We start from the raw sequence: 57,671 nt of genomic DNA, 5'->3' as shown, positions 1-57,671 counted from the left end.
GATGCCCTGGGCGGTGGCCGCGACCTCCCGCACCGGGGCGAGCACGCGCCCGGCCACCACCCAGGCGCCGGCGGCGGCGAGCAGCACGGTGACCGCGCCGACGGCGAGCATCAGCTGCGCGGTGTCGTCGGCGGCCTGCCGCTCCTGGTCGGCGAAGTAGGCGACGACGGCGACCCCGCGCGCCGGGTCGCCCTCCAGCGTCACCGGCACGGCCAGGTAGCGGACCTCGCCGGCGCCGCTGGCGTACCGGCCGGACGTGGGCTCGCGGACGTCGCCGGCCAGCCGGGCGAACGCGGCGTCCTCGCTGAGCAGCACCGGCGCCTCGATGCGGCTCTGGAAGCGGTAGGCGCCGTCAACGTAGCCGAGGAACTTCTCGTTCGGCCGGGCGAGGTTGTAGGTGATGACCGTCTGGAGCACGTCGGCGACCGAGGCGAAGGGCTCGCCGGTGTCGGGGTCGATGCCCGAGGCGGTGATCCGGTCGAACTCCTCGACCTCCGCCGCGAGCGCCACGTCCATCCGCTCGTCGGTGGCGCGCACCAGCAGCCGCCAGGTCACCAGCGTCACCAGGGCCAGCGCCAGCAGGACCAGCAGCAGCGCCCAGCCGATGATGCGCACGCGGGCGGCGCGGGGCGTCAGCCGCCGCCGGGCAGCAGCGCGCCACCCGGCCGCCGGGGCCGGCTCCTCGCTCATCGGTCAGTCGTTCCCGTCGTCGTTCCCGTCGTCGCCGTCGTCAACGTCGTCGTCCCCCTCGTCGTCCCCGTCGTCCCCCGGGTCGTCGTCGGGGCCGTCGTCGTCGGGCAGCGGCGGCGGCGGGACGACGTCAGTGGCCGGCGGCGCGGGCCGCGGGGCGGGTGCGGGCGTCGGCACAGGCTCCGGCGACGGCTCCGCCGAGGGGCCGGGGTCCGGGAACGGCGACGGGCCGGACGGCTCGCGGGCCGGCACGTCGATGCGGGTGGGCACCGCCGGCGCGCCCCCGCCGGCCGGGCCGAGCAGCGCCCACGCGGTGCCGCCGGCCAGCAGGACGACGGCGAGGCCGGCCAGGACGGCGAGCAGGAGGCGGGAGCGCACGGCGCCGAGCCTCGCCCGCCGCGGTGGCCGGCCGGTGAGACGGCGGTGAGAGCACTCTCATCCGCCGGGGCCGCCGACATCTCCTGCTCAGCCGAGGTCGGTGGTGGCCCCCACGACGACGAGGTCGGCGGTGTGCGACCCGGCGGTGTCCACCGTCGGCGGCCGCGGCTCGAAGCCGGGCAGCCCGTCGAGACCGGTGCTGCCGTCGACGACCCGCAGCCGCAGCGGCCCGCCGCCCGCCACGGTCACCGTCGCCTCCAGGCCCTGCTCCGGCGGGGCGTGGAAGGTCAGCCACAGCTGGTCCTCCCCCACCGTGCCGGCCGGCACGTCGCGGGCCTCCGCGCGCGCCGCCACGACCCGGCCGCCGCCGGTGTCCAGGTCGAGCACGACGAAGCCGACCGCCCGCTGGGGCGTCACCCGCACCGTCACCGTCCGCTCGTCGCCGGCCCTCCGGTCCTCGAGCACCTCGACCGTCGACGGGGTCAGCCCGGCGTCCTCGGCGGGCCCCGCCGCGACCGGGACGCCGCGCACGTACGGGTAGTCGTGCGGCAGCGTGCGCGGGGTGCCGACGTAGCGCGCCGCCTCCTCGCCCGGCCGCGCCTCCGTGCTGAACCACCACGCCTCGCCGGTGTCGGCCTCCAGCGCGTACGCCAGCCGGCTGGGCACCGGGTGCTGCTGGTCGAAGCGGTCCACCGCCAGCCCCGCCGCCGTCAGCAGCAGCGCCAGGCCGGCGGCGGCCGCGGGCACGGCCAGGGTCCGCCACCCCGCCGGGCCGGCGGGGAACAGCCCCTCCAGCACCGGCAGCAGGGCGAGCAGCAGCAGCGACACGACCGCCGCGGGCGCGGCCGCACCGGCCAGCCCGAGGGCCGGGAAGAACAGCGCGACGGTCGGGGCGAGCACGACGACGGCGACCGCGCCGGCGACCGCGCCGCCGAGCAGCGACACCCGCGCCGGCAGCAGCCCCGCGAGGACCCCGGCCAGCGCCGGGAGCGCCGCCAGGTACGACCCGCCGGGCGCCAGCGCGGCGAGGACGGCCGCGAGGACGGCGAGCACCGCGAGCGACCCGGTGCGCAGCGCCGCCGCCCCGAGCCGGCGGCGCAGCAACGCGTACCAGGCCAGCACGACGACGGCGACCAGCGCGACCGCCGCCAGCCGGAACCAGCCGGGCCGCCACGGGTCGGTCATCACCGCGTAGCCGGGCCGCACCAGCGCCAGCAGCCGCCACAGCCCGCCGACCGCCAGCGGCGCCAGGACGAGCGGCACCAGCGCGGCGGCCGCACCGAGCAGCGTCCGGGGCAGCGACGACCCGCGGCGCCGGTCGACGGCCGCCAGCACGGCGACGCCGAGCAGCGCCGCCGCGGCCAGCGGCTCCACGAGCGACCCGGGGTAGCGCGCCAGCCCCGTCGGCAGCGGGAAGTACGTGGCGTCGTCGGCGGCCGGCCGGGCCAGGGCGGCGAGGTCGGCGCCGCCGAGCTCGCGGGCCAGCGCGAGGGTGTTGTCGCCGAGCGCCTGCAGCGTCCGCCGGTCCAGCCGCGCGGGCGTGTCCTGCGGGGTGTGGTACGCCGCGCTGCCGTCGATGAACGCGGTGTTGACGCCGGTGAAGTCGCCGTCGGCGAGCAGCACGCTGAGGTCGGTGTCGTTGGGCAGCGTCCGGTAGACCTCGACCGCGAAGCTGCTGGCCACCGGGTGCGGGACGGCGGCGGCGTAGCGCTCGGCCAGCGCGGCGTTGCCCCGCGAGGTCTCGAACGCGATCGGCGGGCCCGACGTGCCGCGGGCCTCGAGGTTGAGCACCACCCCGCCCTGCGCGGCCAGCGGGTGGCTCGCGGCGAACGCCTCGGCGCCGCACAGGCAGGCCTCCTCGGCATCGGTGAGGACCACCACGACGTCGTTGCGCAGCGGCTCGCCCGCGCTCAGCGCCCGCACCGTCTCCAGCAGCGTGGCCACGCCCGCGGCGTCGTCGGCGGCCCCGGGGCCGGTCTCCACCGAGTCGGTGTGCGCCACCAGGAACAGCCGGCCGGTGCTCGCCGTGCCCGGCAGGACGGCGACGACGTTGCGCAGCCGGGCCATCTCGGTCTCGCCGGGCCCGGCCTGCCCGGTGCCGACGGCGTTCTGCACCCGGGTGTCGAGCCCGAGTGCGGTCAGCTGCGCGACCAGCCCGTCGACGACGCGGGCGTGCGCGTCGCTGCCGGTCAGGTGCACCTCGCCGGCGATCTCCTCGACGGTGACGCCGGCGCGCGCGGCGCTGAAGGCGGTCGCCGGCGCGTCGGCCGGCGCGGGGTCCGGCGGCTGCAGCGCGAGCACGCTCCACGCCGCCAGACCCGCCAGCAGCAGGAGGACGGCGAGCGACCCGAGGAGCCGGCCGCGGCGCTCCGGGACCGGGGCGGACGGGCGCGACGCGGGCAACGGGCCTCCTGTGCCGGGTGCAGGACCGGGCAACCCTAGGGGCGGCGGGGGGAGACTCCGGGGATGCCCGCCGCAGCGTGGACCCGCCGAGCCGGGCGCCGCACCAACCTGGGCCTGCTGGTCCTGCTCGCGCTCGCCGGCGTCACCGGGCTGCTCGCCTTCGGCGTGGGCACGCCGCTGCCCTCCCGCGTGGTCGCCGTCGCGCACGGCGCCGCGGGCCTGGGCCTGCTGCTGCTCGTGCCGTGGAAGTCCGTGGTCGTGCGCCGGTCCCGGGCCCGCACCCGCGGGCGGCGCGACCCGGCGGTCGCCTGGGCGCTGGCCGGGCTCACCGCGCTCACCGTGGCCACCGGGGTGCTGCACGGCGTCGCCGGCACCACCGTCGGCGGCGTGGGGGTGCTGCAGGTGCACGTCGCCGCCGGCGTGGCGACCGGGCTGCTGGTGGTGCTGCACGCCGTGGGCAGCCGGCAGCGGCCGCGGCGCACCGACGCCTCCCGGCGGGCGCTGCTGCAGACCGGCGGCCTCGCGGCCGGGTCGCTCGCGCTGTGGGCGGGGCTGGAGGGCGTCCTGCGGCTGATCGGCGCGCCGGGCGCCCGGCGGCGGGCCACCGGTTCGCACGAGCGCGGCAGCGGCGACCCGGCCGCCATGCCGGTGACCCAGTGGTTCACCGACGCCGTGCCCGACGAGCCCGGGCGCACGCTCGACCTGGTCGCCGGCGGGCGCACCACCGCGCTGCGGGTCGCCGCCCTCGACCGCGGCGACACCGTCACCGCCGTCCTCGACTGCACCGGCGGCTGGTACGCCGAGCAGGAGTGGCGCGGCGTGCGGCTCGACCGGCTGCTGGCCGGCACCGGCCTGCCGCCGGGCGGCAGCGTCGACGTCGTCAGCGTCACCGGGTACCGCCGGCGGCTGCCGCTGGCCGACGCCGGGTCGCTGCTGCTGGCCACGCACTGCGCCGGCGAGCGGCTGTCGGCGGGCCACGGGGCGCCGGTGCGGCTGGTGGCGCCCGGCCGGCGCGGCTACTGGTGGGTCAAGTGGGTGGCGCGGGTGGAGGTGGTCGACGCGCCGTGGTGGCTGCAGCCCCCGGTGCCCCTCCAGTAGGCCGCCGCCGGCCGGGCGTCAGAGCGTGGCGAGCCAGTTGGTGAGCAGCTGCGCACCGGCGTCGCCGCTCTTCTCCGGGTGAAACTGGGTGGCCGACAGCGCGCCGTTCTCCACCCCGGCCACGAACCGGTCGCCGTGCTCGGCCCAGGTCACCTTCGGCGGCGCCAGCGGGCCGGGGCGGCCGTCCTGGCCGAGGGGGAACTCCCGCACGCCGTAGGAGTGCACGAAGTAGAAGCGCTCGTCGGCGATCCCGTCGAACAGCACGGTGTCCTCGGGGGCGGAGACGGTGTTCCAGCCCATGTGCGGCAGCACCGGCGCCTCCAACGCCTCCACGGTGCCGGGCCACTCGCCGCAGCCCTCGGCGTCGTGGCCGTGCTCGACGCCGTGCTCGAAGAGCACCTGCATGCCCACGCAGATGCCGAGCACCGGGCGCCCGCCGGCCAGCCGGCGGCCGATGGTGCGCGGTCCGTCGACGGCGCGCAGCTCCTGCATGCAGTGCGCGAACGCGCCGACGCCGGGCACGACGAGACCGTCGGCGTCGAGCGCGGCCTGCCGGTCGGCGGTGACGGTGACGTCGGCGCCGACGCGGGTCAGCGCCCGCTCCGCCGACCGCAGGTTGCCCGAGCCGTAGTCGAGGACGACCACCTTCTTCACGTCAGCCACGGTACGTGGAAGGCGCCGGGCGCCCGCCGGGATTCCCGGGCGTCCAGGGCAGCACGGTGAGCTCCGGCCACACCGACCGCCAGCGGGCGGCCTTGGCCTCGTAGACCTCCCGCGGCGCGGGGCTGGCCGGGTTGGGGCGGACGACGAGGCCGAGCAGGTCGCCGAGGCCGAACGGCGCGTACAGCCGCGGCCGGCCGTCCTCGACCGTCACGGCGACCGCGCAGCACGGCGCGGCGAACACGTCGACGGCGTCGGTGCACGAGCGGAACGGCGCGGGCGGCGCGGCGCCGAAGCGGCCGGCGTACCAGAGGTGCACCCGCGCCTGGTTGCGGATCTCGACCGGCACGGCCAGGTCGGCGAACAGCTCCGCCCCGCGCCGGATGACGGCGTCCTCGGCGTCCCAGGACGGGTCGTCGTCCCAGTAGGAGAGGTCGGCGTCGCGGATGCCGGTGCCCGGCGGGCGACCGGTGAGCCCGTTCCACGCCGTCTGGAACAGCAGCCCCGCGGTCAGCCACCACTCCCCCGCGCCGAGCGCGGGCGCCCGCTCGAGCACCGCGGCCACCGTCGGGTCGCCGAGCACGAGGCCGAGGAACCGGTCGGCGTCGCTCAGACGAGCCTCAGGATCCCCGAGGCGGTGGCCAGCAGGGCGGCCACCAGCAGGACGAGCGCGAAGAACACCTGCGGGCCGGTGCGGCCCCGGGTGTCGTGGTCGGCCCGCCAGATGCTCCACGCCCCGCCGAGCAGGAACCCGCCGAGGACGACGAGGACGACGCCGAAGTTCACCTACAGCGCGCCCTTGGTGGAGGGCACGCCGGTGATGCGGGGGTCGAGCGCGACGGCGGTGCGCAGTGCCCGGGCCAGGGCCTTGAACTGGCCCTCGACGATGTGGTGGGCGTCGCGGCCGGCGTAGAGCACGCGCACGTGCAGGGTGATCCGCGCGTTGAAGGCGAAGGACTCCAGCACGTGCTTGGTGAGCGACGTCGGGTAGTCCGGGCCGATCATCGGCGTCATGGTCTCGGGCTCGGCGTGCACGAAGTACGGCCGGCCGGAGAGGTCGACCGCGGCCTGCACGAGCACCTCGTCCATCGGGATCGTGGCGTCGCCGTAGCGGGTGATGCCCCTCTTGTCGCCCAGCGCCTCGGCGAACGCCTGGCCGAGGGCGATGGCGACGTCCTCCACCGTGTGGTGGGCGTCGATGTGCAGGTCGCCGTCGGCCTGCACGGTGAGGTCGATGCCGCTGTGCTTGGACAGCGCCGTCAGCATGTGGTCGTAGAAGCCGACGCCGGTGCTGATCGAGCTCTTCCCGGTGCCGTCGAGGTCGAGCTCGACGACCAGCTTGGTCTCGCTGGTGGCGCGCTCCACGCGGGCGGTACGACTCATGGCTGTCAGTCTCCCAGGCGGTGCTCGGGGGCCACCTCACCCAGGGCGGTGAGGAAGGCGTCGGTCTCGGCGGGCGTGCCGGCGGTGACCCGCAGCCAGCCGGGGATGCCGACGTCGCGGACGAGGACGTCGTGCGCCAGCAGCGCCTTCCAGGCGGCGGACGCGTCGGCGAACCGGCCGAAGAGGACGAAGTTGGCGTCGCTGGGCACGCTGGTCAGGCCGAGGGAGGGCAGCGCGGCGACGATGCGGTCGCGCTGCTCCTTGACCGCGTCGACGGTGGCGAGCAGCGCGTCGGTGTGGGCCAGCGCGGCGCGCGCGGCGGCCTGGGTCAACGAGGACAGGTGGTAGGGCAGCCGGACCAGCTGCACCGCGTCGACGACGGCCGGGTCGGCCGCGAGGTAGCCCAGCCGCAGGCCGGCCATCCCGAACGCCTTGCTCATCGTGCGGCTGACCACCAGCCGCGCGCGGCCGGGCAGCAGGCCCAGCGCCGAGGGCGTGCCGGTGCGGGCGAACTCCGCGTAGGCCTCGTCGACGACGACCACGCCCTCGGTGGCGTCGTACAGCCGCTCGATCGTCTCCAGCGCGACCGCCGTGCCCGTGGGGTTGTTCGGGCTGGTCACGAAGACGACGTCGGGGCGCACCTCGCGCACCTGCGCGACGGCGGCCTCGGCGTCGATGGTGAAGTCCGCGCGGCGGTGCCCGTCGACCCACCCCGTCCCGGTGCCGGCCGAGATGATCGGGTGCATCGAGTAGGACGGCGTGAAGCCCAGCGCGGTGCGCCCGGCGCCGCCGAAGGCCTGCAGCAGCTGCTGCAGCACCTCGTTGGAGCCGTTGGCCGCCCACACCTGCGCCGGCTCGACGCGGTCCCCGCCGCGGGAGAGGTAGGCCGCGAGGTCGGTGCGCAGCGCGACGGCGTCGCGGTCGGGGTAGCGGTTGAGCTCCAGCGCGGCGTGCCCGAGCGCCTCGCCGAGGCTCGCGAGCAGCTCCGCGGGCAGCGGGTGCGGGTTCTCGTTGGTGTTGAGCCGGTGCGTGACCTGCAGCTGCGGGGCGCCGTAGGGCGTGCGGCCGCGCAGCTCCGGCCGCAGCGGGAGCTCGTCGAGGGAGGTCACGGCTTCTGCCGCACCCGGACGGCGGCCGCGTGGGCGGGCAGGTCCTCGGCGTGGGCGAGCGCGTCGACGTGGCCGGCCACCTCGGCGAGGGCCTGCTCGTCGTACTCGACGACGTGGATGCCACGCAGGAACGACTGCACCGACAGGCCGCTGGAGTGCCGGGCGCAGCCGCCGGTGGGCAGCACGTGGTTGGAGCCGGCGATGTAGTCGCCGAGCGACACCGGCGACCAGGCGCCGACGAACACCGCGCCGGCGTTGCGCACCCGCAGCGCCACCGCGCGGGCGTCCCGGGTCTGGATCTCCAGGTGCTCGGCGGCATAGGCGTCGACCACCGCGAGGCCGGCGTCGACGTCGTCGACCAGCACGATCCCCGACTGGCTGCCGTCGAGGGCGGTGAGGATGCGCTCGGAGTGCTTGGTGGCCGCCACCTGGGCGGGCACCAGGTCGAGGACGGCGTCGGCCAGCTGCTCGCTGGTGGTGACCAGGACCGCGCCGGCCAGCGGGTCGTGCTCGGCCTGGCTGATGAGGTCGGCGGCGACGTGCACCGGGTCGGCGGTGTCGTCGGCGAGGATCGCGACCTCGGTGGGGCCGGCCTCGGAGTCGATGCCGATGAGCCCGCGCAGCAGCCGCTTGGCGGCGGTCACGTAGACGTTGCCGGGGCCGGTGACCATGTCGACCGGCTCGCAGGAGCCCGCGCCGTAGCCGAACACGGCGATGGCCTGGGCGCCGCCGACGGCGTGCACCTCGGTGACGCCGAGCAGCGCGCACGCGGCCAGCACGCCGGGGTCGGGCAGGCCACCGTGGTCGCGCTGCGGCGGGGAGGCGACGGCGATCGACTCGACGCCGGCGATCTGCGCCGGGACGACGTTCATGACCACGCTCGACAGCAGCGGGGCGAGCCCGCCGGGCACGTAGAGGCCGACGCGGCGCACCGGCACCCAGCGCTCGGTGACCGTGCCGCCGCGCACGACCTGGGTGGTGACGTCGGTGCGGGCCTGGTCGGCGTGCACCTTCCGCACCCGGGCGATGGACTCCTCCAGCGCGGCGCGGACCTCCGGGGCCAGGCCGTCGAGCGCCGCCTGGATCGCCGCCGGCGGGACGGTGAAGTCCTCGGCGTCGACGCCGTCGAGGCGGGCGGTGATCTCCCGGACCGCCTGGGCGCCGCGGAGGCGGACGTCCTCGCACAGCGGCCGGACGGTGGCCAGGACCGAGTCGATGTCGGTGGCCGCGCGCGGCAGCAGGCCGGCCAGGTCGCGGACCCCCGGCAGCGCGGATCCGCGCAGGTCGATGCGGGCGAGCACGGGCGGGCCTCCGGGGGCGCGACGGGGAGCGGACGACCTCCCAGGGTAGTCGGGGCGGATCGGCCTCCTCGCCGGAGCGCCCGGGCCCCCGGCCGCCCGTAGGCTCCGGGCCGTGGGTGACCTCGTCCCGCTGTTCCCGCTCGGGACGCCGCTGTTCCCGGGGATCGTGCTGCCGCTGCACGTCTTCGAGCCGCGGTACCGGGCCCTGGTGCGCGACCTGCTCGCGCTGCCCGAGGGCGGCGAGCGGCGGTTCGGCGTGGTGGCCATCCGCCAGGGCTGGGAGGTCGAGCGGGTGGCGCCGGCCGAGGCGCTCTACGACGTCGGCTGCACCGCGCTGCTGCAGGCGGTGCGCCCGCAGCCCGACGGCGGCTTCCGGATCGTCGCGGTCGGCGGTGAGCGGTTCCGGCTGCTGGACGTCGTCGTCGGGGAGGACCCGCCCTACCTGCAGGCCGAGGTCGAGTGGCTCGCCGACGAGGAGGCCGCCGAGGAGGCGGCGGGCGACCGCGAGGAGGTCCTCGACGAGCCGGCCGACAGCGCCGCCCCGGCGCCCGACCAGCTCGACGAGGGGCTGGTGGCCGCGGCGGCGCGCGGGTCGCTGGGGCTGCTCGAGCGCGGCGTGGGCGACCTGTTCACCCGGTACGTGACCGCCGTCGCCGGGCTGCAGGCCGGCCTCGACGGCGAGGAGGTGGGCCGGGCGGCGGAGCTGGCCGGCGCCGGGGAGGACCCGACGGGTGCCGCGGCGCTGCTGGAGGCGGTGGCCGGCGATCCGCGGGCCCTGTCCTACCTGGTGGCCTCCGCGGCGCTGCTCACCACCGAGGACCGGCAGGCGCTGCTGGCGGAGTCGGCAACCCGGCGGCGGCTGGCCACCGAGAGCCGGATGCTGCGCCGCGAGCTGACGCTGCTGGAGACCGTCGGCGCGGTGCCCGCGGCGCTGCACCAGTTCGCGGGCGAGACCAGCCTGAACTAGCGGCCGGGGGCCTCCGGGGACGGCCCGTCCCGGCCGGCGTCGTCCCGGCCGGCGTCGTCCCGGCCGGCGTCGTCCCGGCCGGCGTCGTCCCGGCCGAGGTCGTCACGGGAGGAGAACAGCGCCGCGACGACGTAGACCGCCAGCGCGACGAACGGGCCCACCGCGAGCCCGGGCAGCGAGGACAGCTGCAGGCCGGTGGTCACCCGGGCGCCGACATCGGCCAGCTCCTCGGCCGTCGGGCCGGGCGCGAGCAGCTCCCCCAGCTGCCAGGCCAGCAGCCCGGCGACGGCGGTGCCGGCCGCGGTGGCCACCACCGTGGCGACGCCGCGGCGCCGGCGCATCGCCCACGCGACGGCACCGGCCAGCAGGCCGAGGCCCGCGAGCACCAGCACGAGCACGCCGTCGTCGGCCACCAGCAGCTCCGGCGAGGGCCGGCCCACCGGCACCGCGCCGCCCTCGACCACGTCGAACTCCGCGCGCGGGGCCAGCCACACCCACAGCAGCCCGGCCGGCAGACCGCACAGCGCCAGCGCGCAGCCCCAGGCGATCGCGCCGCGCAGGTCGGCGCGGGCCTCGGCCACCCACCGCCCGGCGGCCGGGCGCGCGGCGGCCGGCGCGCCCGCGAGGGACGCGGCGGCGTGCCCGGTCGTGCTCCCGGCCGCGTGCCCGGCGTGCCCGGCGTGCCCAGCGTGCCCGGACAGGGGTCCCACGGCGGCCGCGGGCACCGGACCGGGGTACGGGCCGTCGGGGAGCGGCGCGGGGCTGGTCACGGCACCCAGTGAACCCCGCTCCCCGGCGGGCCCGCCGCCGGGGGCGGGCCCGGCCGGGCTCACCCGCGGCTCACAGCAGGGCGACGCTGGTGGGCCCGAGCAGCGCCTTGATGTCGCCCATCAGGGCCGTGCTGGGGCGCACCCGCAGCCCCTGGTCCAGCCGCAGCACCGTCTCCCGGCCGCCGTTGACGAGCTTCAGGTGCACCTCGGTGGTGCCCGGGTGGCTGCCCAGCACCTCGCGCAGCCGCTCCACCACCGGCGGGGTGCAGCGGGCCGCGGCCATCTGCACCATCACCGGGCCGCGCGGGCCCTCGGTGAGCTCGGGGATCGTCACCTCGGAGCCGAACAGCGAGGGCTGGTCGTCGCGCCGGCTGATCCGGCCCTTGACCACGACGATCTGGTCGCGGACGACCTTCTCCGACACCTCGGCCCACGTCTTCGGGAAGAACAGCACCTCGATGCCGGACTCGAGGTCCTCCAGCGTGGCGATCGCCCAGGGCGCGCCCTGCTTGTTCGTCCGCGGCGAGACCCCGGTGAGGATGCCGGCGATCGTCACGTTGGCGCCGTCCTCGACCCCGCCGGCGTTGATCTCCGCGATCGGGGTGTCGGCGTTGGCCGCGAGCACGTGCTCGACGCCGTGCAGCGGGTGGTCGGAGACGTAGAGGCCGAGCATGTCGCGCTCGAACACCAGCCGCTCGGACTTCGACCAGTCCGCCGTCGGGACGGCGATGTCCAGGGCGCCGCCGAACGGGTCGTCCGCGCCGCCCTCGTCGCCGAAGCTGCCGAACAGGTCGAACTGGCCCTCGGCCTCCTTGCGCTTGAGCGACATGGCGGCGTCGACGGCCTGGGCGTGGATCGCGGCGATCCCCTGCCGCGAGTGGCCGAGGGAGTCGAAGGCGCCGGCCTTGGCGAGGGACTCGATGACCTTCTTGTTGCAGGCCACCGTGTCGATCTTGCGCATGAAGTCGGCGAAGTCCTTGAACGCGCCCTTCTCCTCGCGCGCCCGCACGATCGAGTCGACGACGTTGGTGCCCACGTTGCGCACCGAGGCCAGGCCGAAGCGGATGTCGGTGCCGACGGCGGTGAAGTCCCACGAGGACTCGTTGACGTCGGGCGGGAGCACCTTGATGCCCATGCGCCGGCACTCGGCCAGGTAGATGGGCCGGCGGTCCTTGTCGTCGCCGACGCTGGTGAGCAGGCCGGCCATGTACTCGGCCGGGTAGTTCGCCTTGAGGAACGCCGTCCAGTAGCTGACCAGACCGTAGGCGGCCGAGTGGGCCTTGTTGAACGCGTAGTCGGCGAACGGGACGAGGATGTCCCACAGCGTCTTGACCGCCGCCGGGGAGAACCCGTTGGCCACCATGCCGGCCTCGAAGCCGACGAACTCCGCGTCGAGGACCGACTTCTTCTTCTTGCCCATCGCGCGGCGCAGCAGGTCGGCCTTGCCGAGCGAGTACCCGGCGACCTTCTGCGCGATGGCCATGACCTGCTCCTGGTACACGATCAGGCCGTACGTGCCGCCCAGGATCTCCTCGAGCGGCTCGGCCAGCTCGGGGTGGATCGGCGTGATCTCCTGCTGACCGTTCTTGCGCAGCGCGTAGTTGGTGTGCGAGTTCGCGCCCATCGGGCCCGGGCGGTAGAGCGCGCCGACGGCGGAGATGTCCTCGAAGTTGTCCGGCCGCATGAGCCGCAGCAGCGAGCGCATCGGGCCGCCGTCGAACTGGAAGACGCCGAGGGTGTCACCGCGGGCCAGCAGCTCGTAGGTGGCCTTGTCGGTGAGGTCCTTGCTGATCTCGTCGAGGTCGATCGGCTCCTTGCCGTTCGCGACGATGTTGCGCAGCGCGTCGTCGATGACCGTGAGGTTGCGCAGGCCCAGGAAGTCCATCTTGAGCAGGCCGAGCGTCTCGCAGGTCGGGTAGTCGAACTGCGTGATGATCGCGCCGTCGGCCTCCCGGCGCATGATCGGGATCGAGTCGATCAGCGGGTAGCGGCCGATGATGACGCCGGCCGCGTGCACGCCCCACTGGCGCTTCAGGCCCTCGAGCTTGCGGGCCTGGTCGACCACCTCGGCCGCGCCCGGGTCGGACTCGTAGCGGGCGCGGAACTCCGCGGCCTCCTTGTAGCGCGGGTGCGCCGGGTCGAAGACGCCCGACAGCGGGATGCCCTTGCCCATGACGTCCGGCGGCATGAGCTTGGTCAGCTCGTCGCCCACCGAGTAGGGCCGGTCGAGCACCCGGGCGGCGTCCTTGATCGCGGCCTTGGCCTTGATGGTGCCGTAGGTGACGATCTGGCTGACCCGCTCCTCGCCGTACTTCTGCGAGACGTACTGGATGACCTCGCCGCGGCGGCGGTCGTCGAAGTCGATGTCGACGTCGGGCATCGAGACGCGCTCGGGGTTGAGGAACCGCTCGAAGATCAGCCCGTGCGCCAGCGGGTCGAGGTCGGTGATGCCCATGACGTAGGCGGCCAGGGAGCCCGCGGCCGACCCACGGCCGGGACCGACGCGGATGCCGTTGTCCTTGGCCCAGTTGATGAAGTCGGCGACCACGAGGAAGTACCCCGGGAAGCCCATCTGCGTGATGATCCCGACCTCGTAGTCGGCCTGCTTGCGCACGTGGTCGGGGATGCCGTTCGGCCAGCGCTTGTGCAGCCCGCGCTCGACCTCCTTGACGAACCAGGAGGTCTCGTCCTCCCCCGGCGGCAGCGGGAAGCGCGGCATGAGGTCGGCGCCCTCGGTGAAGGTCACCTCGCACTGCTCGGCGATCAGCAGCGTGTTGTCGCAGGCCGACCTCAGGTCACCGGGGAACAGCGCGCGCATCTCGGCGGCGCTCTTCAGGTAGTAGCCGTCGCCGTTGAACTTGAAGCGGTTGGGCTCGTTGAGCCGCGAGCCGGTCTGGATGCACAGGAGCGCGTCGTGGGCCTCGGCGTCCTCCTTGTGCGTGTAGTGGAGGTCGTTGGTGGCCAGCAGCGGGATGCCGAGGTCCTTCGCGATCTCCAGCAGCGCCGGGCGGGTCTTCTGCTCGATCGACAGACCGTGGTCCATCAGCTCGGCGTAGAAGTTCTCCTTCCCGAAGATGTCCTGGAAGTCCGCCGCCGCCTGGCGGGCGCGGTCGTGCTTGCCCGCGCGCAGCCACATGTTGACCTCGCCCGAGGGGCAGCCGGTCGTGGCGATCAGGCCCTTGCCGTAGCGCTCGAGCAGGTCGCGGTCGAAGCGCGGCTTGCGGTACTGGCCCTCGAGGCTCGCCAGCGAGGAGATGCGGAAGAGGTTGTGCATCCCCTCGGTGGTGCGGGCCAGCAGCGTCATGTGGGTGTACGCCGCCTTGCCGCGGTTGGACCCGCCGTCGCCCTCCTCGTCGATCAGCTTGTCGCCGAAGTCGTAGGGCGCGCGGTCGAAGCGCGAGCCGGGCGTGTAGTAGCCCTCCATGCCGATGATCGGCTTCACGCCGGCGGCGTTGGCCTGCTTGTAGAAGTCGTAGGCGCCGAACACGTTGCCGTGGTCGGTCATCGCCAGCGCCGGCATGCCCTGCTCGGCGGCGGCCTTCGTGACCTCGGGCAGCTTCGCCGCCCCGTCGAGCATCGAGTACTCGGTGTGTACGTGCAGGTGCACGAACGAGTCGTTGCCCTGGGCGGCTGTGCTGCTCACGGGGGTGCGGTGCTCCTCACGGGTCGTGCTGGCCCGGCCGTCGGGTGCTCCGGCGGGCGACCGGCGGGGAAGACCGGGCGGTGCGGGCGCGGACGGTGCCGGCCGGGCGACCGGCGCGGGCCCGGGCCGGTCCCCCGATCCTCGCACCGGGGACGTTCTACGCCGAGGGTCTGACAGGACGTGTCTCGGCCGGGCGGGTCGCCCGCGTCACAGGAGCTGCTCCAGCGCGCGCCGCATCGTCACGTGCACGATCCCGGCCTCCTCGTACTCGCCGCCCACCGCGGTGTAGCCGGCCCGCTCGTAGAAGCCGCGCGCGGAGACCTGCGCGTGCAGCTCCACCTCGGTCAGGCCCCGCGCCCGCGCCTCGCGGTGCAGCACGCCGAGCACCGCCGCGCCGTACCCGCCGCCGCGCACGCCGGCGTCGACCGCCATCCGGCCGATCACCGCCCGCCCGCCGCGCTCGAGCAGCCGCCCGGTGGCCACCACCCGCCCGGCGCCGTCCCGCGCGACGGCGTGCACCGCGGTGGCGTCGGCGGCGTCCTGCTCGATCTCCGGCGGCACGCCCTGCTCCTCGACGAAGACCCGGGTGCGCAGCGCCACCACCTCGGGCCAGTCGGCCGCCGTCGCCACCGCCGCGGTCGGCCGGCTCACGCGGGCGCTCCCCCGGCCGGCCGGCCGCGGCGCGTCCCGGGCAGCGGCGGGCCGCCCGGCAGCGCCGACTCGGGCACCAGCAGGAAGCGCAGGTCGACGGCGGCGTGCAGCAGCACCGGCAGCAGCAGCGACCCGGTCTCCAGGTAGAGGCCCGCGAACACCGCCCCGAGGACGCCGGTGAGCACCACGCCGGGCAGGCCCTGGTAGGCGTGCGCCAGCCCGAAGGCCAGCGCGCCGACGGCCACCAGCACGACCTGCGGCACGTCGCCCGCGACCGCGGCCACCACCGCGAGGAAGAAGCCGCGGTAGAGCCACTCCTCGCACACCCCCGCCGTCACGCCGACCACGGAGAACAGCCGGCGTTCGGCGGGCGAGCGCGGCAGCAGCGCGAGCGTGGCGTGCCCGGCGGGCTCGGCGTGCCGCCCCCGGGTGGGCGGGGAGGTGCCCGGCCGCGGCTCCGCGGCCCGGGCGAGCGCGCCGGAGCGCAGCGCCCGCACCGAGGCCAGCGAGAGCAGCAGGACCAGCAGGGTCGCCGCCCCCGTGACCGGGCCCGGCAGCCCGGAGGGCCAGGCCAGCCCGACGGCGGCGGCGTCGACCCCCGGGGTGGACAGCCACAGGACCAGGGCGAGCAGCGCCAGCCCCCACTCGAGGACCAGCAGCCGCAGGTAGAACGACCGGCGCGCCGCCGGGTCGGTGCGCAGCCGGCCCTCGAACCGGCGGTGCAGCACGTGCCCGACCACCGGCTCGCCCGCCACCAGGTAGCCGGCGACGACGACGGCCGACAGCGCGGCCGGGCCGAAGTCGGCGAGGGAGGCGGGCAGGTCGGTCACGGCTGGGTGGTCACGGGTGCACGGTCACGGCGGGCGGGCGGCCCTCAGGACTCGGCGCGCAGGATCGCCAGGGCGCCGGCGAGGTCGGCCGGGTAGTCGCTGGTGAACTCGACCCAACGGCCGTCGGCGGGGTGGGCGAAGCCGAGCCGGACGGCGTGCAGCCACTGCCGCGAGACGCCCAGCCGGGCGGCCAGCGTCGGGTCGGCGCCGTAGGTGGCGTCGCCGACGCAGGGGTGGCGCAGCGCCGAGAAGTGCACGCGGATCTGGTGGGTGCGGCCGGTCTCCAGGTGGATGTCGACCAGGCTGGCCGCCGCGAACGCCTCGATGACCTCGTAGTGGGTGACCGACGGGCGCCCGCCGCTCACCACCGCGAACTTCCAGTCCGAGCGGGGGTGCCGGTCGATCGGGGCGTCGATCGTGCCGCGCGAGGGGTCGGGGTGGCCCTGCACCAGTGCGTGGTAGCCCTTGTCGACCGTGCGCTCCTTGAACGCCGCCTTGAGCAGCGTGTAGGCCCGCTCGCTCTTGGCGACGACCATGAGCCCCGTCGTCGCGGCGTCCAGGCGGTGCACGATGCCCTGCCGCTCGGCCGCGCCGGAGGTGGAGATGCGGTAGCCGGCGGCGGCCAGGCCCCCGGAGACGGTGGGCCCGTCCCAGCCGGGGCTCGGGTGCGCGGCGACGCCGACGGGCTTGTCGACGACCACGACGTCGTCGTCGTCGTGGACGACGGTCAGGCCGGGCACGGGCTCCGGCGGCGGCGCCTCGCCCGGGGGCGGGGGCAGCTCGACCTCCAGCCAGCTGCCGCCGGTGAGCCGGTCGCCCTTGCCGCGGACGCGGCCGTCGACCCACACCCGCTCGGCGTCGGCGAGGTCGGCGGCGGCGGCGCGGGACAGGCCGAACAGCCGGGCCAGGCCCTGGTCGACGCGCTGGCCCTCGAGTCCGTCGGGCACCGGGAGGGCACGGTGCAGCCCGGGAGCGCTCACCGGTCCATCGTGACAGAGGGAGGACCCCCTCCTCCCTCTGCCTCGCAGGCTCGGGGCGGTGCCCGGGAGCGGGCCGCTCAGGAGGACGTGACCGCGCCGTCGCCGCGGTCGCGGCTGCGGGTGCCGTCGAACTCCACGCCGCGCAGCGCCAGGTAGGCCCCGAGCAGGCCGCCGACGACGATGCCCGAGTCGGCGACGTTGAAGATCGGGTAGAACTCCCCGTTCGGCGCGAACACCGACACGAAGTCGACGACGCCGCCGCGGAGGAAGCCGGGGTCGCGGAAGACGCGGTCCACGAGGTTGCCCAGCGCCCCGCCGAGCACCAGGCCCAGCGCCACGGCCCACGCGGTGGAGAACAGCCGCCGCGCCGCCCGGACGATCACCACGGCCACCACGACGGCGATGAGCGTGAAGACGACGGTGAAGCCCTCGGCGAAGGAGAACGCGGCGCCGGTGTTGCGGGCGTGGGTGAGGTAGACCAGCCCGCCGAGCAGCCGGATGTTCTCGCCGCGGTCGATCGTGGCGACGACGAGCAGCTTGGTGGCGAGGTCGGCGAGGAACAGCAGCGCCGCGAGGGTCAGCAGCAGCCGCGTGCGCGGCCGGCGGGCCGGCGTCGCTCGGGCGGCGTCCTCGGGCTGCTCGCTCAGCGGGGCTCCTCGGTCGGGCCGGGCGCGGGCCGCCCGACGGGCCCGACGATAGTCGGCGGGACCCCGCCTCCCGGGCCGCCGCGCGGCCCCCGGGGATGCGCTCCGGACCGGTACCGGTCCCACCGGGTGACGGAGCTCATGCTGGGGTAGACGAATCTCACACCCCGCCGATGACGTCTCCGCGCGCCGATCGGCCGATCGTCGGAGGTGGCGCACGTCCCCCGGCAGGAAGGCAGTCGTGTCCCCCGACCTCGGTTCAGCAACCGACCCTGACGTAGTCCTCGTCGGCGGCGGCATCATGAGCGCGACCCTCGCGTCGCTGCTCGGCGTCGTCGCGCCGGAGTGGAGCATCACCGTCTTCGAGTCCGCGGACGCGGTCGCCGGCGAGAGCTCGGACGCCTGGAACAACGCCGGCACCGGCCACGCGGCGCTGTGCGAGCTCAACTACACGCCCGCCGGGGCCGACGGCCGGGTCGACACGACCAAGGCCCGCACCATCAACGAGCAGTTCATGGTGTCCCGGCAGTTCTGGTCGCACCTGGTGCGCACGGGCCTGACCGGCTCGCCCAAGGACTTCATCTCCCCGGTCCCGCACGTCAGCTTCGTGACCGGCGAGGACGGCCGCCGCTACATGCGCGCCCGCCACCAGGCGCTGTCGGCCGAGCCGCTGTTCGCGGGCCTCGAGTACACCGACGGCCACGCCGAGCTGCGCGACTGGGTGCCACTGGTGATGGACGGCCGCGACCCGGCGCAGGTGGTCGCCGCGACCCGCTCGGTCGCCGGCACCGACGTCAACTTCGGCGAGCTCACCCGGCTGCTGCTCACCCAGGCCGAGGGCCGCGGCGTGCAGGTGCACACCGGCCAGCGCGTCTCGGGCCTGGAGAAGCTCGACGACGGCCGGTGGAAGGTCACCGTCACCGACAAGCGGTCCGGCGAGGAGCGCTCGGTGCGCACCCGGTTCGTCTTCGTCGGCGCCGGCGGTGGCGCGCTGCCGCTGCTCCAGCGGGCCGCGATCCCCGAGATCCGCGGGTTCGGCGGCTTCCCGGTCAGCGGCCTGTTCCTGCGCACCCGCTCCCCCGAGCTGGTCACCCGCCACCAGGCCAAGGTCTACGGCCAGGCCGCCGTCGGCGCGCCGCCGATGTCGGTGCCGCACCTGGACCTGCGCCTGGTCGACGGCGAGTACTCGCTGCTGTTCGGCCCCTACGCCGGCTTCTCGCCGAAGTTCCTCAAGGCCGGCTCGATGTTCGACCTGCCGCTGTCGGTCAAGCCGAACAACCTCTCCTCGATGCTCGGCGTCGCCCGCACCGAGATGGCGCTGACGAAGTACCTGGTCACCGAGCTGCTGCAGTCGCGCGGCGCCCGGCACCGCACGCTGCTGGAGTTCGTCCCGCTGGCCGAGCAGGCCGACTGGGAGATGATCACCGCCGGGCAGCGGGTGCAGGTCATCAAGCGCGACCCGACGAGCGGCAAGGGCGTGCTGCAGTTCGGCACCGAGCTCATCGTGGGCGGCGACGGCACGATCGCCGGCCTGCTGGGCGCCTCCCCGGGTGCCTCGACGGCGGTCTCGGCGATGCTCACGCTGGTCCAGCGCGCGTTCCCCGAGCGGGTCGCGGCGAACCGGGCGGCGCTGGAGGAGGCGATCCCGTCCTACGGGCGCGACCTGTCCGCCGACCCCGGCCTGCTCGCCGCCGTCCGCGCGGACACGATGCAGACCCTCGAGCTCAACGGCTGACCGCCGCCGTGCCCGCACCGGCACGGGCACACGGCAGAGGCCCCCTCCGCTCCGGCGAGGGGGCCTCTGCCGTGTCGTCGTCCGGGCGTGGCGCCCGGTGAGCGTCAGTCGGCCTCGCCGGCGGCGCCCTGCTCGCCGCGCCAGCTCGCCAGCCGGCCCGCCCGGCTGACCGCCCGCAGCCGCCGCTCGGCCTCGGCGCGGGACGCCCGGGCGGACACCAGCAGCGCCTGGTCGCCGCGCATGAGGCGGGTGGTCTCGTCGGGCACGAACGACCGACCGTCGCGGACGATGAGCACGACGGCGGCGTCCTCGGGCAGCCGCAGCTCGGGCAGGTAGACGCCGTGCAGCCGGGAGCCCGCCGGCACCCGCAGCTGCATGAGCTCGGCGTCGAGCTCCTCCAGCGGCGCGGACTCCACCTCGATCTCGCGCGGGGTCAGCGGCGCGGCGATGCCCAGCCGGCGAGCCACCCACGGCAGCGACGAGCCCTGCACCAGCGTGAAGACGACGACCAGCACGAAGACGGTGTCGAACACCGTGGTCGCCCGGGGGACGCCCGCGGTGAGCGGGAAGGTGGCCAGCACGATGGGCACCGCGCCCCGCAGTCCGGCCCAGGACACGAAGGCCTGCTGCGCCCACGGCATGCGGAACCAGACCAGGCTGGCCGCCACCGACAGCGGCCGGGCGACCAGCAGCAGCGCCCCGCCGACCAGCAGCGCCGGGCCGATCGCGTCGGGCAGCCGGCCCGGCGAGACGAGCAGACCGAGCAGCACGAACAGCCCGATCTGGGCGAGCGACGCCATGCCCTCGGCGAACCCGATCGTCACCGAGCGGTGCGGCAGCGCGGCGTTGCCGAGCACCAGCCCGCACAGGTAGACGGCGACGAAGCCCGAGGCGTGCAGCAGCGACGCCGAGGCGAACGCCAGCACGCACAGCGCCAGGGTGGCCAGCGGGTAGAACCCCGACAGCGGCAGCGCCGATCGGCGCAGCAGCCACGCGCCGGCCGCGCCGAGGACCAGCCCGAGGACCGCGCCGCCCGCGAGCTCGGCCAGCACCACCACCGCGGTCAGCCACCAGGCGTCGGTCTCGCCGCCGGTGAGGACGTCCGACAGCACTGCGACGAGCAGGATGACCGGGGCGTCGTTGAGGCCGGACTCGACCTCCAGGGCCGCCACCATCCGCCGCGGCAGCGGCAGCCGGCGCAGCGTCGCGAACACCGCGGCGGCGTCGGTGGAGCTGACGACGGCGCCCAGCAGCAGGGCGAAGGGCCAGTCCAGGCCGAGCAGCCACACGGCGATCGCCGCGGTCGTGGCGATGCTGACCACGACGCCGACCGTCGACAGCGCCAGCCCCGGGCCCACCGCCCGCCGGACGTCGGCCCAGCGGGTGGTCAGCCCGCCCTCGGCGAGGATGACGACGAGCGCGGCGACGCCGAGGGTCTGGGTGAGGGCGACGTCCTCGAACTGGATGCCCAGCCCGCTCTCCCCCAGCGCCACCCCGAGCGCCAGGTAGAGCAGCAGGCTGGGCAGCCCGAGGCGGTCGGCCACGCGCAGGGCGACGGCGGCCACCAGCACCACCAGCGCGCCGACGGCCAGGGCGACGGTGACCGTGGTGTTCACCGCCCGCCCCCGATCACGCGGGCAGTGTCCCGTACCCAGGTGTCGCGGCCGTTGCCCCGCCGGATCGCGCTCGACGGCTCGGGGACAATGGGCGTGTGAGTTCTGTCTTCCGTGCGCTGCCACCCCAGGTCGACCTGCCCGCGCTGGAGCAGGACGTGCTGCGCCGCTGGGAGGACGCCGACGTCTTCGCCCGCTCGCTGGCCGCCACCGAGGGCCGGCCGCAGTGGGTGTTCTACGAGGGCCCGCCCACCGCCAACGGCCGCCCGGGCACCCACCACATCGAGGCCCGCGCGTTCAAGGACGTCTTCCCGCGCTTCAAGACGATGCAGGGCTGGCACGTGCCCCGCCGCGCCGGCTGGGACTGCCACGGCCTGCCGGTCGAGATCGCCGTCGAGCAGGAGCTCGGGTTCGCCGGCAAGCCCGACATCGAGCGCTACGGCATCGCGGAGTTCAACGCCCGCTGCCGGGAGTCCGTCGAGCGCCACGTCGGCGACTTCTCCGCGCTGACCCGCCGCATGGGCTACTGGGTCGACATGTCCACCGCCTACTGGACGATGGACCCCTCCTACATCGAGAGCGTCTGGTGGTCGCTCAAGCAGGTCTTCGACAAGGGGCTGCTCGTCGAGGACCACCGCGTGGCGCCCTACTGCCCGCGCTGCGGCACGGGACTGTCCGACCACGAGGTCGCCCAGGGGTACGAGTCGATCACCGACCCGTCGGTGTACGTGCGGCTGCCGGTCACCGACGGCGAGTGGGCCGGCCGGGCCGACCTGCTGGTCTGGACGACGACGCCGTGGACGCTGCCGTCGAACACCGCCGTCGCGGTCAACCCCGACGTGACCTACGTCGTCGCCCGGCGCGGGGACGACACCCTCGTCGTCGCCGAGCCGCTGCTCGGCGCGGTCTTCGGCGACCTCGACGACGTCGAGGTGCTCGCCCGCACGCAGGGCCGCGAGTGGGAGCGCACGCACTACCGGCGCCCGTTCGAGCTGGTCGACTTCCCCGAGGGGGAGGACGCGCACTACGTCGTCCTGGCCGACTACGTCACCACCGACGACGGCACCGGGCTGGTGCACCAGTCCCCCGCGTTCGGCGCCGACGACCTCGCCGTCTGCCGCGGCTACGGCCTGCCGGTGGTCAACCCGATCGACGCCTCGGGCCACTTCCTGCGCGAGGTGCCGCTGGTGGGCGGGCGGTTCTTCAAGGCCGCCGACGACGAACTCGTCGTCGACCTGCAGTCCCGCGGGGTGCTGTGGCGCGAGCAGCGCTACGAGCACAGCTACCCGCACTGCTGGCGCTGCCACACGCCGCTCATGTACTACGCGCAGCCGTCCTGGTACATCCGCACCAGCGCGGTCAAGGACCAGCTGCTCGCCGAGAACGAGAAGACGTCCTGGCACCCGGAGACCATCCAGTGGGGCCGCTACGGCGACTGGCTCAACAACAACGTCGACTGGGCGCTGTCCCGCGACCGCTACTGGGGCACGCCGCTGCCGATCTGGCGCAACGACGCCGACCCGTCGCGGATGGTCGTCGTCGGGTCGCTCGCCGAGCTCTCGGAGCTGGCCGGGCGCGACCTCGCCGACCTCGACCCGCACCGCCCGTTCATCGACGAGGTGACCTTCACCCTCGACGGCGAGGAGGGCACCTACCGGCGGGTGCCGCAGGTCATCGACGCCTGGTACGACTCCGGCTCGATGCCCTTCGCCCAGTGGGGCGCGCCGCACCGCAACAACGAGCAGTTCGAGGCCGCCTACCCGGCCCAGTTCATCTGCGAGGCGATCGACCAGACCCGTGGCTGGTTCTACTCCCTCATGGCCGTCGGCACGCTCGTGTTCGGGAAGAACTCCTACGAGGACGTGCTGTGCCTGGGCCACATCCTGGCCGAGGACGGCCGGAAGATGAGCAAGCACCTGGGCAACATCCTCGAGCCGATCCCGCTGATGGACCGACACGGCGCCGACGCCGTCCGCTGGTTCATGCTCGCCGGCGGCTCGCCGTGGTCGGCGCGGCGGGTCGGGCACGAGACGCTGTCCGAGGTGGTCCGCAAGGTCCTGCTGACCTACTGGAACACCGCGAGCTTCTTCACCCTCTACGCCGAGACCAACGGCTGGGATCCGGCCGCGTCCCCCGCCCCGGCGCGGGCGGAGCGCTCGCTCCTCGACCGCTGGGCGCTGGCGGAGCTGGCCGCCGTCACCGAGGGCGTCACCGCGGCGCTGGAGGCCTTCGACACCCAGGGCGCGGGCAGGCTGCTCGCCTCGTTCGTCGACGACCTGTCCAACTGGTACGTCCGTCGCTCGCGCCGCCGCTTCTGGGACGGCGACCCGGCGGCGCTGGCCACGCTGCACGAGGTGCTCGACGGGCTGACCCGGCTGATGGCCCCGTTCTGCCCGTTCGTCACCGACGAGGTGTGGACGCGGGTCGTCCGCCCCGGTCTCGGGGACGACGCCCCCGACTCGGTGCACCTCGCGTCCTGGCCGGCCGTCGACGCCGACGCCCGCGACCCCGAGCTGGTCGCACAGGTGGACCTGGTGCGCCGGCTGGTCGAGCTGGGCCGCGCGGCCCGCACCTCGGCGAAGGTGCGCACCCGCCAGCCGCTGGCCCGCGCGCTGGTCGCCGCCCCCGGCTGGTCGGCGCTGGCCCGGGACCTGGTGGCCGAGGTGGCCGACGAGCTCAACGTGGCCGAGCTCGCCGAGCTGGGCGCCGTCGGCGGTGACCTCGTCGACGTGAGCGTGAAGGTCGACTTCCGCGCCGTCGGCCGGCGGCTGGGCAAGCAGGTGCAGGCGGTGGCGAAGGCCGTGGCCGCGGCCGACGCCGCCGACCTGGTGGCCGCCTACCGGGCCGGGACGGCGACCGTCGACGTCGACGGCGAGGCGGTGCCGCTGGCCGAGGGCGACCTCGTGGTCACCGAGACCCCGCGCGAGGGGTGGACCGTGGCCAGCGCCGGCGGGCTCACCGTCGCGCTGGACCTGACGCTCACCCCCGAACTGGAGCGCGCCGGGCTGGTGCGCGAGGCGGTGCGGCTGGTGCAGGAGGCCCGCAAGAACGCCGGGCTGGCCGTCAGCGACCGGATCGCGCTGTGGTGGACCGCCGAGGGCCCGATGGCCGAGGCGCTCACCGAGCAGGGCGAGGCGCTGGCCGGCGAGGTGCTGGCCACCGCGGTGCACGCCGGCGCGGCCGGCGAGGGCCCCGGCGTCGAGGGGCCCGACGGCTCCCGCTTCTGGCTCGCCCGCGCCTGACGCCGGGACGCGGCACGATCAGGCCGCCTGATCGTGCCGCGTCCTGGCTCACGGCCGGCAGTGCGCCAGGACGCGCTGGGGCGACCCAGGACGCGCCGCGGTGAGCTCGGACGGGTGCGGGCTCAGCCCCGCCGGGCGGCGCGGCGGGCGCGCTCGGCGTCGGCCAGGGACCGGTCGGGACCGCAGCGCGCGCAGGGGGTGAACCCGTCGGTGCGCGCCTCGTCCACCGGCAGCGGGATGGTCTCCCGCCCGGCCAGCCAGGGGCAGTCGGCCAGGTGGTAGCGCGGGTGCTCGTCGACCACGAGCACCTCGTCGCGCAGGTCGACGACCATGAGCAGGTCGGTGACCTCGACGTCCTCCTCGGCCGGGTCGCCGGCGTCGGCGGCGGCCACCGGGGCGGCCGGTGTTCGTGCCGGGGCCTGCGGCGGGGTCTCCGCGACCGGCGCCGCGGCGGGCCCGGGAGCGGCCGGCGTCGTCGCCGGGGGGCGCTCCCCCGCGGTTGCCTCCCCCGCGGTTGCCTCCCCCGCGGGTGGCTCCTCCGCCGCGGCCGGCCGCCGCTCCGCGGGCGGCCGCTCCGCCGTCCTCCCGGCCGGGGCGCGGGCCGGTTCCGGCTCGCGAGGGGCGGGCACCCGCGTGCCCGCCGGCGCGCGCAGCCGGGCGACGACCAGCAGCACGGCGGCCAGGCCGCAGGCGGCGACGCAGGCCCAGTACCAGGCGGTCACGGCGGTCATCACGCCGAGGACGAACAGCGCGAGGCCCGCGAGCACGAGCAGGGCGGCGACGAGGACCACGGCGCGACTGTAACGGCGGGCACGTCGCGCGCCGGCGCGGACGGCCGGGAACGCGACAGGGCCCCCCGGACGGGTGTCCGGGGGGCCCTGTCAGGCCGGATCAGGCGGAGACGTGCTGCGTCTGGCGGCTGGTCGACGACGGCTCGGCCGAGCCGCGACTGTCGAGGTCGCGCAGGTGCGACTCGAGGTAGGAGCGGAACCGCGTGCGGTACTCGCGCTCGAAGGTGCGCAGCTCCTCGATCTTGCGCTCGAGGTTGGTGCGCTTCTCCTCCAGCGGGCCCATGACCTCACGGTGCCGGCGCTCGGCGTCCTGCTCGAGGGCGGCGGCCTTGGCGCGGGCCTCGCGCTCCATCGTGTCGGCGCGCGTGCGGGCGTCGCCGATCATCGAGTCGGCGCGCATCTTCGCCTCGTTGACCATCTGCTCGCTCTTGGCGCGGGCGTCGGCCACGGTGCGGTCGCTCGTGGTCTTGGCGGCGGCGACCATCTGGTCGGCCTGCGCCTTGGCCTCGTTGACGTAGCGGTCGGCGGTCTCCGACGCCAGCGCCAGCATGCGGGAGGCGCGGGTGGTGTCGTCCTCGCGCGGGGCGGGCTGCTGCGGCGGCGGGGCCGGCGCGGCCACCGGCTCCGGGGCGACGGGCTGCGCGGCCACGCGGCCGGTGCCCGAGCCGGCGCGCAGCTCGTTGTTCTCCTCGATGAGGCGGGCGAGCTCGGCCTCCACCACGTCGAGGAATGCGTCGACCTCGTCCTCGTCGTAGCCACGCTTCCCGATCGGCGGCTTCTTGAAGACGACGTTGTGCACGTCGGCTGGCGTGAGTGGCAAGGGGCTCACCTCGGGTCGGACGGCGGATACGGGGTCTGTCGGGTCACGCCGCGGCGCGCGTCGGTCACGCGGTGAGGGCGAGCCCGGACGTGATGCTCCGCAGGATGTAGACGGCGATCAACAACACCATAAAGGCGAGGTCGAGACGGATGGACCCCAGGTTCAGCGGCGGGATGACCTTCCGGATCGCCTTGAGCGGCGGGTCTGTGGTCGCGTACACGACCTCCAGCCCCGCGGCGACGAAGCCGGACGGACGCCAGCTGCGCGCCAGCACCATCACCCAGTCCACGACGAAGCGCGCGAACAGGAGGATGAGGAAGACGAGCAGGATCGACGAGACGATCTGCCAGAAGAGAGCCACTGTCCTCGCTCGTCCCGGGGCACCTGCGGTGCCGTGAGTGCCTACGCTGCAGCGCCCCGGCCGACGGCTCAGGACTCGGCGGAGAACCCGCCCTCGCGGATCCGTGCCTTGTCCTCGGCCGTCACGTCGACGTCCCGCGGGCTGAGCAGGAACACCTTGGCCGTGACGGGCTCGATGCTACCGCGCAGCCCGAAGATCAGTCCCGCGGCGAAGTCGACGAGCCGCCGCGCGTCGGCGTGGTCGAGGTCGGTGAGGTTCATGATCACCGGGCTGCCCTCACGGAACGCCTCGCCGATGGCCCGCGCCTCGTTGTAGGTCTTGGGGCACAGCGTGGTGATCCGGTAGGGCTGCTTGACCGGCTCGGGCGCGGGCTCGGCGACCGCGACCGCCTCGCGCGCGGCCAGGCCGGCGGAGGCGCCGGCCGTGCCGCCGCCGCCGGTGCCCGCGCCGCCGACCGTGCCGCCGACCGTGCCCAGGCGCGCGCCGGCCGGGGACGCCGTGCGCACCTCGGCCGCGGCCGGCACGGGGCCGGAGGCGACTCCCGCCGGCGGCGGGGTGGCCAGGCCCAGGCGGGTCGCCCCGCCGCGGCGCAGCACGGCGGGCTCCGGGGCGAGGGCCGGCTCGGGGCGCCCGTCGCGGTGCCGGTCGTCACGTCGGTCGTCACGCCGCTCGTCGAGGTGGCGGTCGGCGTGGCGCTCGTCGTAGCCGGGGTCGCCGGTCAGCGAGTCGTAGTAGCCCGTGCCGCCGGCGTAGCGGTCGTCGTAGCGGCCCTCGTACCGGCCCTCGGCGCGGGCGGGGCGGCGGTCGTCGTAGCGCGCGTCGTCGTAGCGGCCGTCGTCGTACCGCTCGTCGTAGCCGTCGTCGTACCGGTCGTGGTGGTCGGACTGGCGGGCGTCGTAGCGCCCGTAGGCGCGCGCGTCGTCGTCCTCGACGAGCCCGAGGTAGATGCCCATCTTCTTCATGGCCCCGGCCATCAGACGACCTCCTCCGGCGCCCCGGGTGGGGCCCCTGTGACTGGTGTGACTCGGGGGGAGGTTAGGGGCCGCGAGCCGAAGAGCGCGGTTCCGACACGCACCAGCGTGGCGCCGGCCGCAATCGCCTCCTCGAGGTCGCCGCTCATGCCGGCCGACAGCCCGTCCGCGCCGGGGTGGTCGGCGCGCAGCCGCGCCGCGAGCTCCGCGAGGCGGGCGAAGGCGGGGCCGGGCTCCTCGCCGCGGGGCGCGACGGCCATGAGCCCGCGCAGCCGCAGGCCGGGCAGCTCGGCCACCTCGTCGGCCAGCGCGGCGACGTCCTCGGGGGCCACCCCGCCGCGCTCGGCGAGCTCCCCCGCCGCGCCGCCGAGGTCGACCTGCACGAAGACGCCGACCGGCGTGCCGCGCTCCTCCCCCGCCCGCGACAGCGCGCGGGCCAGCGGCGCCCGGTCGAGGGAGTGCACGACGGCGCCGGTCCGGGCGACCGCCGCCGCCTTGTTGCGCTGCAGCTGGCCGACGAAGTGCCACTCCAGCGGCAGGTCGGCGAGCTCCGCGGCCTTGGCGGTGAGCTCCTGGGCGCGGTTCTCCCCGAACGCCGTCTGCCCGAGGGCGGCCAGCGCCCGGACGTCGTCGGCCGGCCACGTCTTGCTGACCGCCAGGAGCGCGACGCCGGCCGGGTCGCGGCCGGCGGCGCGGGCGGCGTCGGCGATCCGCTGCCGGACGGCGGCCAGGCGCTGGGCCGGGGTGCTCATGCCCCCGATCCTGCCCGCCGGCTCAGCCGAGCCAGGTGACGCCCGCCTGGCGCCCCGTGACGCCGTCGCGGCGGTGGCTGAACAGCCGGCGGTCCTCGATGGTGCAGCGCGGGTCGTGGACGACCTGCGCGACGCCGGCGCGGGTCAGGAGCTCGGCGAGGCCGGCGCGCAGGTCGAGGCCGGGGGTGCCCCTCCGCGTGCGGACGGCGGCCGCGGGCGCCACGCGGGCCACCTCGGCCTGCATGGCGCGCGGCACCTCGTAGTCGGCGCCGCACACGGCCGGGCCGAGCAGCGCGGTGGTGTCACCCGGCCGGCTGCCCAAACGGGCCATGGCGGCGAGGGTGGCCGGGACGACGCCCTGCCGGACGCCCTCGCGCCCGGCGTGCACCGCCGCGACGACGCCGGCGACCGGGTCGGCGAGCAGCACCGGCACGCAGTCGGCGACCAGCACGCACAGCACCAGACCGGGCGTGCGGGTGACGAGGGCGTCGGTGGCCGGCAGCGGGCCCTCAACCGGGCCGTCGACGACGGCGACCCCGGTGCCGTGGACCTGGTCCATCCACACCAGCCGGTCGCCGGGCACGCCGAGCTCGCGGGCCAGGCGCTCGCGGTTGGCGGCCACGTCGGCCGGGTCGTCGCCGACGTGCACGCCGAGGTTGAACGCGTCGTAGGGCGGACGCGAGCGGCCGCCCCGCCGGTCGGTGACCACCCGTCGGGGGCGCACCGCCGGCGGGGCGGGTGAGGTGCTGGAACGGCCCCCGTGCAGGGGCCCGCCCCGAGCGGAGCGAGGGGTGGGGGGCACGGGGGTCCTTCTACTGACGGAGGAACTCCGGGATGTCGAGCTCCTCCTCGAAGTCCTCGTTGCCCAGCGGACGGCGCCCCTGGGCGGCCGGGCCGCCGTTCTGCACCGGCGGCAGCGGCGGCACCGTGATGCCGGCAGAGCGCACCGGCGCGGGGGCCGGGGCGGCGGGCGCGGGCGGCGGGGTGCCGACCAGCCGCTCACCGGTGGCCCGCGGCAGGCCGGCCGACGGCGCGGGCGCCACCGGCGGGGTGGGCAGCCGGCTCGGGCCGGTGGCCGGCGGGGTGGGCAGTGCCGGGGTGGCCGCCGCGTCCTTGCGGGCCGAGGGCCGGCCGCCGTCGAAGCCCGCGGCGATGACGGTCACGCGGACCTCGTCGCCGAGGGCGTCGTCGATGACCGCACCGAAGATGATGTTGGCGTCGGCGTGCGCGGCGTCCGACACCAGCGAGGCGGCCTCGTTGATCTCGAACAGGCCGAGGTCCGAGCCGCCGGAGATCGACAGCAGGACGCCGTGGGCGCCCTCCATCGAGGCCTCCAGCAGCGGGCTGGCGATCGCCTGCTCGGCGGCCAGCAGCGCCCGGTTGTCACCGCGCGCGCTGCCGATGCCCATGAGCGCCGAGCCCGCGCCGGACATGACCGACTTGACGTCGGCGAAGTCCAGGTTGATCAGGCCGGGGGTGGTGATCAGGTCGGTGATGCCCTGGACACCGGAGAGCAGCACCTGGTCGGCGGTGCGGAAGGCGTCCATCACGCTGACGTTGCGGTCGCCGAGCTGGAGCAGCCGGTCGTTGGGGATGACGATGAGCGTGTCGCACTCGTTGCGCAGCTCCTCGATCCCGGACTCGGCCTGGACCGCGCGCCGCTTGCCCTCGAAGGAGAACGGGCGGGTGACCACACCGATGGTGAGCGCGCCGAGCTTGCGGGCGATCGAGGCCACGACGGGCGCGCCGCCGGTGCCGGTGCCGCCGCCCTCGCCGGCGGTCACGAAGACCATGTCGGCGCCCTTGAGCACCTCCTCGATCTCCTCGCGGTGGTCCTCGGCGGCCTGGCGGCCGACGTCGGGCTGCGCGCCGGCGCCGAGGCCGCGGGTGAGCTCGCGGCCGACGTCGAGCTTGACGTCGGCGTCGCTCATCAGCAGCGCCTGGGCGTCGGTGTTGATGGCGATGAACTCCACCCCCTTCAGACCGACCTCGATCATCCGGTTGACCGCGTTCACACCGCCGCCGCCGATGCCGACGACCTTGATGACCGCGAGGTAGTTGTGCGGAGGTGTCATGTGGGGCTCCCGACCTCGACCCTCATCCTCAAGTGGAGACTTAGTGTTATGTCAACTGGGTCGACGCGGACGAAGTTAGGTGGGGCGCGTCGGGACCATCAAGCACCCTCCCCGCACCGGCGTGTCGCGAGTCCCGGAACTCACCGATCTCCCACGACCCGCTGGTCACATCTGCACCACAGCCGGTGACGACCCGCCTGCCGGATCCCTCGATCCGAGGTCGAGACCCGCGGCCGTCGACGTCCGTGGACGGATCCGTACCGATCTGCCGTGTCGGGCGTGTCGCGGACGTGGGCGTGTCGGCGGCGCGCCGGTCGGTCAGCGGTGCGGAGGCGGGCACGCACACAGCGCGACGCCCGTGCCGGGCGGGAGACCTCGTCAGCGGAGGACGACGGCGTCCGGCGCGCTGACGTCGACGGTCGCCGCCGGCTCAAGCTCACCGGACTCGACCTCGGCCAGCAGCGCGGCGAGCACCGCGGCCTTGTCCTCGGCCTCCTCGCCGCCGCCCCAGACGACGACGGTGCCGTCGTCGAGGGTCAGCGTGACCTCGTCCGCGGTGCGGGCCACGGCGCCGGTGACCCGGTCGCGGACGTCGCCGGGCAGCGCCACGAGCGCGCCGAGCGCGGCCCGGGTCGCGGGGTCGTCGGGCCCGGGCGAGCGGACGTCGAGGGGCACGACGCCGGCCGGCGACTCGCCCGTGACGGTGTCGAAGAGCACACCGGTGGCGTCGACCAGCGAGCGCGTGCCGGCCTCCTCGACGACGGCGACCGCCCGCCGCTCGACCACCGTGACGACGACGCTGCCCGGCCAGCCGCGGGCCACCTGCACCGAGGCCACCTGGGGCAGCCGGGCCACCCGCGCCTCGGCGGCGTCGACGTCGACCCGCAGCAGCGGCGTGCCCTCGGCGACCCCGGCCGCGGTGACCACCTGCTCGGCGGTCAGCGTGGTCGCGCCGTCGACGCGGACGTCGCGCACCGACAGCAGCGGGCTCGCCCACAGCGCCCACCCGGCCAGCGCCAGGACGGCCAGCGCCGCGGCGGCGGCGAGCAGGCGGCGGCGCCGCCGGTCGCGCGGGCTGTCGCGCCGCCGGTGGCGGGCCGGCCGGGCGACCTCGACCGGCGCGGCGCGCTCCCGGTCGGCCGTCGTCCGGCCGGAGCGGCTCACCGGCCGGCGTCCCCGCCGGGCACGGCCTCCCCGGAGGGCACGGCCTCCCCGGAGGGCACGGCCTCCCCGGAGGGCACGGCCTCCCCGGAGGGCACGGCCTCCCCGGACAACACGGCGAGCACCTCGGGGCCGACCATCGACACGTTGCCCGCGCCCATGGTGATGACCAGGTCGCCGGGGCGGGCGCGGGCGGCCAGCGCCGGCGCGGCGGCGGACCAGGACGGCTCGAAGAGCACCTGGCCGGCCGGCAACGGGACGGCGTCGGCGACCAGCGCGCCGGTGACGCCGGGCACCGGGTCCTCCCGGGCGCCGTAGACGTCCATCACCACGACCTCGTCGGCCAGGCCCAGCGCCTCGCCGAACGCCGTCGCGAACTCGCGGGTCCGGCTGTAGAGGTGCGGCTGGAAGGCCACCACCACGCGGCCCTCCCCCGCCACCGCCCGGGCGGCGCGCAGCTGCGCGGTCACCTCGGTCGGGTGGTGGGCGTAGTCGTCGTAGACGCGCACGCCGGCGGCGGTGCCCTTGAGCTCGAACCGGCGGTGCACGCCGCCGAAGCGCCCGAGCCCGGCCATCAGCCCGTCGGCGGGCAGGCCGAGCTCGAGGCCGGCCAGCAGCGCGGCGGCGCTGTTGCGGGCCATGTGCTCCCCGGGCACCCGGATGCGCACCCGCCCAACGACGGCGCCGTCGAGCACGGCGGTCCAGGCGGTGGTCTCGGGGCCCACGTCGAGGTCGACCAGGCGCAGGTCGGCGTCCTCCGCGGTGCCGTAGGTGCGCAGCCGCGCCGGGGTGGGCACGCCGCGCAGCCGGGCGGAGCCCGGGTCGTCGGCACAGACGACGACGAACCCGTCGGGCGAGACGGTGCCGAGGAACCGGTCGAAGGCGGCCTCGACGGCGGCGAGGTCGCCGTAGTTGTCCAGGTGGTCGGCCTCGACGTTGGTGACGATCGCCCCGTGCGGCGCGAGCAGCAGGAACGAGCGGTCGCTCTCGTCGGCCTCGGCGACGAAGACGTCGCCCTCGCCGGCGTGCGCGTTGCTGCCCGACTCGTTGAGGTTGCCGCCGATGGCGAAGGACGCGTCGACGCCGCACGCCTGCACGGCAACGGTGAGCATCGAGGTGGTCGACGTCTTGCCGTGGGTGCCGGCGACGGCGACGCTGCGCCGCCCGGCCATCACCGCGGCGAGGGCGACGGCGCGCGGCAGCACGGTCAGGCCGCGGGCGCGGGCCGCGGCGAGCTCGGGGTTGTCCTCCCGGATCGCCGAGGAGACGACGACGGAGTCGGCGTCGCCGAGGTGCTCCGCGGCGTGGCCCACCTCCACCCGGGCGCCGAGGGCGCGCAGGGCGAGCAGGGTCGGGGTGTCGCGCCGGTCGCTGCCCGACACCCGCACGCCGCGGGCCAACAGGATGCGGGCGATGCCGCTCATCCCGGCGCCACCGATGCCGACGAAGTGCACGGCGCCGAGGTCGGCGAGGGCCGGGACGGGCGCGGTCCAGGCGGCGGTCGCGTCAGCGGTCACCGGCGGCCACCTCCAGGACGATGTCGGCCAGCCGGTCGTCGGCGTCGGGCACCCCGGCCGCGGCGGCGTGGGCGGCGTACCCGGCGAGCGCGGCGGGGTCGGTGAGCAGCGGCAGCAGGGTGGCCTCGATCCACCGCGGGGACAGGTCGGCGTCGTCGACGATCAGTCCGCCGCCGGCCTCGACGACCGGCAGCGCGTTGCGCCGCTGCTCGCCGTTGCCGATGGGCAGCGGCACGAACGCCGCGGGCAGCCCGACCGCGGACAGCTCCGCCACGGTCACCGCGCCCGACCGGCACAGCGCCAGGTCGGCGGCGGCGTAGGCGAGGTCCATCCGCTCCAGGTAGTCGACGACGACGTACGGCGCCGCGCCGGCCGGGCGCGCCGGCACCTCGACGTCGGTGTTCTTGGGGCCGCGGGCGTGCAGCACCTGGACACCGGCGGCGGTGAGCGCGTCGGCTGCGGCGACGGCGGCGCGGTTGAGCGAGGCGGCGCCCTGCGAGCCGCCGAAGACCAGCAGCGTGGGCCGGTCGGCGTCCAGCCCGAAGGCGGCTCGGGCCTCGCCGCGGCGCCCGGCGCGGTCCAGGCCGCTGATCGCGGTGCGCAGCGGCATGCCGACGTGCTCGCCGCGGTGCAGCGGCGTGCCGGGCACGGTGACCGCGACCCGGGCGGCGATCCGCGCGCCGATGCGGTTGGCGAGGCCCGGCAGCGCGTTCTGCTCGTGCACCACGACCGGCACTCCCGCGCGGCGGGCGGCCAGGTAGGCCGGCAACGCCACGTACCCGCCGAACCCGACGACGACGTCGGCCTGCAGCTCGGCCAGCAGCGCGCGGGTGTCGGCGACGGCGCGGCGCACCCGCCCGGGCACGCGCAGCAGGTCCGGCGTCGGCTTGCGCGGCAGCGGCACGGGCGGGATGAGCCGCAGGTCGTAGCCGCGCGCGGGCACCAGCCGGGTCTCCATGCCGCGGGCGGTGCCCAGGCAGGTGACCCGCGGGGCGGGGTCGCGGCGGCGCAGCGCGTCGGCCAGCGCCAGCATCGGCTCGATGTGACCGCCGGTGCCGCCGCCGGCCAGGACGACGCTCGGCGGGCGGCCGGTCGGCGCGCTCACCGGGACCGCCCCGGGCGGTCGGCGGGCCGGGCGGGGACCCGCTCGGGCCGGCGCGCGGCCGGCGGCGGCACCCGGCGCTCGGCGCCACGGGCCTCGGCGGGCCGGCGCACCGGGCGCGGCTCGACGGGCCGGCGGCCCGGCGGGCGCTCACCCGAGCGGCCGCGGAGGCGGCCGTCGGCGGGCTCCTCCCCCCGGGTGGTGGGACGGGAGCGGCCCGGGCGGACCGGGTCGACGGCGTGTGCGGGCACGGGCAGCAGCCAGCGCGCCAGCCGGCCGCGGTCGCGGCTGCGGGCGTGCTCGATGGCCTCGGGCTCGGATCGGGCGAAGCGGATGAGGATCCCCACGACGAAGAGGGTGAGCACCAGCGAGGTGCCACCGGCGGAGACCAGCGGCAGGGTGACCCCGGTGACCGGGAGGACCCCCACCACGTAGCCCATGTTCATGGCCGCCTGGCCGACGAGCCAGACGGTGATCGCCACGCTGGCCAGCTGCACGAAGCGGTCGGCCGAGCGGTTGGCGATCCGGAAGCCGGCGAAGGCCAGCACCGCGTAGAGGGTGACCACGACGAGGCAGCCCAGCAAGCCGAGCTCCTCGCCGATGATCGCGAAGATGTAGTCCGACTCCGCCTCGGGCAGCAGGTTCCACTTCATGGCGCTGTTGCCGAGGCCCACGCCCCACAGGCCGCCGTTGGCCAGCGCGTAGAAGCCGCGGATGGCCTGGAAGCCGGTGTCGGTGGGGTCGTCGAAGGGGTGCAGGAAGGCGGTCACCCGCTCCCAGCGGTACTCCGAGCTGCTCACCAGCAGGTAGCCCACCGTGCCCGCGGTCGCGATGCCGAGGCCCCACAGCCGCCCGGGCAGGCCGCCGGCCCACAGCAGGCCGGAGACGACGAGCAGCAGGCTGACGACGGCGCCGAAGTCGGGCTCGAGCATGAGCAGCGCGCTGATGACCACGAAGACCGGCAGCAGCGGCACGAGCAGCGTCCTGAGCGTCAGGCTGCGGCCGCGGGTGGCGAGGACGTGCGCGCCCCACAGGGCGACGACGAGCTTGGTGAGCTCGGAGGGCTGGAAGTCGGTGACGCCGAGGTCGATCCAGGCGCGCGAGCCGTTGTACTCGACGCCGACCCCCGGCACGAGGACGGCGACGAGCAGCACGAGGACGGCGACGAGCGCCATCCCCGACCAGCGGCGCATCAGCCCGGCGGGCAGGCGCACGGCGACGAGCAGGGCGACCAGGCCCAGGCCGGCGAAGACGAGCTGGTCGACGCCGGGGCGCCAGGCCGGCTGGTCGTCGAGCGCCGCCTCGATGGCCGAGGCGGAGAAGACCATGACCAGCCCGATGGCCAGCAGCAGACCGGCCGCGCCGATGACGAGGTGGCAGCTGGTCATCGGCCCGTCGAGCCAGGCCGGCCCGCGCACCCGGGCGGCGGGACCCGCGGACGCCACCGGGACGCCGCTGCGGCGCGTGCGGCGCGTGCGGGTGGACTCGGTGCGGCCGTCCATCCCGCCATCGTCGCCGCTGACGGCGCGCCGGACGGTCAGCTCCCCCGCGTGTCGCGCCGGTCCCCCGCTCGCGCGCCGCCGGAACGTGCTGGAACGGCCCCCTCGCAGGGGCCCGCCCCGAGCCTGCGAGGGGTGGGGGGCGAGGGGGTCCTCCGTCACAGGCCGGTGATGGACAGCCAGTCGGCGTAGAACAGGCCGAGCCCGAAGGCGACGGCCATGCCGGTGACCAGCCAGAACCGCACGATGACGGTGTTCTCCGCCCACCCGGCGAGCTCGAAGTGGTGGTGCAGCGGGGCCATGCGGAACACCCGCCGGCGGGTGGCGCGGAAGAAGGCCACCTGGATGACCACCGAGAGCGTGACCGCGACGAAGAGCCCGCCGAGGACGATGAGCAGCAGCTCGGTGCGGGTGACGATGGCGATGCCGGCCATCAGCCCGCCGAGGGCCAGCGAGCCGGTGTCGCCCATGAAGATCCGCGCCGGGCTGGTGTTCCACCACAGGAACCCGAGGCAGGCGCCCATCGCCGCGGCGGCCACGAGCGTGACGTCGAGCGGGTCGCGCACCTGGTAGCAGCCGTCGACGGCGGCCGCGGCGCAGTCGTGGGTGAACTGCCAGAAGCTCATGACGACGTAGGCGCCGAACACCATCGCCGAGCAGCCGGCGGCGAGCCCGTCGAGGCCGTCGGTGAGGTTGACCGCGTTGGAGAAACCGGCGATGAACAGGTAGGCCAGGACGACGAAGCCGACGGCGCTGACGAACAGCGGCTCGATGTCGCGGACGTAGGAGACGAACTCCGACGCCGGCGTCACCCCCGCCTCGTCGGGGAAGTTGAGCGCGAGGATCGCGAAGGTCAGCCCGACCACCAGCTGCCCGACGAGCTTCGCCGTCTTGTTGAGGCCCAGGCTCCGGCGGTGCCGGATCTTGAGGTAGTCGTCGAGGAAGCCGACGGTGCCGAGGCCCACCATGAGGAACAGCAGCAGCAGGCCGGTGGCGGTGACCCCCCGCCCGGGCTGGCCGATGAGGAACAGGTGGGCGAGCAGGTAGCCGGCCACGGTCGCCCCGACGATGACGGTGCCGCCCATGGTGGGCGTGCCCTTCTTCGACAGGTGCGACTCGGGGCCGTCGTCGCGGATCTCCTGGCCGAAGCCGCGGCGCCGGAACGCCCGGACGGCCAGCGGCGTGGCGAGGATGGAGAGGACCAGCCCGAACGCCGCGGCGATGAGGACGGACTTCACGCGCCTGCCCCGGCGTCCAGCAGGTCCGCGGCGAGGACCTCCAGCCCGTGGGACCGGCTGGCCTTCACCAGCACGACGTCACCGGGCACCAGCACCTCCGAGAGGAAGACGAGAGCGGCCGCCCGGTCGGGCACCGCGACGGCGGTGCTGCCCGGAGAGGTCCCGGCGTCCGCCTCGCCGCCCTCCCCGTGGCGGGCACCGGCGGCCGTGGCACCCGTGACTACTCCTACCGCATCGGGTCCGACGGCGACGACCAGGTCGGCCCCGGCGGCGACCGCGTCGCGGCCGAGCCGCTCGTGCTCGGCGCCGGCGTCCGGGCCGAGCTCGGCCATCCCGCCGAGGACGGCGACCCGCCGGCCGGCCGGCAGCCCGGCCAGCGCGGCGAGGGCGGCGCGCATCGACTCGGGGTTGGCGTTGTAGGCGTCGTTGACGACGGTGACGCCGTCGGCCCGGCGGGTGACCTCCATGCGCCAGCGGCTGCGCGGCGTGGCCTGCGACAGGGCCGCGGCGACGGCGGCCGGCGTCATGCCGAGGGCCAGCGCGGCGGCGGCGGCGGACAGCGCGTTGGCCACCTGGTGCTCGCCGACGACCTGCAGCGCGACCGGGTGCTCCTCGCCGCCGGCGACGAGGGTGAACCGGGCGCGGGCGGCGTCGTCGAGGGAGACGCCGGCGGCGCGCACGTCGGCGCCCGCGGAGCGGCCGGTGGTGACCACCCGGGCGCGGGTGCGCGGCGCCATCCCGGCCACCCGCGGGTCGTCGGCGTTGAGCACGGCGGTGCCGGTCGCGGGCAGCGCCTCCACGAGCTCGCCCTTGGCCTGCGCGATGACGTCGGCCGAGCCGAACTCGCCGAGGTGCGCGGAGCCGACGTTGAGGACGACGCCGACGTCGGGCCGGGCGACGGCGCACAGCCGGGCGATGTGCCCGACGCCCCGGGCGCCCATCTCGAGGACGAGGAAGCGGGTGCCCTCGTCGGCGTCGAGGACGGTCAGCGGGAGGCCGATGTCGTTGTTGTACGAGCCGGGCGGGCTCACCGTCGGGCCGGCGGCGGCGAGCACCTGCCCGAGCAGGTCCTTGGTGGAGGTCTTGCCCGAGGACCCGGTGAGGCCGACGGTCCGCAGGCCCGCCGCGGCGAGCCGGCGGTGCACCTCGGCGGCGAGCCGGCCGAGCGCGGCGACGGTGTCGTCGACGACGAGCGCCGGCAGCGGGCCGCCGGGGCGGGTGGTGAGCGCGGCGACGGCGCCCGCCTCCGCGGCGGCGTCGAGGTAGTCGTGCCCGTCGACGCGCTCGCCGGCGACGGCGACGAACAGCGCGCCCGGGGCGACGCCGCGGGAGTCGAGGGTGACGGCGGTGACCGTGCCGGAGGCACCGTCCGGCAGCGGGGCGCCGACGGCCTGCGCGACCTCGGCGAGGGACAGGGCGATCACCGGCGGGCCGCCCCGGCGAGCACCTCGCGCAGCACGGCGCGGTCGTCGAAGGGCGTCACCGTGCCGGCGACCTCCTGCCCGGACTCGTGTCCCTTGCCGGCCACCAGGACGGTGTCGCCGGGGCGGGCGAGCGCCACCGCGCGCGCGATCGCGGCGCGGCGGTCGCCGACCTCCTCGACCGCGTCGCGGCGGTCGGCCGGCACGCCGGCGAGCACGGCGGCGCGGATCGCGGCCGGGTCCTCCGAGCGCGGGTTGTCGTCGGTGACGACCACGAGGTCGCTGCCGGCCGCGGCCGCCGCGCCCATCGCCGGTCGCTTCCCCTGGTCGCGGTCTCCCCCACAGCCGAGCACGGTGATCAGCCTCCCCCGGGTGGCGGCGCGCAGCGCGGCGAGCGCGGTGGCGACGGCGTCGGGGGTGTGCGCGTAGTCGACGACGGCGGTGAACGGCTGGCCGGCGTCGACGGGCTCCATGCGGCCGGGGACGACGGTGGCGGCGATGCCGGCCAGCGCCTCGGCGACCGGGACGCCGACCGCGTCGAGCAGCGCGACGGCGAGGACGGCGTTGGTGACGTTGAACCGGCCGGGCAGCCGCACGCTGGCCGGCCACGACCCGCCGGGGCCGCTGACGGTGAAGGTGGAGCCGCCGTCGGGGGCGGGCGTGACGTCGGTGGCGGTCCAGTGCGCGGCGGCGCCGTCGGCGGAGACGGTGACCGCCCGCTCCCCCAGCATCCCGGCCAGTCGCCGGCCGGCGTCGTCGTCGACGACGACCACCTCGCGCGCGGCGCGCCCGTCGAACAGCAGCGCCTTGGCCTGGAAGTAGTCCTCGAGGTCGCGGTGGAAGTCGAGGTGGTCCTGGCTGAGGTTGGTGAACCCGGCCGCGGCGAAGGGCACCCCGCCGACGCGGCCCTGCACCAGCGCGTGGCTGGAGACCTCCATGACGACGGCGTCCACGCCGGACTCGGCCATCGTGGCCAGCAGCGCGTGCAGCACCGGCGCCTCGGGGGTGGTGCGCACGCTGGGGAACGCCGTCTCGGTGCCGCCGGCGCGGGTGCGCGACTGCACGGTGCCGATCAGCCCGGTGCCGCGGCCGGCGGCGGCGAGGCCGGCCTCGACCAGGTAGCTCGTCGTCGTCTTGCCGTTGGTGCCGGTGATGCCGACGACCGGCAGCCGGCGGGCGGGCTCGCCGTAGACGCGGGCGGCGACGTCGCCGAGGCGGCCGCGGGGGTCGTCGACGACGCACACCGGCAGCCCGGTGGCGGCGGCCTGCTCGCGGCCGGCCGGGTCGGTGAGGACGGCGACGGCGCCGCGGGCGGCGGCGTCGGCGGCGAAGCGGGCGCCGTGCGTGCGGGCGCCGGGGAGGGCGGCGTAGAGGTCGCCGGGCCGCACCTCGGTGGAGGCGAGGGTGACGCCGCCGACCTCGGTGGCGGGGTCGCCCTGGACGGGGTCGCCGACGAGGTCGGCGAGCGCGGCGAGGGGCTGCGGGCGGGTCCCCCGGGGCCGGGGCACCGACCCGGTTCCGGTCGGGGTCACGTCGGGCCAATCTACCGGCGGACCGGTCCGGCCCCGCGCACCCGCGCCCCGCGCGCCGGGCACCGCCCGCACCCGCGCGGGTCCGGCGTCAGTCGCCGGCGGGCCCGCCGGGCGGTCCGCCCGCCGCCGCCCCGGTGAGGTCCTCGCGGGTGATCGCGAACTCGGGGCGGGCGGTGCCCGACGGCACGACGCCGGCGTCGGTGAGCACGTGGCGCATGACGTCGGCGAACACCGGCGCGGCCACCTGCCCGCCCTCGGCGGAGCTGCTGGGCCGCTCGAGGTCGACGGCCACGACGTACTGCGGGTCGTCGGCCGGGGCGAACCCGACGAACGTCGTCACGTAGCCGCCGCCGTCGTAGCAGTTGCACTCCGGGTTGGCCCGCTGCGCGGTGCCGGTCTTGCCGGCGACGCGGTAGCCCTCGACCTGCGCGAGCGGCGCGGTGCCGCCGGGGCCGACGACGGCCTCGAGCATGTAGGCGAGGTCGTCGGCGGTCCGCTCGCTGACCACGCGGACGGGCTCGGGCGCGTCCGGGGTGGTCACCGTGCCGTCGGGCGCGGTCACCGAGGAGACCACCCGCGGCGGGATGCGCACGCCGTCGTTGGCGATGGCCTGGTACACCGAGGCCATCTGCAGCGTGGTCACCGAGACGCCCTGGCCGATCGGCACGTTGGCCGCGCGGCTCTCGGTCCACTCCGCGGAGTCCTGCAGGATGCCGGCGCTCTCCCCGGGCAGCTCGACGCCGGTCTCCGCCCCGACGCCGAAGGCCCGCAGGTACTCCTCGAGCCGCTCGTCGCCCACCTCGCGGGCCAGCATGATCGTGCCGACGTTGCTGGACTTGGCGAGGATGCCGGTGACCGTCCAGTCCACCGGCGCGTGGTCGTGGGCGTCGGTGACGACGACGTCGCCGGCCTGGATGTGGCCGTTCACGTTCAGCACGGTGTCCGGCTCGGCCACGCCCTCCTCGAGCGCGGCGGCCAGCGTCACCGCCTTCATGACCGAGCCGGGCTCGAAGACGTCGGAGACGACGGGGTTGCCGAGCAGCTCCGGGTCGGTGCGGCCGGCCTGCGCGGGGTCGTAGCCCGGGCAGGAGCCCATGGCCACGACCTCGCCGGTGTGCACGTCGAGGACGACGGCCGAGGCGCGGGTGGTGGCGCCGTCGGCACAGGCCTGCGCGAGGCGCTGCTCCATGACGAACTGCACGTCCTGGTCGAGGGTCAGCTCGACGGTGCTGCCGTCGACGGCCGGCGTCGACTCGTCGATGCCCGCGGGGATCGGGTTGTTGCCGCTGCCGACCTCCACCCGCCGGTCGCCGTCGGTGCCGGCGAGGGTGTCCTCGAAGCGCAGCTCGACCCCGCCCAGGCCGGTGCCGTCGCGGCCGGTGAACCCGACCACCTGGCCGCCGACCGTCCCGGTCGGGTACAGCCGCACCGGGTCGTCCTCGAACAGCACGCCGGCCAGGCCCAGGTCCTGGATGGCGTCGACGGTCTCCGGCGGCACCTGGCGGGCCAGCACCACGTAGCGGCCGTCGCCGCCGAGCTGCTCGGTGAGCTCGTCGACGGGCACGTCGAGCAGCGCGGTGAGGGCCAGCGCGGTGCGCTCCGGGTCCTCGACGGCCTGCGGGTCGGCGGTCACGCGGGACGCGTCGACGGTGTAGGCGAACGGGTTGCCGTCGCGGTCCAGGATCGCCCCGCGCAGCGCCGAGAGCGGGTACTCGGCCAGCCGGCTCTGCTCGGCGCGGTAGGCGAGGTCGGACCCGTCGACGCCCTGCAGCCACACCAGCCGGGTGGTGACCACCAGCAGCGGGACGACGACGAGCACCAGGCCCCACCACAGGCGGGCGGGTCCGACGGTCAGCGCGCGGCCGCTGTGCCGGCGGCCGGCGGGGCGCCGCGGCTCGAACGCGCCGGAGCGGGTCGCCCCGCCGCCGCGCGGGCCGCCGGCGCGCGGGGCGCCGTCGCGGGAGGGCACGGGGCGCGGGACGGAGGCCGGGCGGCCGCGGGAGCCGTCCCGGGGGACGCCGGCGCGCGGGACGCGGGCGCCGCGGGGGGACGGCGCCCCGTCGCGGCCGAGGTCGCGAGGCCGTTCGCGCGGGAGGTCGCGACGGCGGTCGCGCGGGGGGTCGCTCGGGCCCACGGTCAGCCTCCGTTCGCGGCGGGCGGTGCGGTCTCCGGCGCGGGCGCCGGCTCGGGGGTGCCGCGCAGGGTGGCGGTGCCGTCGGGGCCGACGACCAGGTAGGCGGCGGTGCCGGCGGGGACCAGCCCGGCGGCCACGGCCGCGGCGGCGAGCTGCGCGGGCGCGCCGCCCTGGACGACCTGCCGCTCGAGCTCCTGCACCTCCTCCGCCTTCTCGGCGTTCTCGCTGCGCAGTTCCCCCGCCCGCAGCGAGTTCACGGCGATGGCGGTGTTGAGCACGAGCAGCGCGATGGTGGTGGCCACCAGCAGCACCACGACCAGCAGCACGAACGGTGCGCGGCGGGCACCGGTGGCCCGCGCGAGGCCCGCCCCGCCGGTGAGCAGTCGCAGGTCCGGCACCGACGGCACGCGCGGCGCGGGCCCGGTGGCGCGGGTCGCCCCGGCGCGCACCGGCCGGGAGGGCAGCGTGCGGACGGGCCGGGAGGGCAGGGCGCGCAGCGGCCGGGCGGCGTGCCCGGAGCCGGTGGTCGCCGTGGGCGTCCTGGCCGGCGTCCCGGTCGCCTTCGGTGTCGCCGTCGCCGTCGCCGCCTTCGCCGTCGCCGTCGTGGCCTTCGTCGTCGCCGACCGTGACGCCGTCGCGCCCCCCGGGGACGGCGGGACGGCGCGGGCGGCGCCCTCGCGGGGCGCGCGGGCAGCGGCGCTCACGCGGCCCGCCGGATGCGCTCGGCGGCGCGGACGCGGGCCGAGGCGGCCCGGGGGTTGGCGGCCACCTCGGCCTCCGAGGCGGCCTCGCCGCCGCGGGTGAGCAGCCGCAGCACCGGCCCGTACTCGGGCAGCCGGACGGGCAGCTCCGGCGGGGTCCGGTCGGTGGCGAGCTCGGCGAGGGCCTGCTTGACGATCCGGTCCTCGAGGGAGTGGAAGGTGATGACGGCGACCCGGCCGCCCACCGCCAGCGCGTCCAGTGCCGCCGGCAGCGCCCGCCGGAGGACGCCGAGCTCGTCGTTGACCTCGATCCGCAGCGCCTGGAACGTCCGCTTGGCCGGGTTGCCGCCCGTGCGGCGGGTGGCGGCGGGGATCGAGTCGCGCACCAGGTGGGCGAGCCGCTCGGTGCCGGTGAACGGCTCCCGGGCGCGCTCGCGGACGATCGCGCCGGCGATCCGCGAGGCGAACCGCTCCTCGCCGTAGACGCGCAGGACGCGGGCGAGCTCGGCGGCGGAGTAGGTGTTGACGACGTCGGCGGCGGTGCGCGGCGCGCCGGGGTCCATGCGCATGTCCAGCGGGCCGTCGGCGGCGTAGCTGAAGCCGCGGTCGGCGCGGTCGAGCTGCAGGGAGCTGACGCCGAGGTCGAACAGCACCGCGTGCACCTCGTCGAGGCCGAGGCGGTCGAGGACGTCGGGCAGCTCGTCGAAGACCGCCGGCACGAGCGTGGCGCGGTCGGCGTGGCCGGCGGCCGCGATCCGGGCGGCGGCCTCGGCGCGGGCGTGCGGGTCGCGGTCGAGGCCGACCAGCCGCAGGCCGGGGTGGGCGTCGAGGAGGGCCAGCGCGTGGCCGGCGAGGCCCAGGGTGGCGTCCACCAGCACGGCGCCCTCCGCAGCGCAGGCCGGGCCGAGCAGGTCGGTGACGCGGTCGAGGAGGACGGGCACGTGCACGGGAGGCGCCGCCGTGTCCCGCGGTGTGGATGCCGCCGAGTCCTGCGGCGCGGGCCGCGGGGGCTCGGGCGTGCTCATCGTCGGTCTCCTCGGGTCGGGCTCCCCGCGCGGGGACGGGCGTCACCGGGACGCACGTGCTGCACATGGTGGCGCGGACAGCGGGTCGGCTGGGGGAGCTCGGCGGGCGTGCCGCGCGACCGGTGGGGCGCCGGGGACGGGCGCGGGTCGCGGGGAGGGGGTGCCTGAGCGGAGGAGGTCCTGAGCGGAGGAGGTCGCGCGGGGACGGCGACCGCGGTGGGGCGGCGTGGGGCCGGTGGGGCGGAGTGGGGTCCCCACCCCCCGCGAGGGCCGCCTGGCGCCGGGGAAGTGCGTCAGGAGGACCCCGCGGGGGGTGGGGCCGGGTGCCGGTCGCGGTGCCGCTGCGGCGGACCGAGCCGCGGGGAAGGCGGTTCGGGCCGCATCCGGTCGAGCCGCGGGGAAGACGGCTCGCGACGGTGCGCGGCTGCCGGGCGACCGGCGGCACGGGGTCAGGAGAGCGTGGGCATCCCCTCGCTCTCCATGGCGGCGAAGACCGCCTCCTGCTCTGCCTCGTAGGCGTCCCACGCGGCCTGGTCCCAGATCTCGAAGCGGGTGTCGACGCCGACCACCACGACGTCGCGGTCGAGGCCGGCGTACTGGCGGAGGCTCGCGGGGATGGTGATGCGGCCGGCCTTGTCGGGCTCGACCTCGACCATCGAGCCGAAGCTCAGGCGGGCGCGCATGCGGGCCTCGGCGGTGTCGGCGGGGGCCATGCTGGCGGCGGCGCGGCTCTGCTCGGCGACCCGGGCCATGGTGAGGCCGTAGACGCAGCGCTCCTGGCCCTTCTTGATCACCATGCCGTCGGCCACCTGCTCGCGGAACCGGACGGGGAGTGCGAGCCGGCCCTTCTCGTCGAGCCGCAACGAGTAGTTGCCGACGAACACCGGATCACCTCCCCCATGTGGCCCTCCTCGTGTCCACCGCGGACCCGGGACGGGCCCTGGCTCCCCACCGCGCCACACACTAACCCACTACGCCCCACCGGACACCACTCGACACCATGTCGTGACCGCTTCTCCCCACGCCTCCCCGTGCAGGTCAGCGGCCGGTCGGGGCGCGCGGGGCGGCCGGTGGGGCGCGGTGGGGCGCCCGGTGGGGAGCGGTGGGGGCCGGGAGCGGCCCGCGGGCCTGCGGAGGGAGCCGAGGACGCGCCCGGGTGGGGAGCCGGACGGGGCGGTCCGCGACGGGCTCCGGACGCGCCGCGGGCACGTACCGTGGGCCGGGTGACCGACACCATGCGTGCGGCGGACGGGACGGCGGGGCTGCCGGTCGACGTCGCCGCGGAGGGCGCGCGGATCGCCGCCAACGTCTCCCGGGTCGTCCAGGGCAAGCCCGACGTCGTCCGCCTGGCGCTGGTCGTGCTGCTCGCCGAGGGCCACCTGCTCGTCGAGGACGTGCCCGGGGTCGGCAAGACGACGCTGGCCAAGGCGCTCGCGGCCTCGATCGACGCGAGCGTGCGCCGCATCCAGTTCACCCCCGACCTGCTGCCGAGCGACGTCACCGGCGTGGCGATCTACGACCAGGAGACGCGCGCCTTCGAGTTCCGCCCGGGCGCGGTGTTCGCCAACGTCGTGGTCGCCGACGAGATCAACAGGGCCTCGCCGAAGACGCAGTCGGCGCTGCTGGAGTGCATGGAGGAGCGGCAGGTCACCGTCGACGGCGTCAGCTACGAGCTGGCCCGGCCGTTCCTGGTGATGGCCACGCAGAACCCGGTGGAGATGGAGGGCACCTATCCCCTCCCCGAGGCCCAGCGCGACCGGTTCACCGCGCGGGTGTCCATGGGCTACCCCGACCGGGAGGCCGAGGTCGCCATGCTCGACGACCGCGGCACCGGCGACCCGCTCGCCGAGCTGACGCCGGTCGCCGACGCCGCGACCGTCCGCGCCCTGGTGGCCGCCGTCGGCACCCTGCACGTCTCCGACGCCGTCCGCCGCTACGTCGTCGCCCTGGTCGAGGCCACCCGCCGCTCCCCCGACCTGCGGTTGGGCGCCTCCCCGCGGGCCGGCCTGCAGCTGCTGCGCACCGCCCGCGCCGCCGCGGCGCTCGCCGGCCGCGACCACGTGCTCCCCGACGACGTCCAGGCGATGGCGCTGCCCGTGCTGTCCCACCGGCTGCTGCTCACCGCCGACGCCGCGGCCGCGCGGCGCACCGCGGAGCAGGTCGTCACCGGGCTGCTCGGCTCGGTGCCCGTGCTGCGCGGGCGCTGAGCGGTGGCGGGCCAGCTCCGGAGCGCGCTGACCTCGCTCACCCTGCGCGGCCGCTGCCTGGTCGCCGCCGGCCTGACGCTGCTCGGCCTCGGCGCGCTGCTCGGCGAGCGGCCGCTGGTGCAGATCGCGGTGTTCCTGCTGGCCCTGCCGCTGCTGTCGGCGGTGCTGGTGGCCCGGCAGCGCTTCCGCGTGGCGGTGCGGCGAACGGTCACCCCGGCCCGCGTGCCGCGCGGGGAGGACGCCGACGTGCTGCTGGAGGTCACCAACACCGACCGGCGCACCGGCCGGCTGTGGCTGCTGTCCGAGGAGCTGCCCGAGGACGCCGGCCGCTCCCCCGGCTTCGTCGTCGAGCGGCTGCCCGCCGGGCGCACCGCGGCCCTGCCCTACCGGGTGCACGGCGGGCGGCGCGGCCGGTTCCGGCTCGGCCCGCTGCGGCTGCGGCTGGTCGACCCGTTCGGCCTGGTGCAGCGCACCACCAGCGGCACCGACGGCGCCCCGCTGCTCGTCGTCCCGCGGGTGCGCCCGCTCGGGCCCGGCGGGCCGGCCGGCGGCCACGGCGGCGGCGGGGACGGCGCCCGCCGCTCGATCGCGGTGCACGGCGAGGACGACGTCAGCACCCGCGCCTACCGGCACGGCGACGACCTCCGCAAGGTGCACTGGCGGGCCACCGCGCGCACCGGCGAGCTCATGGTGCGGATGGAGGAGCGGCCCTGGCGGGCGCAGGCGGCGCTGCTGCTCGACACCCGGGTGCGCGCCCACCTGCTCACCCGGGCCGCCGGCCCCGGGCCCGCCGCCACGTCCGTCCCCGGCCCGCCCGGCGACCCGTCCCCGCCGCCGGACAGCCTCGAGTGGCTGGTCGAGGCCGCGGCCAGCATCGGCAGCTCGCTGGCCCGCCGCGGCGCCGTGCTGCGGGTGGTCACCCCCGAGGGCGAGCTCACGCCCGGTGAGGGAGCGGCGGGCCTCGGACCCACCGAGCTGCTCGACCGGCTGGCCGTGCTCGGCCCGGCGCGCGGCTCCTCTCTCGCGCCCGCCGCCGATCTGCTGCACCGGGTGGCCGGCGACGGCCCGGTCGTGGCGCTGCTGGGCGCGGTCGGGCCCGACGACCTCGCCGAGCTGGTCACCGCCCGCTCCGGCCCGCACACCGACGTCGCGGTCCTGCTCGACGTCGCGAGCTGGGCCGACCCGGGCGGGCGCAGCCGCCGCTCGCTGTCGGCGACGTCGCGGGCGCACCTGGCCGCCCAGGTGGAGGAGTCGGCGTCGCTGCTGCGCGGCGCGGGCTGGCAGGTGGCCGTCGCCGGGGCCGGCCGCGGCGTCGAGGCGGTCTGGGCCGACCTCGCCGCCCAGCGCGGCGCGGGCCTGCGGGCCGGCGGGATCGGGGTGCCGGCGTGACCGCGCTCGCGCCGCCGCCGGCCGCTCCCCCGGCGCCCGCCCCGCCGCCGCGCGTCCCGGTCGCGCGCCGCCCTCCCCCGCCCCGGCCGCCCGGGACGCTGCGCCGCGAGGGCGGCACGACCGTCGCCGCCGCCGTCGCCACCGCGCTCGGCGCGTGCGCGCTGTTCCCCGTCTTCACCCGGCCCGACTGGCTGGCGCCGGCCCTCGCCGCGATCGCCGTCGTCGCGCTCACCGGCCTGGCGCTGCGCGCGGCGGGCCCCGCGCTGTGGGCGTGGGCCTCGGGCGGGCGCGCGCTGCCCGCGCGCGCCGCGGCCCTCGGCGTGCCACTGGTCCCGCTGGGCCAGCTCGCCGCCCTCACCTGCCTGATGACGGCGCTGTTCGCCCCGGCGCGGGCGGTCGGCGGGTGGCTGCCGACCCCGCGCAGCCTCGGGTCGCTGGGTGCCGTCCTGACCGCGGGGTCGGCGGAGATCCGCGAGCAGGCCACCCCCGCGCTGCCGCTGACCGGGCTGCTGGCGCTGACCGTCCTGCTCGTGGGGATGGTCGCGGTCACCGTCGACCTGGTCGCCGTCGGCGGGCGGCAGCCGGCGCTGGCCGGGCTCGGCCTGCTGGTGCTGTTCTGCGTGCCGGTCAGCACCGTCACCGGCGACGTCGGGCTGGGGGCGCTGGCCGCCCCGGCGGCGGGCCTGGCGCTGCTGCTGTGGGCCGACCAGTCCCGGCGGCTGGCCGCGCGCACCGGCCGGGCGGGCGGCCACGGCGCCGGGTCCGCGGCCGCGGCGGGCACCGCGCTCGCGGCGCTGGCGGTGGCACTGGTGGCCGGCAGCGTCGTCCCCACCCTCCCCGAGGGCCGGTTCGCCTCGGGCTTCGGCCCGGGCGGGGGCGGCGGCGCCACCGGGACGGCGCTGGACCCGGCCGCCGCGCTGCAGGGCCAGCTGACCCTCCCCGAGCCGATCGACCTGCTGCGGGTGGACGCCTCGGTCGACGACCCCGGCTACCTGCGCGTCGTGACGCTCGACCGGTACACCGCCGAGGACGGCTGGACGACGGGCAACCTCGACGGCGAGGCGTCGGTGGCCCAGCCCGACCCGCTGGCGCCGCTGCCCGGGCGCCGCGGCGGCCGGCCGGTGGAGGCCACGATCACCGCGGTCGGCCACGACGACCGGTTCCTGCCCGTGCTCACCTCCCCGCTGACCGTGGACATCGCCGACCCCGACGCCTGGCGGTTCGACCCGGTCACCGGCACGGTCTTCGGCCGCGACACCACCACCGCCTCGGCCGGCTACCGGGTGACCGCGGTGGAGCCGCGGCCGAGCGAGGACGAGCTGCGCGCCGCCGGGCCGCTGCGCGCGGACGACCCGGTGCGCGAGCGCGACACCGCCATCCCGCCACTGGCCCCCGAGGTCACCGACCTGGTCGACCAGCTGACCGCGGGCGCCGCCACCCCCTACGACGCGGTCCGGTCGATCCACGGGTGGTTCTCCCGGGAGAACGGCTTCGTCTACAGCCTCGCCACCGCGCCGGGCACCACCGGCGACGACCTCGCCGATTTCCTGCGCCTCAAGCAGGGCTACTGCGAGCAGTACGCCGGGGCGATGGCGGCGATGGTCCGCGAGGCGGGCATCCCGGCGCGGGTGGCGCTGGGCTACACCCCCGGCCGCATCCAGCCCGGCGGCGAGCGGCTGATCACCAGCTCCGACGCGCACGCGTGGGTGGAGGTCTACTTCGACGACCTCGGCTGGATCCCGTTCGACCCCACCCCGATCGACACCGACCGCGCCGTCGAGCTGCCCTGGGCGCCGCGGCCGACGCCGCAGGAGGACGCTTCGACGCCGGACGGCGCCCCGGCGGTGCCGGCCCCGGCGCCGGTGGTGCCCGCGCCGCAGGTGGACCGGGTGGACGGCGGCGGGATCACGACGGGCATGCCGGGGTCCCGCGATCCCGGGTCGGCCCGGCCGGTGCTGGTCGCCGCCGGCGTGCTGCTGGGCCTGGCCGCGCTGCTGGGCGCCCCGGCCGGGGTGCGCGCGCTGCAGCGGCGCCGGCGCCTCGACGACGGCGGCCCGGCGGCGCTGTGGGACGAGCTCGCCGCCACCGCGCGCGACCTCGGCCTGCCGTGGGACCCGGCGCGCACGCCGCGGCAGCAGGCGGCCGGCCTCGCCCGGACGCTGGGGACCACCGCCGGGGCGCACCGGGCGGGCTCGCCGGGCGCGGCCGAGGCGGTCGAGCGGCTGGCCCGCGCGGAGGAGGCGGCCAGCTACGGCCGCCCCGGCGCGGCGCCCGGCGACCCGTCCGCCGTCGCGGCGCTCCGGGCCGCCCGCAGGGGCCTGGCCGCCGCGGTGCCGGCGCGGGTGCGGCTGCGGGCGCTGCTGTGGCCGGCCTCGCTGGCCGACGCGCTGGGCGGCGGGCTCGTCGACCGGCTCCGGTCCCGGCTCCCGCGCCGCCGTCCCGCGGCCTGACCGGCCGCCGTCGCCGGCCCGGTCCTCCCTCTCCCGCCGTCCCGGTCCGCCTGCCCGGTCCGCCTGCCCGGTCCGCCTGCCCCCGGGCACCGGTCCACCCACCCTCGCCGTGTGGTGCCCGGCCTCGCGCTGCAGCGCGAGGCCGGGCGCGCGGCGGGAGGTCGGGCACGTGGCGCGCGGCCCGACCGGCGCGGGCCACGCACCCGGACGGTCCCGGGAACGCCGACGGCCGCCGTCCCGGTGCGGGACGGCGGCCGTCGGGGGAGGCTGCGGGCTACTGGTCGTAGCGGCGGCGGAAGCGCTCCTCGAGGCGGTTCTTCAGCGGCTGCTTGCGGGGCTTGCCGCCGCGGCCGCGGGCGGTGCTGCCGCCGCGGGCACCGGCCGGCCCGGCCGGGCCGGCCTCGACCGCGCCGGTGGCGGAGCGGTAGTTCAGCACGCCGAGCGCGGCGCCGCCGAACATGACGAGGAAGCCGAGGACGCCGAGCGGGACCGAGGGGGCGACGGCGCCACCGACGAGGACCGCGAGGCCCACCACCACGAGCAGCGCACCCAGTTGCAGCTTCCGCCGGGCCCTGAGCCTGCGGTCACCCGTGCGGACGGAGGAGGCGAACTTCGGATCGTCGTCGACGAGGGCGCGCTCGATCTGCTCCAGCAGTCGCTGCTCGTGCTCGGAGAGCGGCACGGATGCCTCCAGGTGGGCCAAGGCCTGATCCGCCGGGTCCCCCCCGGCGGTACCCACGAGGATACGAGCCGTTCACGGGGTGCGAAAGGCGAGCGCGCGGCGACCCGCCCACGGTGGACCCGGATCACCCCCGCGGGCGGTCGCGGACCCGCCGGTCGCGGTCGCGGTGCAGCAGCGTGGCCGGCCGGACGGCCCCCGCGCCGAACCTCCGAGCGGCCCGGTCGGCGGCCAGCTCGGCGTCGCGGCGGCCGTGCTCGCGCTCGCCGAGCTCGAGCTGGCGCGGCGTCGACCCGGCCTGCACCAGCCGCTCGGCGCGCACGCCCACCAGCCGCAGCCGCGCCCGGTCCAGGCCCAGGGCGTCGAAGAGGGCGCGGGCGGTGTCGTAGAGGTCCTGCCCGACGTCGGTGGGGACGTCGAGGGTGCGGCTGCGGGTGATCGTGGTGAAGTCGGCGAAGCGGACCTTGATGCTCACCGTGCGCGCCAGCCAGCTCCCCGCCCGCAGCCGGCCCGCCGTCCGCTCGGCCAGCCGCAGCAGCTCCCGGTGGATGACGGCGGGGTCGTCGACGTCGGTGCCGAAGGTCTCCTCGTGCCCGATCGAGCGCTCCGGCTCGTCGGGGACCACGCGCCGGGGGTCGCGGCCCCAGGCCAGCTCGTGCAGCGAGCCGCCGGCCGCCGGGCCGACCGCCCGCTGCAGGGTGCGCGCCGGGACGTGCGCGAGGTCGCCGACGGTGCGCAGCCCCAGCCGCAGGAGCACCTCCTCGGTCTTGGCGCCCACCCCCCACAGCGCGCCCACCGGCAGCGGGTGCAGGAAGTCGATGACCTCGGCCGGGCGGACGACGAGCAGGCCGTCGGGCTTGGCCCGGGTGGAGGCGAGCTTGGCCACGAACTTCGTCCCGGCCACCCCGACCGAGCAGGTGATGCCCTGCTCGTCGAAGACCCGGGCGCGCAGGTACTCGCCGATCTCCGCCGCGTCGCCGAGCCGGCGGCCGGCCCCGGAGACGTCGAGGAACGCCTCGTCCAGGCTCAGCGGCTCGACCAGCGGCGTGACCGACCGGAACAGCGCCATGACCGAGCGGGAGACCTCCGCGTAGAGCGCCATGTCCCCCGGCAGCACGGTGGCGGTCGGGCACAGCCGCAGCGCGCGGGCGGTGGGCATCGCGGCGTGCACGCCGTACGCGCGCGCCTCGTAGGTGGCCGAGGTGACCACCCCCCGGTTGCCCGCGCCGCCGACGATCACCGGCGTGCCGGCCAGCTCGGGGTGCCGGCGCACCTCGACGCTGGCGAAGAAGGCGTCCATGTCGACGTGCAGCACGCTGCACCCCTCCGCACGCCCCGCTGCCATCCCGCCCCGCCTCTCGAACACGTGTTCGGACCGACCGGAGGAGACTAGCCGCCCGCCGCGGTCCCCGGCGCGCCGTCGGCGGAGGTGTCCGTGCGTGTCGGGAAACGGCTGGTGGGGGCATGTGTGGCGCGCTGCCGATCGGGTTAGGTGGGACACGACCGACCGCCGTCCGGCGGACGGCTGCGACAGTGACCGGAGGAACTCGATGGCGCTCGACGACGACGACATGACCAGCGTGGAGGGTCCGGCCGACAGCGGCGCCGGCGAGGGCACGCCCGGCCACCAGGACGGCGGTGCCGACGGTGGCGCCGACGGCGGCGCGGGCCACGGCCCGGCCGACGGTGGCGCGGCGGGCGGCGGCTCCGACGGCGGTGCGGACGGCGGTGCGGACGGTGGCGCCGACGGCGGTGCCGGCCACGGCCCGGCCGACGGCGGTGCGGCCGGCGGCGGCTCGGACGGCGGTGCCGACGGTGGTGCCGACGGCGGCGCGGACGGTTCGGCCTGAACCAGGACCCGGCCGTCGCGGGGCCGGGCGGAGCTGACCTCCGCCCGGCCCTGCGCCGGTGCACCCACCTCGACCCCGCCGTCTTCGCCGAGCAGCACTGGTCCCGTCGCCCGCTGCTGACCCGCGCCGAGGACACCGGGGAGTCCTTCGCCGACCTGCTCACGCTGGCCGACGTCGACGAGCTGCTCTCCCGCCGCGGGCTGCGCACCCCCTTCATCCGCATCGCCAAGGACGGCGCCGTCGTCGACGCGAAGCGGTTCACCACCTCCGGCGGCGCCGGCGCCGAGGTGACCGACCAGGTCTCCTCCGACGCCGTGCTGCGCCTGTTCGCCGACGGCAGCACCGTGGTCCTGCAGGGCCTGCACCGGCTCTGGCCGCCGCTGATCGAATTCGCCGACCAGCTGGCCGCCGACCTGGGACACCCCACGCAGGTCAACGCCTACGTCACCCCGCCGTCCTCGCGCGGGTTCAGCCCGCACTACGACGTCCATGACGTCTTCGTGCTGCAGGTCGCCGGCGAGAAGCACTGGACGATCCACGAGCCGGTGCTCGAGGAGCCGCTGCGCACCCAGCCGTGGAACGACCGGGCCGCCGAGGTGGCCGCCGCCGCGCGGCGCGAGCCGGTGATCGACGCCGTGCTGCGCCCCGGCGACGCGCTCTACCTGCCCCGCGGCTACCTGCACTCGGCCGTCGCGCTGGGGCAGACCAGCGCCCACCTGACCATCGGCGTGCACTCGGTCACCCGCTGGTCGGCGGTGGAGTCGGTGCTCGACCTGGTGCGCACGCTGGCCGCCGACGACCGCGAGCTGCGCCGCGCGCTGCCGCTGGGCGTCGACCTGGCCGACCCCGGCGCGCTGCGCGACGACGTCGCCACCGTGGTCGGCGCGCTGCAGGAGTGGCTGGGCCGGGTCGACGCCGACCAGGTCGCCGACCGGGTGCGCGGGCGCGCCTGGGCGCAGGTCCGGCCCGAGCCGGTCGCCCCGCTGGCGCAGGCCACCGCGGCCGCCGCGCTGTCGCCCGACAGCGTGCTGCGGCTGCGCCCCCGGCTGCGCACCGCCCTGCGCCCCTCCTCCGCCGACCCGGCCGGCGGCGACCGGGTCACGCTGCTCGGCGGCCGCCGGTCGCACGAGTTCCCCGCCGCCACCCGCCCGGCGCTGGAGGCGCTGCTGGCCAGCGGCGAGCTCAAGGTGGCCGACCTGGCCGGCCTCGAGCCCGCCGACCAGCTGACGCTGGCCCGCCGGCTGGTGACCGAGTCGGTCGCGGTCGTCGCCGACGCGCACCCCGGTCCCGCCGACGGCGCCGTCGATCACGCCGTCGACGGCGTGCCCGCCACCGCGCCGGAGCCGGGGCCGGCCGGGCCGGGTGCGCCCGCGCCCGACGCCGGCGGGGACGATGGGGAGCGTGCCGACGCCCTCGGGACCGGGTCGTGAGCCCGCGGCGCTCCCCCGGGTGAGCGCCGCGGTCCGGACCGGACGGCTGGATCCGACCCGCTGCTCGGTGACCGCCCTGGCCCGCGGCGACTCCCCCGTCGCCACGGCCGGGCCGGCGCAGCGCTGGTTGCTGGTCGAGCAGCCGGGCCCGTGGGGCCGCGACGCGCTCACCGCGTCCCGGTTCGACGCCGCCGTCGCCCCGCAGCTGGCCCGCCGCGCCCGCGCCGAGGGCGTGCGGGTGCTGCTGGTCCGCCAGCCGGGCGAGCGCGCGGCGGGGCCCGGGCGCCGGTGGGCCTACGCCGACGGCCGCCCCGGCCACGAGGGGCTGTGGTGGTCCGAGCGGGAGGCCGACGCCGACCTGCTCGAGGCGCCGTGGGACGGCTCGGCCGGCGAGCGCGCCGAGCGGCCGCTGTACCTGGTGTGCACGCACGGCCAGCACGACGCCTGCTGCGCGCTGCGCGGCCGGCCGCTGGCGCGGTCGATGCCGGTGCCCGACGCCCTCGACGTCTGGGAGTGCAGCCACCTCGGCGGCTGCCGGTTCGCCACCAACGTGCTCGTGCTGCCGCACGGGTTCGCCTACGCCCAGGTGCCCGGCGACGGCGCGGACGTGGTGGGCGCGCACGCCCGCGGCGAGGTGGCGCTGCCGTTCCTGCGCGGGCGGGCGGGGATGCCGCTGCCGGTGCAGGCCGCGCAGCACTTCGCCCGCGAGCGGCTCGGCCTGCTCGGCGTCGACGACCTGCCGCCGCTCGGCACCCGCCGGCTGCCCGACCCGGACGGCGACGGGGTGGAGCTGTTCGACGTCGTCCTCGGCGGCCCCGACGGCGAGGTCGCCGTGCGGGTGGAGAGCCGGCCGGCCGCGGAGGCCGCACAGCTGACCTGCAAGGCGCTGCACGCCGCGCACCCGCGGGAGTGGACGGCGCTGGCGTTCTCCTAGAGCGCGCGCCCGCGGGCCAGCAGCAGCGGGATCGCCACCTCGGCCGCGGTGAGCGACCCGTGGTAGGCCGCGAGCCGGCTGGGGCCGGGCTCGGTGCCCGACGCGGTGATCGCCCAGGGCCCGCGGGCCAGCGCGACGACGTCGCCGATCCGGCCGGCGAGGGCGGCGTCGACGTCGCCGAAGACGCCGCTGGCCACCGCCTCGTCGCGGCCGGCCACCCAGGCGCGGTCGCCGAGGACGCCGCGCCAGGCGTCGAGGACGTCGGCCGCGGCGCCGGGCACCGCGTGCACGTAGCGGGCCCGCGGCTCGCCGGCCAGCAGGGCGACGCCGTCGAGCAGGGCCGGCTCGTCGTCGACGTCGACGCGGGTGTGCGCGGGGACGTCGAGCATGCCGTGGTCGGCGGTGACCAGCAGGGCGGCGTCGTCGGGGAGGCCGTCGACGACCTGCTCGACGAGCCGGTCGACGAGGGCGAGCTGCATGCGCCAGCTGTCGGAGTCGACGCCGCGGACGTGGCCGGTGAGGTCGAGCTCGGGCGTGTAGCCGTAGACGAGACCGGTGGGCGCGAGCGCGAGGGACTGCAGCAGCACGGCGGAGAGGTCGCCGGCGCTGACGGTGCCCGAGTAGGTGGCGCCGCGGTAGGCGGCGGTGGACAGCCCCGAGCCGTCGTAGGCGTACGGCGCGACCGCGGTGACCGGCAGCCCGGCCGCGGCGGCCTGCTCGAAGACGGTGGGGCGGGGCTGCCAGTCGCGCGGGTCGGGGTCGTCGGTCCAGGCGACGTGGTTGAGCAGGCGGTCCTCGCCGGGGACGGCGGTGACGAAGCCGAGGACGCCGTGCCCGCCCGGGGGGACGCCGGTGCCGAGGGTGGTGAGGCTGACCGGGGTGGTGCTGGGGCAGGGCGCGTCGAGGTCGCCGGCCGGGCCGGTGAGCGCCGCGAGGGTGGGCGCGAGGTGCGCGTGGTCGCGCAGAAGCTGCGCGCCGAGGCCGTCGACGAGCAGGACGGCGACCCGGCGGGCCCCGCCGAGCGCGGCGGTGAGGCCGAGCGGGTCCGGCGGCAGGCCGGCGCGGTCGACGGCGACCCCGAGGGCGGTGGCGACGCCGGGCAGCACGTCGGCGAGGGTGCGGTCGCCGTAGGCGGGGCGGACCAGCCCGTCGGGGAGCACGGTCACGGGCGGGTGGCCAGCACGTGCAGGCCGGTGGCGACGTCGCGGTAGGGCGAGGCGGCGGCCAGGGCCAGCTCGAGCCGGCGGACGGCGGCCGGGTCGGCGCCGGAGCTCGCGTCGAGCAGGTCGGCGACGACGGCGACGCCGCGCCACTCCCCCGGGGTCAGCCCGGCGTCCTCGACCAGCGCGAGCAGGTCGGCGGGGCCGAACCGGCGGCGGGCGGGGCGGGTGCGGCCGGGCGCGGGGTCGCGGTCCTCCAGGAGCGCGAGCGCCTCCTTGGGGTGCCCGGACAGCGCGCGGGCGAGGACGGCGCCGGCGCGGTTCGCCGTCGCCACGCTGACCTGCCCGCCCGACCGCAGCGCGCGGGTGATCTCGCGCAGCGTGGTGGCCGGGTCGTCGACCACCTCGAGGACGGCGTGGCACAGCGCCAGGTCGTAGCCGCCGCCGTCGTCGCCGGTCCCGCCGAGGGGCAGCTCGTGCAGCTGGTCGCCATCGCCCTGCAGCCCGCGGACGCGCGCCCCGACGCCGGCGTTCTGGGCGCGGCGCTCGAGGGTGGCGAGGGCGTCGGCGCTGGGGTCGACGACGGTGACCTCGTGGCCGAGGCGGGCGAGCGGGACGGCGAAGCCGCCGCTGCCGCCGCCGACGTCGAGCACCCGCAACGCGCTGCCGGCGCCGACCAGGGGGTCGAGCGCGGCCCACACCGCGGCGGTCCGGACGGGCAGCTGCTCGCCGGAGGACGGGTCGGGGGCAGTCGGCGGCACCCGACCGACCCTAGTGCCGCCGCTGCCCCGCCACCGGGCGGTCCAGGTGGGGACGCCGTCGGCGGCCTCGCGGAGGCGATGGGCACCTGGGGCGCGTTCCCGGCCCGGACCGCGCCCCAGGTGCACACCACCGCGGGCCGGCGGCTCAGTGGCCGGAGCTGCCGGGGCTGGAGTGCCAGAGCTTGCGCGGGGCCGCGCTCCGCTGCGCCGCGGCCTTGCGCACCGCGGTCCCGGCGTCGTCGCCGGCGGGCTTGATGTCGGCGTAGGGCGACATCCGGAAGCCCGTCGGGTGCACCAGCACCGGCTTGACCACCACCGGCCGCGACCCGTGTGAGGCCGCCGCCCCGGCGATGGCCTGTTCGGTGTACTCCCCCGGCGCGGCCATCAGCTCCGACACCCCGGCCAGGCCGCCGGTCTCCCACGCCTCGTACAGCGCCGGCAGCTCCCAGGCGCCGGTGGCCCGGATGGACACCCCGCGCGGGCCGGTGCGGCGCAGCACCCCGCGGATGACCAGCAGCCAGGAGTGGAACACCGTGGCCGCGTAGGGGCCCTGCACGTCCTCGAAGAAGGTCGAGTCGGTGCAGCCGGTGCCGTCGTCGAGGGTCACGAACACTACCCGCCGGCCCGACCGGATCGGCGGCGTCTGGGTGGCCACCTTGACCCCGGCTACCAGCACCTCCGCGCCGCTGCGGCAGCCGAGCAGCTCGCCGGCCGGCACCGCGCCGACCGCGGACAGGAACGGCCGGTAGAAGTCGACGACGTGCCGGCTGGCGTCCAGGCCCAGCACCTCGAGCTCGGCGCGCACCAGCTCGGCGTCGGTGAACTCCGGCAGCCCGGAGCCGGCCGCCTCCGACCCGGCCCACCCGGCGCCGTCCGTCTCCTCCCCCATGCCCTCCTCGGCGTCGTCCCCGGTGTCGAGCCCGAGCAGGTCGAGGCTGAGCTGCCCCACCGAGCCGGCCCGCTTCCCGCTGCGGCTCCACCGGTCGAGCTCGCTGATCTGCAGCAGCAGGTCGCGGCGGGTCACCGACTGCCGGGAGCGGGTGGGCCGGCCGGCCTCGCGGTCGCGCACGCCGAACCCGTAGAGCGAGTCGAACCCGCCGGCGAGCACCAGCCGCTCCACCACCGGCCGCGACACCGACGCCCGGTTCCAGAAGTCGGGCAGCGAGCGGTAGGGCTGCCCGGCGACGATCCGGGCCACCTCGTCGTCGGAGATGCCCTTGACGTCGGCGAGGGACAGCCGGATGCCGTGGGCCGACGGGTCGGCCATCGCCGCGGGCATCCACTCCGGCCGGCGCGGCGGCTCCTCCGGGCGGTCCTCCTCGGCCAGCCGCTCCACCCGGTAGGTGGCGTCCGAGGCGTTGACGTCGAGGCCGAGCACCCGGACGCCGAAGTTGCGGGCGTCGTCGAGGATCAGCCGCTTCGGGTACATGCCCGGGTCGTGGGTGAGCACCCCGGCGAGGAAGGCCGCCGGGTGGTGGGTCTTGAGCCACGCCGACTGGTAGGTGGGCAGCGCGAACGCCGCCGCGTGGGCCTTGCAGAACCCGAAGGAGCCGAAGGCGACCAGCACCTCCCACACCTTCTCCACCACCTCGACCGGGTAGCGCTGCAGCGCCT

At 76.9% G+C, this 57,671-nt stretch carries 49 protein-coding genes (2 of these 49 cut by a window edge); 10 read left to right on the top strand and 39 right to left on the bottom strand.

All coding sequences use genetic code 11. The features are described 5' to 3' along the window. The 3 genes from BUE37_RS21335 to BUE37_RS21325 form a co-directional block, all read right to left on the bottom strand. Nucleotides 1-690, bottom strand: partial view of a sensor histidine kinase gene (locus tag BUE37_RS21335; RefSeq protein ID WP_073422440.1) — the 5' portion only. The gene continues 888 nt to the left of window position 1, outside the view; 690 of the gene's 1,578 nt are visible here — the first part of the coding sequence; its start codon is at nucleotides 688-690; its stop codon lies beyond the left edge, outside the window. A 3-nt stretch (nucleotides 691-693) separates the two neighbouring features. Then, nucleotides 694-1,068, bottom strand: a complete 375-nt coding sequence (locus BUE37_RS21330) for a hypothetical protein (protein WP_073422439.1) — start codon at nucleotides 1,066-1,068, stop codon at nucleotides 694-696. 87 nt (nucleotides 1,069-1,155) lie between these two features. Continuing rightward, nucleotides 1,156-3,471 carry a M20/M25/M40 family metallo-hydrolase gene (locus tag BUE37_RS21325; RefSeq protein ID WP_073422438.1) on the bottom strand — a complete coding sequence of 772 codons (2,316 nt, stop codon included), beginning with the start codon at nucleotides 3,469-3,471 and terminating at the stop codon, nucleotides 1,156-1,158. Between the two features lie 63 nt (nucleotides 3,472-3,534). Here BUE37_RS21325 and BUE37_RS21320 point away from each other — a divergent pair, with 63 nt between their 5' ends. Next, nucleotides 3,535-4,569, top strand: a complete 1,035-nt coding sequence (locus BUE37_RS21320; RefSeq protein WP_073422437.1) for a molybdopterin-dependent oxidoreductase — start codon at nucleotides 3,535-3,537, stop codon at nucleotides 4,567-4,569. 18 nt (nucleotides 4,570-4,587) lie between these two features. Here the strand turns inward: BUE37_RS21320 and hisH are convergent, their stop codons facing one another. The 6 genes from hisH to hisD are packed head-to-tail and all read right to left on the bottom strand — an operon-like array spanning nucleotide 4,588 to nucleotide 9,022. Further along, nucleotides 4,588-5,223 carry an imidazole glycerol phosphate synthase subunit HisH gene (hisH, locus tag BUE37_RS21315; protein WP_073422436.1) on the bottom strand — a complete coding sequence of 212 codons (636 nt, stop codon included), beginning with the start codon at nucleotides 5,221-5,223 and terminating at the stop codon, nucleotides 4,588-4,590. Between the two features lies 1 nt (nucleotide 5,224). Further along, nucleotides 5,225-5,812, bottom strand: a complete 588-nt coding sequence (locus BUE37_RS21310; protein WP_217651343.1) for a nucleotidyltransferase family protein — start codon at nucleotides 5,810-5,812, stop codon at nucleotides 5,225-5,227. A gap of 26 nt (nucleotides 5,813-5,838) precedes the next feature. Next, a complete protein-coding gene (locus BUE37_RS24085) occupies nucleotides 5,839-6,015 on the bottom strand; it encodes a hypothetical protein (RefSeq protein ID WP_175562954.1) in 177 nt (58 codons plus the stop codon). Continuing rightward, nucleotides 6,016-6,612, bottom strand: a complete 597-nt coding sequence (gene hisB / locus BUE37_RS21305; protein WP_073422435.1) for an imidazoleglycerol-phosphate dehydratase HisB — start codon at nucleotides 6,610-6,612, stop codon at nucleotides 6,016-6,018. 5 nt (nucleotides 6,613-6,617) lie between these two features. After that, the gene (locus BUE37_RS21300; RefSeq protein ID WP_073422434.1) at nucleotides 6,618-7,721 is read right to left on the bottom strand and encodes a histidinol-phosphate transaminase; all 1,104 of its coding nucleotides are present in this window, start codon (nucleotides 7,719-7,721) and stop codon (nucleotides 6,618-6,620) included. Next, the gene (hisD, locus tag BUE37_RS21295; RefSeq protein WP_073422433.1) at nucleotides 7,718-9,022 is read right to left on the bottom strand and encodes a histidinol dehydrogenase; all 1,305 of its coding nucleotides are present in this window, start codon (nucleotides 9,020-9,022) and stop codon (nucleotides 7,718-7,720) included. The genes BUE37_RS21300 and hisD overlap by 4 nt, the downstream gene beginning before the upstream one ends. A gap of 112 nt (nucleotides 9,023-9,134) precedes the next feature. Here hisD and BUE37_RS21290 point away from each other — a divergent pair, with 112 nt between their 5' ends. Next, entirely contained in the window at nucleotides 9,135-9,989 is an 855-nt protein-coding gene (locus BUE37_RS21290; protein WP_073422432.1) for an LON peptidase substrate-binding domain-containing protein, read from the top strand. Here the strand turns inward: BUE37_RS21290 and BUE37_RS21285 are convergent. The 6 genes from BUE37_RS21285 to lspA form a co-directional block, all read right to left on the bottom strand. Beyond that, entirely contained in the window at nucleotides 9,986-10,759 is a 774-nt protein-coding gene (locus BUE37_RS21285; protein ID WP_073422431.1) for a hypothetical protein, read from the bottom strand. The genes BUE37_RS21290 and BUE37_RS21285 overlap by 4 nt on opposite strands. A 70-nt stretch (nucleotides 10,760-10,829) precedes the next feature. Further along, nucleotides 10,830-14,402: a DNA polymerase III subunit alpha gene (dnaE, locus tag BUE37_RS21280; RefSeq protein ID WP_245794837.1), complete on the bottom strand. Its 3,573-nt coding sequence runs from the start codon at nucleotides 14,400-14,402 to the stop codon at nucleotides 10,830-10,832. A gap of 207 nt (nucleotides 14,403-14,609) precedes the next feature. Further along, entirely contained in the window at nucleotides 14,610-15,053 is a 444-nt protein-coding gene (locus tag BUE37_RS21275) for a GNAT family N-acetyltransferase (RefSeq protein ID WP_073422430.1), read from the bottom strand. Further along, entirely contained in the window at nucleotides 15,050-15,883 is an 834-nt protein-coding gene (locus BUE37_RS21270) for a CPBP family intramembrane glutamic endopeptidase (protein WP_073422429.1), read from the bottom strand. Before BUE37_RS21270 ends, BUE37_RS21275 begins: the two co-directional genes overlap by 4 nt. A 44-nt stretch (nucleotides 15,884-15,927) precedes the next feature. Next, a complete protein-coding gene (locus BUE37_RS21265) occupies nucleotides 15,928-16,863 on the bottom strand; it encodes an RluA family pseudouridine synthase (RefSeq protein WP_073422428.1) in 936 nt (311 codons plus the stop codon). A gap of 77 nt (nucleotides 16,864-16,940) precedes the next feature. Then, a complete protein-coding gene (gene lspA, locus BUE37_RS21260; protein ID WP_245794835.1) occupies nucleotides 16,941-17,633 on the bottom strand; it encodes a signal peptidase II in 693 nt (230 codons plus the stop codon). A 115-nt stretch (nucleotides 17,634-17,748) separates the two neighbouring features. Here lspA and mqo point away from each other — a divergent pair, with 115 nt between their 5' ends. Next, on the top strand, nucleotides 17,749-19,242 hold the full coding sequence (gene mqo, locus BUE37_RS21255; RefSeq protein WP_073422427.1) for a malate dehydrogenase (quinone): 1,494 nt from the start codon (nucleotides 17,749-17,751) through the stop codon (nucleotides 19,240-19,242). Nucleotides 19,243-19,346: 104 nt separating this feature from the next. Here mqo and BUE37_RS21250 read toward each other — a convergent pair whose 3' ends face one another. Then, entirely contained in the window at nucleotides 19,347-20,858 is a 1,512-nt protein-coding gene (locus tag BUE37_RS21250; RefSeq protein WP_073422426.1) for a potassium/proton antiporter, read from the bottom strand. Nucleotides 20,859-20,953: 95 nt separating this feature from the next. Here BUE37_RS21250 and ileS point away from each other — a divergent pair, with 95 nt between their 5' ends. Further along, the gene (gene ileS / locus BUE37_RS21245; protein ID WP_073422425.1) at nucleotides 20,954-24,097 is read left to right on the top strand and encodes an isoleucine--tRNA ligase; all 3,144 of its coding nucleotides are present in this window, start codon (nucleotides 20,954-20,956) and stop codon (nucleotides 24,095-24,097) included. Nucleotides 24,098-24,219: 122 nt separating this feature from the next. On the opposite strand, the gene BUE37_RS21240 is transcribed toward ileS, so the two are convergent. From BUE37_RS21240 to mraZ, 18 genes are all read right to left on the bottom strand, one after another. Further along, the gene (locus tag BUE37_RS21240; protein WP_073422424.1) at nucleotides 24,220-24,888 is read right to left on the bottom strand and encodes a hypothetical protein; all 669 of its coding nucleotides are present in this window, start codon (nucleotides 24,886-24,888) and stop codon (nucleotides 24,220-24,222) included. 100 nt (nucleotides 24,889-24,988) lie between these two features. Beyond that, the gene (gene wag31 / locus BUE37_RS21235; protein ID WP_281248106.1) at nucleotides 24,989-25,717 is read right to left on the bottom strand and encodes a DivIVA-like cell division protein Wag31; all 729 of its coding nucleotides are present in this window, start codon (nucleotides 25,715-25,717) and stop codon (nucleotides 24,989-24,991) included. A 55-nt stretch (nucleotides 25,718-25,772) separates the two neighbouring features. Beyond that, the gene (locus BUE37_RS21230) at nucleotides 25,773-26,069 is read right to left on the bottom strand and encodes a YggT family protein (protein ID WP_073422422.1); all 297 of its coding nucleotides are present in this window, start codon (nucleotides 26,067-26,069) and stop codon (nucleotides 25,773-25,775) included. Between the two features lie 68 nt (nucleotides 26,070-26,137). After that, nucleotides 26,138-27,043: a cell division protein SepF gene (locus tag BUE37_RS25025; RefSeq protein WP_175562953.1), complete on the bottom strand. Its 906-nt coding sequence runs from the start codon at nucleotides 27,041-27,043 to the stop codon at nucleotides 26,138-26,140. Then, entirely contained in the window at nucleotides 27,043-27,792 is a 750-nt protein-coding gene (locus BUE37_RS21220; protein WP_073422421.1) for a YggS family pyridoxal phosphate-dependent enzyme, read from the bottom strand. The genes BUE37_RS25025 and BUE37_RS21220 overlap by 1 nt, the downstream gene beginning before the upstream one ends. A gap of 22 nt (nucleotides 27,793-27,814) precedes the next feature. After that, nucleotides 27,815-28,501 carry a peptidoglycan editing factor PgeF gene (gene pgeF / locus BUE37_RS21215; RefSeq protein ID WP_245794833.1) on the bottom strand — a complete coding sequence of 229 codons (687 nt, stop codon included), beginning with the start codon at nucleotides 28,499-28,501 and terminating at the stop codon, nucleotides 27,815-27,817. A 103-nt stretch (nucleotides 28,502-28,604) separates the two neighbouring features. Next, nucleotides 28,605-29,867, bottom strand: coding sequence for a cell division protein FtsZ (gene ftsZ, locus BUE37_RS21210; protein ID WP_073422419.1), 1,263 nt, complete (start codon nucleotides 29,865-29,867; stop codon nucleotides 28,605-28,607). Between the two features lie 378 nt (nucleotides 29,868-30,245). Further along, nucleotides 30,246-31,031, bottom strand: coding sequence for a cell division protein FtsQ/DivIB (locus BUE37_RS21205; protein ID WP_073422418.1), 786 nt, complete (start codon nucleotides 31,029-31,031; stop codon nucleotides 30,246-30,248). Continuing rightward, nucleotides 31,028-32,545 carry a UDP-N-acetylmuramate--L-alanine ligase gene (gene murC, locus BUE37_RS21200; protein WP_083628988.1) on the bottom strand — a complete coding sequence of 506 codons (1,518 nt, stop codon included), beginning with the start codon at nucleotides 32,543-32,545 and terminating at the stop codon, nucleotides 31,028-31,030. Before murC ends, BUE37_RS21205 begins: the two co-directional genes overlap by 4 nt. Beyond that, on the bottom strand, nucleotides 32,535-33,650 hold the full coding sequence (murG, locus tag BUE37_RS21195; protein ID WP_073422417.1) for an undecaprenyldiphospho-muramoylpentapeptide beta-N-acetylglucosaminyltransferase: 1,116 nt from the start codon (nucleotides 33,648-33,650) through the stop codon (nucleotides 32,535-32,537). The genes murC and murG overlap by 11 nt, the downstream gene beginning before the upstream one ends. Beyond that, nucleotides 33,647-35,149 carry a putative lipid II flippase FtsW gene (gene ftsW / locus BUE37_RS21190; RefSeq protein WP_245794832.1) on the bottom strand — a complete coding sequence of 501 codons (1,503 nt, stop codon included), beginning with the start codon at nucleotides 35,147-35,149 and terminating at the stop codon, nucleotides 33,647-33,649. The genes murG and ftsW overlap by 4 nt, the downstream gene beginning before the upstream one ends. 155 nt (nucleotides 35,150-35,304) lie before the next feature. After that, nucleotides 35,305-36,384 (bottom strand): phospho-N-acetylmuramoyl-pentapeptide-transferase, encoded by a 1,080-nt coding sequence (mraY, locus tag BUE37_RS21185; protein WP_073422416.1) that lies wholly within the window; start codon nucleotides 36,382-36,384, stop codon nucleotides 35,305-35,307. Then, on the bottom strand, nucleotides 36,381-37,808 hold the full coding sequence (locus tag BUE37_RS21180) for a UDP-N-acetylmuramoyl-tripeptide--D-alanyl-D-alanine ligase (RefSeq protein ID WP_073422415.1): 1,428 nt from the start codon (nucleotides 37,806-37,808) through the stop codon (nucleotides 36,381-36,383). The genes mraY and BUE37_RS21180 overlap by 4 nt, the downstream gene beginning before the upstream one ends. Continuing rightward, a complete protein-coding gene (locus BUE37_RS21175; protein ID WP_073422414.1) occupies nucleotides 37,805-39,337 on the bottom strand; it encodes a UDP-N-acetylmuramoyl-L-alanyl-D-glutamate--2,6-diaminopimelate ligase in 1,533 nt (510 codons plus the stop codon). Before BUE37_RS21175 ends, BUE37_RS21180 begins: the two co-directional genes overlap by 4 nt. Before the next feature lie 88 nt (nucleotides 39,338-39,425). After that, the gene (locus BUE37_RS21170) at nucleotides 39,426-41,306 is read right to left on the bottom strand and encodes a peptidoglycan D,D-transpeptidase FtsI family protein (protein WP_073422489.1); all 1,881 of its coding nucleotides are present in this window, start codon (nucleotides 41,304-41,306) and stop codon (nucleotides 39,426-39,428) included. A 167-nt stretch (nucleotides 41,307-41,473) separates the two neighbouring features. Beyond that, the gene (gene ftsL / locus BUE37_RS21165) at nucleotides 41,474-42,175 is read right to left on the bottom strand and encodes a cell division protein FtsL (RefSeq protein WP_073422413.1); all 702 of its coding nucleotides are present in this window, start codon (nucleotides 42,173-42,175) and stop codon (nucleotides 41,474-41,476) included. Continuing rightward, entirely contained in the window at nucleotides 42,172-43,197 is a 1,026-nt protein-coding gene (gene rsmH, locus BUE37_RS21160; RefSeq protein ID WP_083628987.1) for a 16S rRNA (cytosine(1402)-N(4))-methyltransferase RsmH, read from the bottom strand. The genes ftsL and rsmH overlap by 4 nt, the downstream gene beginning before the upstream one ends. A gap of 449 nt (nucleotides 43,198-43,646) precedes the next feature. Beyond that, a complete protein-coding gene (mraZ, locus tag BUE37_RS21155) occupies nucleotides 43,647-44,081 on the bottom strand; it encodes a division/cell wall cluster transcriptional repressor MraZ (protein WP_073422411.1) in 435 nt (144 codons plus the stop codon). Between the two features lie 339 nt (nucleotides 44,082-44,420). Here mraZ and BUE37_RS21150 point away from each other — a divergent pair, with 339 nt between their 5' ends. Genes BUE37_RS21150 through BUE37_RS21140 form a run of 3 tightly spaced genes read left to right on the top strand, consistent with a single transcriptional unit; the run spans nucleotide 44,421 to nucleotide 49,243 of the window. Beyond that, nucleotides 44,421-45,404, top strand: coding sequence for an AAA family ATPase (locus BUE37_RS21150; RefSeq protein WP_245794831.1), 984 nt, complete (start codon nucleotides 44,421-44,423; stop codon nucleotides 45,402-45,404). 3 nt (nucleotides 45,405-45,407) lie between these two features. Beyond that, the gene (locus BUE37_RS21145) at nucleotides 45,408-46,793 is read left to right on the top strand and encodes a DUF58 domain-containing protein (RefSeq protein WP_073422410.1); all 1,386 of its coding nucleotides are present in this window, start codon (nucleotides 45,408-45,410) and stop codon (nucleotides 46,791-46,793) included. After that, nucleotides 46,790-49,243 (top strand): transglutaminase TgpA family protein, encoded by a 2,454-nt coding sequence (locus BUE37_RS21140; protein WP_245794830.1) that lies wholly within the window; start codon nucleotides 46,790-46,792, stop codon nucleotides 49,241-49,243. The genes BUE37_RS21145 and BUE37_RS21140 overlap by 4 nt, the downstream gene beginning before the upstream one ends. Before the next feature lie 274 nt (nucleotides 49,244-49,517). Here BUE37_RS21140 and BUE37_RS21135 read toward each other — a convergent pair whose 3' ends face one another. Further along, on the bottom strand, nucleotides 49,518-49,925 hold the full coding sequence (locus tag BUE37_RS21135) for a DUF3040 domain-containing protein (protein WP_073422409.1): 408 nt from the start codon (nucleotides 49,923-49,925) through the stop codon (nucleotides 49,518-49,520). Nucleotides 49,926-50,049: 124 nt separating this feature from the next. After that, nucleotides 50,050-51,237 (bottom strand): DNA polymerase IV, encoded by a 1,188-nt coding sequence (dinB, locus tag BUE37_RS21130; protein WP_245794829.1) that lies wholly within the window; start codon nucleotides 51,235-51,237, stop codon nucleotides 50,050-50,052. A gap of 235 nt (nucleotides 51,238-51,472) precedes the next feature. Here dinB and BUE37_RS21125 point away from each other — a divergent pair, with 235 nt between their 5' ends. The 3 genes from BUE37_RS21125 to BUE37_RS21115 all read left to right on the top strand — a co-directional run bounded on the left by BUE37_RS21125 (nucleotide 51,473) and on the right by BUE37_RS21115 (nucleotide 54,136). Next, complete coding sequence (locus BUE37_RS21125) at nucleotides 51,473-51,772, top strand: BatC protein (protein ID WP_073422407.1); 300 nt, start codon at nucleotides 51,473-51,475, stop codon at nucleotides 51,770-51,772. A 287-nt stretch (nucleotides 51,773-52,059) separates the two neighbouring features. Then, a complete protein-coding gene (locus BUE37_RS21120) occupies nucleotides 52,060-53,202 on the top strand; it encodes a cupin domain-containing protein (protein WP_342742294.1) in 1,143 nt (380 codons plus the stop codon). A 67-nt stretch (nucleotides 53,203-53,269) separates the two neighbouring features. Then, on the top strand, nucleotides 53,270-54,136 hold the full coding sequence (locus tag BUE37_RS21115; RefSeq protein WP_245794828.1) for a ferredoxin family protein: 867 nt from the start codon (nucleotides 53,270-53,272) through the stop codon (nucleotides 54,134-54,136). Here the strand turns inward: BUE37_RS21115 and BUE37_RS21110 are convergent. From BUE37_RS21110 to BUE37_RS21100, 3 genes are all read right to left on the bottom strand, one after another. After that, nucleotides 54,133-55,302: an alkaline phosphatase family protein gene (locus BUE37_RS21110; protein ID WP_073422406.1), complete on the bottom strand. Its 1,170-nt coding sequence runs from the start codon at nucleotides 55,300-55,302 to the stop codon at nucleotides 54,133-54,135. The genes BUE37_RS21115 and BUE37_RS21110 overlap by 4 nt on opposite strands. Beyond that, nucleotides 55,299-56,057 (bottom strand): methyltransferase domain-containing protein, encoded by a 759-nt coding sequence (locus tag BUE37_RS21105; RefSeq protein WP_073422405.1) that lies wholly within the window; start codon nucleotides 56,055-56,057, stop codon nucleotides 55,299-55,301. Before BUE37_RS21105 ends, BUE37_RS21110 begins: the two co-directional genes overlap by 4 nt. A 145-nt stretch (nucleotides 56,058-56,202) precedes the next feature. Next, nucleotides 56,203-57,671 carry the final stretch of a DNA polymerase III subunit alpha gene (locus tag BUE37_RS21100; RefSeq protein WP_073422404.1) on the bottom strand. 2,362 nt of this gene lie beyond the right edge of the window, so 1,469 of the gene's 3,831 nt are visible here — the last part of the coding sequence; its start codon lies off the right edge, out of view; it ends in the stop codon at nucleotides 56,203-56,205.

Source organism: Geodermatophilus nigrescens (assembly GCF_900129495.1).
Classification (GTDB): Bacteria; Actinomycetota; Actinomycetes; order Mycobacteriales; family Geodermatophilaceae; genus Geodermatophilus; species Geodermatophilus nigrescens.
The sequence above is the reverse complement of the archived record's forward strand: the minus strand, read 5'-3'. Positions and strand labels throughout refer to the sequence as shown.

What these genes read in the sequence shown, in the direction of transcription:
- BUE37_RS21320 (WP_073422437.1), top strand. Translation starts at nt 3,535, where the DNA reads ATGCCCGCCGCAGCGTGGACCCGCCGAGCCGGGCGCCGCACCAACCTG.
- hisB (WP_073422435.1), bottom strand. Translation starts at nt 6,612, where the DNA reads ATGAGTCGTACCGCCCGCGTGGAGCGCGCCACCAGCGAGACCAAGCTG.
- BUE37_RS25025 (WP_175562953.1), bottom strand. Translation starts at nt 27,043, where the DNA reads ATGGCCGGGGCCATGAAGAAGATGGGCATCTACCTCGGGCTCGTCGAG.
- BUE37_RS21220 (WP_073422421.1), bottom strand. Translation starts at nt 27,792, where the DNA reads ATGAGCACCCCGGCCCAGCGCCTGGCCGCCGTCCGGCAGCGGATCGCC.
- ftsZ (WP_073422419.1), bottom strand. Translation starts at nt 29,867, where the DNA reads ATGACACCTCCGCACAACTACCTCGCGGTCATCAAGGTCGTCGGCATC.
- ftsW (WP_245794832.1), bottom strand. Translation starts at nt 35,149, where the DNA reads ATGGACGGCCGCACCGAGTCCACCCGCACGCGCCGCACGCGCCGCAGC.
- rsmH (WP_083628987.1), bottom strand. Translation starts at nt 43,197, where the DNA reads ATGAGCACGCCCGAGCCCCCGCGGCCCGCGCCGCAGGACTCGGCGGCA.
- BUE37_RS21125 (WP_073422407.1), top strand. Translation starts at nt 51,473, where the DNA reads ATGGCGCTCGACGACGACGACATGACCAGCGTGGAGGGTCCGGCCGAC.